Source organism: Stenotrophomonas bentonitica, assembly GCF_002887735.1.
GTDB classification, from domain to species: domain Bacteria; phylum Pseudomonadota; class Gammaproteobacteria; order Xanthomonadales; family Xanthomonadaceae; genus Stenotrophomonas; species Stenotrophomonas bentonitica_A.
In genome coordinates this window covers 57672-110024 of record NZ_PKQP01000010.1, presented here as the reverse complement: position 1 = coordinate 110024, position 52353 = coordinate 57672, and the positions used below count along the sequence as shown (strand labels likewise).

The 52353-nt window shown below is 66.3% G+C and carries 68 protein-coding genes (2 of these 68 running past the window's edge); 33 read left to right on the top strand and 35 right to left on the bottom strand.

Annotated features, from left to right (window positions below):
• From C0R07_RS16690 to C0R07_RS19785, 13 genes are all read right to left on the bottom strand, one after another.
• Positions 1–502, bottom strand: the beginning of a protein-coding gene (locus C0R07_RS16690) for a hypothetical protein (protein WP_102789501.1). The gene continues 575 nt to the left of window position 1, outside the view; the window shows 502 of its 1077 coding nt (coding positions 1–502); the start codon lies at positions 500–502; its stop codon lies off the left edge, out of view.
• Between the two features lie 32 nt (positions 503–534).
• Positions 535–2580 carry a hypothetical protein gene (locus tag C0R07_RS16685; protein WP_146027631.1) on the bottom strand — a complete coding sequence of 682 codons (2046 nt, stop codon included), beginning with the start codon at positions 2578–2580 and terminating at the stop codon, positions 535–537.
• Entirely contained in the window at positions 2577–3932 is a 1356-nt protein-coding gene (locus C0R07_RS16680; protein ID WP_102789499.1) for a phage terminase large subunit, read from the bottom strand. The genes C0R07_RS16685 and C0R07_RS16680 overlap by 4 nt, the downstream gene beginning before the upstream one ends.
• Entirely contained in the window at positions 3919–4326 is a 408-nt protein-coding gene (locus tag C0R07_RS16675; protein ID WP_102789498.1) for a terminase small subunit, read from the bottom strand. Before C0R07_RS16675 ends, C0R07_RS16680 begins: the two co-directional genes overlap by 14 nt.
• Positions 4327–4642: 316 nt before the next feature.
• Positions 4643–5056: a hypothetical protein gene (locus tag C0R07_RS16670; protein ID WP_102789497.1), complete on the bottom strand. Its 414-nt coding sequence runs from the start codon at positions 5054–5056 to the stop codon at positions 4643–4645.
• A gap of 32 nt (positions 5057–5088) precedes the next feature.
• The gene (locus C0R07_RS16665; RefSeq protein ID WP_254427887.1) at positions 5089–5565 is read right to left on the bottom strand and encodes a RusA family crossover junction endodeoxyribonuclease; all 477 of its coding nucleotides are present in this window, start codon (positions 5563–5565) and stop codon (positions 5089–5091) included.
• On the bottom strand, positions 5553–5930 hold the full coding sequence (locus tag C0R07_RS16660) for a Ref family recombination enhancement nuclease (protein ID WP_102789496.1): 378 nt from the start codon (positions 5928–5930) through the stop codon (positions 5553–5555). The genes C0R07_RS16665 and C0R07_RS16660 overlap by 13 nt, the downstream gene beginning before the upstream one ends.
• Entirely contained in the window at positions 5927–6085 is a 159-nt protein-coding gene (locus tag C0R07_RS19965) for a hypothetical protein (RefSeq protein ID WP_167390400.1), read from the bottom strand. Before C0R07_RS19965 ends, C0R07_RS16660 begins: the two co-directional genes overlap by 4 nt.
• Entirely contained in the window at positions 6082–6549 is a 468-nt protein-coding gene (locus C0R07_RS16655; RefSeq protein ID WP_102789495.1) for a recombination protein NinB, read from the bottom strand. The genes C0R07_RS19965 and C0R07_RS16655 overlap by 4 nt, the downstream gene beginning before the upstream one ends.
• A 2-nt stretch (positions 6550–6551) precedes the next feature.
• Positions 6552–8030: a replicative DNA helicase gene (dnaB, locus tag C0R07_RS16650; protein ID WP_102789494.1), complete on the bottom strand. Its 1479-nt coding sequence runs from the start codon at positions 8028–8030 to the stop codon at positions 6552–6554.
• Positions 8027–8833 carry a hypothetical protein gene (locus C0R07_RS20065; RefSeq protein WP_217350033.1) on the bottom strand — a complete coding sequence of 269 codons (807 nt, stop codon included), beginning with the start codon at positions 8831–8833 and terminating at the stop codon, positions 8027–8029. Before C0R07_RS20065 ends, dnaB begins: the two co-directional genes overlap by 4 nt.
• 78 nt (positions 8834–8911) lie before the next feature.
• Positions 8912–9280: a hypothetical protein gene (locus C0R07_RS16640; protein ID WP_174704366.1), complete on the bottom strand. Its 369-nt coding sequence runs from the start codon at positions 9278–9280 to the stop codon at positions 8912–8914.
• Between the two features lie 291 nt (positions 9281–9571).
• Complete coding sequence (locus C0R07_RS19785; RefSeq protein ID WP_146027630.1) at positions 9572–9796, bottom strand: hypothetical protein; 225 nt, start codon at positions 9794–9796, stop codon at positions 9572–9574.
• Positions 9797–9896: 100 nt separating this feature from the next.
• Between C0R07_RS19785 and C0R07_RS16635 the strand changes: the two genes are divergently transcribed.
• The 24 genes from C0R07_RS16635 to C0R07_RS16525 all read left to right on the top strand — a co-directional run bounded on the left by C0R07_RS16635 (position 9897) and on the right by C0R07_RS16525 (position 20773).
• A complete protein-coding gene (locus tag C0R07_RS16635) occupies positions 9897–10568 on the top strand; it encodes a LexA family transcriptional regulator (RefSeq protein ID WP_102789493.1) in 672 nt (223 codons plus the stop codon).
• A 77-nt stretch (positions 10569–10645) separates the two neighbouring features.
• Positions 10646–10945, top strand: coding sequence for a hypothetical protein (locus C0R07_RS16630; protein ID WP_102789492.1), 300 nt, complete (start codon positions 10646–10648; stop codon positions 10943–10945).
• Positions 10946–11087: 142 nt separating this feature from the next.
• The gene (locus tag C0R07_RS16625; RefSeq protein WP_102789491.1) at positions 11088–11309 is read left to right on the top strand and encodes a hypothetical protein; all 222 of its coding nucleotides are present in this window, start codon (positions 11088–11090) and stop codon (positions 11307–11309) included.
• Positions 11310–11312: 3 nt separating this feature from the next.
• Positions 11313–11678 carry a hypothetical protein gene (locus tag C0R07_RS16620; protein WP_102789490.1) on the top strand — a complete coding sequence of 122 codons (366 nt, stop codon included), beginning with the start codon at positions 11313–11315 and terminating at the stop codon, positions 11676–11678.
• Between the two features lies 1 nt (position 11679).
• Positions 11680–12030: a hypothetical protein gene (locus tag C0R07_RS16615; protein ID WP_102789489.1), complete on the top strand. Its 351-nt coding sequence runs from the start codon at positions 11680–11682 to the stop codon at positions 12028–12030.
• A complete protein-coding gene (locus tag C0R07_RS19960; protein WP_167390399.1) occupies positions 12027–12191 on the top strand; it encodes a hypothetical protein in 165 nt (54 codons plus the stop codon). The genes C0R07_RS16615 and C0R07_RS19960 overlap by 4 nt, the downstream gene beginning before the upstream one ends.
• Positions 12181–12609 carry a hypothetical protein gene (locus C0R07_RS19780; protein ID WP_146027629.1) on the top strand — a complete coding sequence of 143 codons (429 nt, stop codon included), beginning with the start codon at positions 12181–12183 and terminating at the stop codon, positions 12607–12609. Before C0R07_RS19960 ends, C0R07_RS19780 begins: the two co-directional genes overlap by 11 nt.
• A 109-nt stretch (positions 12610–12718) precedes the next feature.
• Entirely contained in the window at positions 12719–13486 is a 768-nt protein-coding gene (locus tag C0R07_RS16605) for a hypothetical protein (RefSeq protein WP_102789487.1), read from the top strand.
• Positions 13483–13671 carry a hypothetical protein gene (locus C0R07_RS16600; RefSeq protein ID WP_102789486.1) on the top strand — a complete coding sequence of 63 codons (189 nt, stop codon included), beginning with the start codon at positions 13483–13485 and terminating at the stop codon, positions 13669–13671. Before C0R07_RS16605 ends, C0R07_RS16600 begins: the two co-directional genes overlap by 4 nt.
• Entirely contained in the window at positions 13661–13888 is a 228-nt protein-coding gene (locus C0R07_RS16595) for a hypothetical protein (protein ID WP_102789485.1), read from the top strand. Before C0R07_RS16600 ends, C0R07_RS16595 begins: the two co-directional genes overlap by 11 nt.
• Positions 13889–14015: 127 nt before the next feature.
• Positions 14016–14537 (top strand): HNH endonuclease signature motif containing protein, encoded by a 522-nt coding sequence (locus tag C0R07_RS20315; RefSeq protein WP_102789484.1) that lies wholly within the window; start codon positions 14016–14018, stop codon positions 14535–14537.
• On the top strand, positions 14534–15478 hold the full coding sequence (locus tag C0R07_RS16585) for a recombinase RecT (protein ID WP_102789483.1): 945 nt from the start codon (positions 14534–14536) through the stop codon (positions 15476–15478). The genes C0R07_RS20315 and C0R07_RS16585 overlap by 4 nt, the downstream gene beginning before the upstream one ends.
• Entirely contained in the window at positions 15475–16251 is a 777-nt protein-coding gene (locus C0R07_RS16580; protein WP_102789482.1) for a lambda exonuclease family protein, read from the top strand. The genes C0R07_RS16585 and C0R07_RS16580 overlap by 4 nt, the downstream gene beginning before the upstream one ends.
• Entirely contained in the window at positions 16251–16472 is a 222-nt protein-coding gene (locus C0R07_RS16575; protein WP_102789481.1) for a hypothetical protein, read from the top strand. The genes C0R07_RS16580 and C0R07_RS16575 overlap by 1 nt, the downstream gene beginning before the upstream one ends.
• Entirely contained in the window at positions 16469–16699 is a 231-nt protein-coding gene (locus tag C0R07_RS16570) for a hypothetical protein (protein ID WP_102789480.1), read from the top strand. The genes C0R07_RS16575 and C0R07_RS16570 overlap by 4 nt, the downstream gene beginning before the upstream one ends.
• A complete protein-coding gene (locus C0R07_RS16565) occupies positions 16696–16917 on the top strand; it encodes a hypothetical protein (RefSeq protein ID WP_102789479.1) in 222 nt (73 codons plus the stop codon). The genes C0R07_RS16570 and C0R07_RS16565 overlap by 4 nt, the downstream gene beginning before the upstream one ends.
• Entirely contained in the window at positions 16914–17189 is a 276-nt protein-coding gene (locus C0R07_RS16560) for a hypothetical protein (protein WP_102789478.1), read from the top strand. Before C0R07_RS16565 ends, C0R07_RS16560 begins: the two co-directional genes overlap by 4 nt.
• Positions 17186–17443, top strand: coding sequence for a hypothetical protein (locus tag C0R07_RS16555; RefSeq protein ID WP_102789477.1), 258 nt, complete (start codon positions 17186–17188; stop codon positions 17441–17443). Before C0R07_RS16560 ends, C0R07_RS16555 begins: the two co-directional genes overlap by 4 nt.
• Positions 17440–18444, top strand: coding sequence for a hypothetical protein (locus tag C0R07_RS16550; RefSeq protein ID WP_102789476.1), 1005 nt, complete (start codon positions 17440–17442; stop codon positions 18442–18444). The genes C0R07_RS16555 and C0R07_RS16550 overlap by 4 nt, the downstream gene beginning before the upstream one ends.
• A gap of 204 nt (positions 18445–18648) precedes the next feature.
• Positions 18649–18801: a hypothetical protein gene (locus C0R07_RS19955; protein ID WP_167390398.1), complete on the top strand. Its 153-nt coding sequence runs from the start codon at positions 18649–18651 to the stop codon at positions 18799–18801.
• On the top strand, positions 18794–18988 hold the full coding sequence (locus C0R07_RS16545; RefSeq protein WP_102789475.1) for a hypothetical protein: 195 nt from the start codon (positions 18794–18796) through the stop codon (positions 18986–18988). The genes C0R07_RS19955 and C0R07_RS16545 overlap by 8 nt, the downstream gene beginning before the upstream one ends.
• Before the next feature lie 310 nt (positions 18989–19298).
• Positions 19299–19481 (top strand): hypothetical protein, encoded by a 183-nt coding sequence (locus C0R07_RS16535; RefSeq protein ID WP_102789473.1) that lies wholly within the window; start codon positions 19299–19301, stop codon positions 19479–19481.
• A 15-nt stretch (positions 19482–19496) separates the two neighbouring features.
• Complete coding sequence (locus C0R07_RS16530; RefSeq protein WP_102789472.1) at positions 19497–19742, top strand: DUF4224 domain-containing protein; 246 nt, start codon at positions 19497–19499, stop codon at positions 19740–19742.
• A gap of 2 nt (positions 19743–19744) precedes the next feature.
• Entirely contained in the window at positions 19745–20773 is a 1029-nt protein-coding gene (locus C0R07_RS16525) for a site-specific integrase (protein ID WP_102789471.1), read from the top strand.
• Between the two features lie 230 nt (positions 20774–21003).
• Here C0R07_RS16525 and C0R07_RS16520 read toward each other — a convergent pair whose 3' ends face one another.
• The 7 genes from C0R07_RS16520 to C0R07_RS16490 all read right to left on the bottom strand — a co-directional run bounded on the left by C0R07_RS16520 (position 21004) and on the right by C0R07_RS16490 (position 29642).
• On the bottom strand, positions 21004–22845 hold the full coding sequence (locus tag C0R07_RS16520) for a methyl-accepting chemotaxis protein (protein ID WP_102789470.1): 1842 nt from the start codon (positions 22843–22845) through the stop codon (positions 21004–21006).
• 294 nt (positions 22846–23139) lie between these two features.
• Positions 23140–25347 carry a PAS domain S-box protein gene (locus tag C0R07_RS16515; RefSeq protein ID WP_102789469.1) on the bottom strand — a complete coding sequence of 736 codons (2208 nt, stop codon included), beginning with the start codon at positions 25345–25347 and terminating at the stop codon, positions 23140–23142.
• A 251-nt stretch (positions 25348–25598) separates the two neighbouring features.
• Positions 25599–27974: a Tex family protein gene (locus C0R07_RS16510; protein WP_102789468.1), complete on the bottom strand. Its 2376-nt coding sequence runs from the start codon at positions 27972–27974 to the stop codon at positions 25599–25601.
• Positions 27975–28180: 206 nt separating this feature from the next.
• Complete coding sequence (locus C0R07_RS16505; RefSeq protein WP_019184137.1) at positions 28181–28396, bottom strand: hypothetical protein; 216 nt, start codon at positions 28394–28396, stop codon at positions 28181–28183.
• Positions 28397–28528: 132 nt separating this feature from the next.
• Complete coding sequence (locus tag C0R07_RS16500; RefSeq protein ID WP_051010514.1) at positions 28529–28963, bottom strand: hypothetical protein; 435 nt, start codon at positions 28961–28963, stop codon at positions 28529–28531.
• 32 nt (positions 28964–28995) lie between these two features.
• Positions 28996–29199 (bottom strand): PspC domain-containing protein, encoded by a 204-nt coding sequence (locus tag C0R07_RS16495; RefSeq protein ID WP_019184139.1) that lies wholly within the window; start codon positions 29197–29199, stop codon positions 28996–28998.
• A 47-nt stretch (positions 29200–29246) separates the two neighbouring features.
• Positions 29247–29642 carry a YfeK family protein gene (locus tag C0R07_RS16490; RefSeq protein ID WP_070474661.1) on the bottom strand — a complete coding sequence of 132 codons (396 nt, stop codon included), beginning with the start codon at positions 29640–29642 and terminating at the stop codon, positions 29247–29249.
• 61 nt (positions 29643–29703) lie between these two features.
• Here C0R07_RS16490 and C0R07_RS16485 point away from each other — a divergent pair, with 61 nt between their 5' ends.
• A complete protein-coding gene (locus C0R07_RS16485) occupies positions 29704–30198 on the top strand; it encodes a DUF4822 domain-containing protein (RefSeq protein ID WP_070474657.1) in 495 nt (164 codons plus the stop codon).
• A 3-nt stretch (positions 30199–30201) separates the two neighbouring features.
• Here the strand turns inward: C0R07_RS16485 and phaC are convergent, their stop codons facing one another.
• The 3 genes from phaC to C0R07_RS16470 are packed head-to-tail and all read right to left on the bottom strand — an operon-like array spanning position 30202 to position 33123.
• Positions 30202–31269: a class III poly(R)-hydroxyalkanoic acid synthase subunit PhaC gene (gene phaC / locus C0R07_RS16480; protein WP_019184142.1), complete on the bottom strand. Its 1068-nt coding sequence runs from the start codon at positions 31267–31269 to the stop codon at positions 30202–30204.
• On the bottom strand, positions 31266–32456 hold the full coding sequence (gene phaE, locus C0R07_RS16475; protein WP_070474654.1) for a class III poly(R)-hydroxyalkanoic acid synthase subunit PhaE: 1191 nt from the start codon (positions 32454–32456) through the stop codon (positions 31266–31268). Before phaE ends, phaC begins: the two co-directional genes overlap by 4 nt.
• A gap of 52 nt (positions 32457–32508) precedes the next feature.
• The gene (locus C0R07_RS16470; protein ID WP_070474651.1) at positions 32509–33123 is read right to left on the bottom strand and encodes a CDP-alcohol phosphatidyltransferase family protein; all 615 of its coding nucleotides are present in this window, start codon (positions 33121–33123) and stop codon (positions 32509–32511) included.
• A gap of 377 nt (positions 33124–33500) precedes the next feature.
• Between C0R07_RS16470 and C0R07_RS16465 the strand changes: the two genes are divergently transcribed.
• A complete protein-coding gene (locus C0R07_RS16465; RefSeq protein ID WP_254427886.1) occupies positions 33501–34151 on the top strand; it encodes a class I SAM-dependent methyltransferase in 651 nt (216 codons plus the stop codon).
• A 68-nt stretch (positions 34152–34219) separates the two neighbouring features.
• Here C0R07_RS16465 and C0R07_RS16460 read toward each other — a convergent pair whose 3' ends face one another.
• The 3 genes from C0R07_RS16460 to ppsR form a co-directional block, all read right to left on the bottom strand.
• The gene (locus tag C0R07_RS16460) at positions 34220–34708 is read right to left on the bottom strand and encodes an NUDIX hydrolase (RefSeq protein WP_070474646.1); all 489 of its coding nucleotides are present in this window, start codon (positions 34706–34708) and stop codon (positions 34220–34222) included.
• Between the two features lie 56 nt (positions 34709–34764).
• Positions 34765–35274 (bottom strand): DUF1249 domain-containing protein, encoded by a 510-nt coding sequence (locus C0R07_RS16455; protein ID WP_070474643.1) that lies wholly within the window; start codon positions 35272–35274, stop codon positions 34765–34767.
• 145 nt (positions 35275–35419) lie between these two features.
• On the bottom strand, positions 35420–36241 hold the full coding sequence (gene ppsR / locus C0R07_RS16450) for a posphoenolpyruvate synthetase regulatory kinase/phosphorylase PpsR (RefSeq protein ID WP_019184148.1): 822 nt from the start codon (positions 36239–36241) through the stop codon (positions 35420–35422).
• A gap of 143 nt (positions 36242–36384) precedes the next feature.
• Between ppsR and ppsA the strand changes: the two genes are divergently transcribed.
• Entirely contained in the window at positions 36385–38763 is a 2379-nt protein-coding gene (ppsA, locus tag C0R07_RS16445; RefSeq protein ID WP_046273401.1) for a phosphoenolpyruvate synthase, read from the top strand.
• Between the two features lie 172 nt (positions 38764–38935).
• Here ppsA and C0R07_RS16440 read toward each other — a convergent pair whose 3' ends face one another.
• The 5 genes from C0R07_RS16440 to mntR all read right to left on the bottom strand — a co-directional run bounded on the left by C0R07_RS16440 (position 38936) and on the right by mntR (position 42785).
• On the bottom strand, positions 38936–40048 hold the full coding sequence (locus C0R07_RS16440; RefSeq protein ID WP_070474641.1) for an alkene reductase: 1113 nt from the start codon (positions 40046–40048) through the stop codon (positions 38936–38938).
• A gap of 117 nt (positions 40049–40165) precedes the next feature.
• The gene (locus C0R07_RS16435) at positions 40166–41035 is read right to left on the bottom strand and encodes an EcsC family protein (RefSeq protein WP_102789528.1); all 870 of its coding nucleotides are present in this window, start codon (positions 41033–41035) and stop codon (positions 40166–40168) included.
• A gap of 105 nt (positions 41036–41140) precedes the next feature.
• Positions 41141–41710 (bottom strand): oligoribonuclease, encoded by a 570-nt coding sequence (gene orn / locus C0R07_RS16430; protein ID WP_102789465.1) that lies wholly within the window; start codon positions 41708–41710, stop codon positions 41141–41143.
• A gap of 99 nt (positions 41711–41809) precedes the next feature.
• Positions 41810–42334, bottom strand: coding sequence for a tRNA adenosine(34) deaminase TadA (tadA, locus tag C0R07_RS16425; RefSeq protein WP_070474638.1), 525 nt, complete (start codon positions 42332–42334; stop codon positions 41810–41812).
• On the bottom strand, positions 42327–42785 hold the full coding sequence (gene mntR, locus C0R07_RS16420; RefSeq protein ID WP_019184155.1) for a manganese-binding transcriptional regulator MntR: 459 nt from the start codon (positions 42783–42785) through the stop codon (positions 42327–42329). The genes tadA and mntR overlap by 8 nt, the downstream gene beginning before the upstream one ends.
• A gap of 240 nt (positions 42786–43025) precedes the next feature.
• Between mntR and C0R07_RS16415 the strand changes: the two genes are divergently transcribed.
• The 3 genes from C0R07_RS16415 (at position 43026) to C0R07_RS16405 (ending at position 44186) form a co-directional block, all read left to right on the top strand.
• Positions 43026–43640 carry a peroxiredoxin family protein gene (locus C0R07_RS16415; protein WP_167390397.1) on the top strand — a complete coding sequence of 205 codons (615 nt, stop codon included), beginning with the start codon at positions 43026–43028 and terminating at the stop codon, positions 43638–43640.
• 123 nt (positions 43641–43763) lie between these two features.
• Positions 43764–43943, top strand: a complete 180-nt coding sequence (locus C0R07_RS16410) for a hypothetical protein (protein ID WP_019184157.1) — start codon at positions 43764–43766, stop codon at positions 43941–43943.
• A 60-nt stretch (positions 43944–44003) separates the two neighbouring features.
• Complete coding sequence (locus C0R07_RS16405; RefSeq protein ID WP_019184158.1) at positions 44004–44186, top strand: hypothetical protein; 183 nt, start codon at positions 44004–44006, stop codon at positions 44184–44186.
• A gap of 46 nt (positions 44187–44232) precedes the next feature.
• Here the strand turns inward: C0R07_RS16405 and C0R07_RS16400 are convergent, their stop codons facing one another.
• From C0R07_RS16400 to C0R07_RS16385, 4 genes are read right to left on the bottom strand one after another with little or no spacing between them, the layout of a single operon-like run.
• Positions 44233–45351 carry a hybrid sensor histidine kinase/response regulator gene (locus C0R07_RS16400; RefSeq protein WP_070474632.1) on the bottom strand — a complete coding sequence of 373 codons (1119 nt, stop codon included), beginning with the start codon at positions 45349–45351 and terminating at the stop codon, positions 44233–44235.
• Positions 45348–45932 carry a chemotaxis protein CheB gene (locus tag C0R07_RS16395; protein WP_019184160.1) on the bottom strand — a complete coding sequence of 195 codons (585 nt, stop codon included), beginning with the start codon at positions 45930–45932 and terminating at the stop codon, positions 45348–45350. The genes C0R07_RS16400 and C0R07_RS16395 overlap by 4 nt, the downstream gene beginning before the upstream one ends.
• Complete coding sequence (locus C0R07_RS16390) at positions 45932–46780, bottom strand: CheR family methyltransferase (RefSeq protein ID WP_174704365.1); 849 nt, start codon at positions 46778–46780, stop codon at positions 45932–45934. Before C0R07_RS16390 ends, C0R07_RS16395 begins: the two co-directional genes overlap by 1 nt.
• Positions 46753–49866, bottom strand: a complete 3114-nt coding sequence (locus C0R07_RS16385; protein WP_019184162.1) for a response regulator — start codon at positions 49864–49866, stop codon at positions 46753–46755. The genes C0R07_RS16390 and C0R07_RS16385 overlap by 28 nt, the downstream gene beginning before the upstream one ends.
• A 153-nt stretch (positions 49867–50019) precedes the next feature.
• Between C0R07_RS16385 and C0R07_RS16380 the strand changes: the two genes are divergently transcribed.
• The 3 genes from C0R07_RS16380 to C0R07_RS16370 all read left to right on the top strand — a co-directional run.
• A complete protein-coding gene (locus C0R07_RS16380; protein WP_102789463.1) occupies positions 50020–51177 on the top strand; it encodes a two-component system sensor histidine kinase NtrB in 1158 nt (385 codons plus the stop codon).
• Entirely contained in the window at positions 51170–51538 is a 369-nt protein-coding gene (locus tag C0R07_RS16375) for a response regulator (RefSeq protein WP_019184164.1), read from the top strand. The genes C0R07_RS16380 and C0R07_RS16375 overlap by 8 nt, the downstream gene beginning before the upstream one ends.
• Positions 51539–51650: 112 nt before the next feature.
• On the top strand, positions 51651–52353 hold the 5' portion of the coding sequence (locus C0R07_RS16370; RefSeq protein WP_254427885.1) for a putative bifunctional diguanylate cyclase/phosphodiesterase. 1082 nt of this gene lie beyond the right edge of the window; the window shows 703 of its 1785 coding nt (coding positions 1–703); the start codon lies at positions 51651–51653; its stop codon lies beyond the right edge, outside the window.

Genomic DNA, 52353 nt, shown 5'->3' with positions numbered 1-52353 from the left:
AATTGATGTCCGACAGGTAGCGCAGCGCGCCGCCGAACTGCTCGGGGCTGGCCCCGGTGCTTTCCACCGTCTGCTCCCACTGGCTGACGCGATCGCGGAAGCCGCTGGCCTCTTCCAGGCGCTGGTTGAGCTCGCGGAAGCGCTCGGCCGCGCGGTCCTTCAGGCCCAGCTGCTGCACTTCCTCGTCGACGGTCGGCGGCTTGGCGGGCGGCGCATCTGCCGGCGGCGCGGCCGGTGCACCTGCAGGCGGAGCTGCTGGGTCGACCGGCGGCTGCCCATCGGCGGGGGGTGCTGCTGGATCAGCGCCATCGGGGGCATCGGGGGCCGGCGGCAGCGCATCCTCCTGGGCTTCCTGCGCGCGTGCTGCTTCGACGCCAGCGGTAAAGGCGTCCACCTGTGGTGCCTCGGGCTGCGACGGCGCCTCAGCGGCGGCGGGGGCACCCTGCGTGTCGGTCGGGGTGGTGTCCGGCGCGGCCGGGGTGTTCTGGTCTTCGATAGTCATGGTGGAACCTCAGTTGGCGGCGGGATGGCGGGTCAAAGCGGTGGCGCGACCGGGCCGGCAATCGGCGCCGGCGCGGGTGCCGGCTCTACCGGCGGGGGAAGGAGCTGCTGCTGCGGGTCGCCCATCGGCAGGCCAGCCACGGCCGGGGCAGCTCCAGGCAGCGGCATGGCACCCATGGCAGGCACCTGCGGGATGAAGGAATAGGCGTCGATCGAGGTGTCACCGGTGCGCTCGATGGTTTCGACCATGAGCTGTTCCAGGCTGTTGGCGATATCCAGCGGGGTCGCGCCGCGCATCTGGCCGATGGTCACTACGGCCTCCTGCAGCTGCGGCAGGATGGCGCCCCACTGCTGCCGGCGCAGGTTCGAAGCTGGGCGGCCGGAACTGCCCGCGCGAATGTCGACCGACACCAGAGCGGATACCAGGCTCGGCAGCGGCGCGTTGAACCACAGCGCCTCAGGGCCGGCGATCTCTGCCGCTTCATCCGGCGACAGCCCGGCGGGTGACATGGCTACCTCGGCGGTGAACTGCGCCACGTCGCCGAGCAGGTCGTCCAGGCTGTCGCGGCTGTAGCCCAGGCGGGACTCGGTGCCCTGCTGCTGGATATCGGCCTCGGTGGCCGTCTTCGCGGTCTGGATGCTGGAGGACAGCGCCTCCTGGATGCCCCAGATCAGTTCCAGCTCCGAGCGGATCGGCGCGGTGTCGTACAGTGCCCCGTCGATCTGGTTGTACTGAATCGGGAACAGCACTTCTCGCGAGCCCTGCCCCTTCAGGTCCAGGCCGACCATCTCGCTGGTGGTGGCGCCTTCGAGCTTCAGCGCGTCTTCCACTTCCAGCGCGCCGCGGTCGAACCCCATCTTCGGGATCGCGCGGCGGCGATGCTCGCGGTAGTTGGTGCGCGTGCGGTTGTACTCGTCCAGCAGCGAGCGCGAGCGGTCCACCAGGGACTGCGGGTGCCGTTCCCCATCCACCCACAGCGGCGCCCACTGGAAGAACGAATAGAAGCGCGTGCTGGCCTGGTCGGGCTGGAACGGCGCGCGCAGGTAGCGGCGCAGGCCGGGGGTGACGGTGTGGATCATGCCGGTGCGGCGATCCCAGATTTCCCAGACGCACAGGAACCGCGGACCGCTATCGCTGCCCTGCCCGGCTGCCGTCGCATTGCGGAACACGTCGGCATCGGACTCGCTCATGCCCTCCTGCACCGTGGCGAAGGGCGCCGGCTCCCGGCCGCGCTTGGCGTGGTAGAAGGTCTCGGCCTTGCCCAGCTCATCCCGCAGCTCGGGGTAGGCGGCCAGGCCGTCCTCGTATGGCAGGAAGGTGCGGTGCGCGATCCAAGGCGCGACGGTGTAGTCCTTCAGCGTGGCCACGTCCATGGACACCTGGATGTCCTCCCCGCGCACGAAGTCGGCGACGAGGCCGTTGAACACCACCTGCTCGACCTGGGATTCCAGCGCCTGCAGCTGCTGGTTGTATTGGGCGCGCAGAAGGTCGGGATTGGCGGCCGAACCTTCGGTCAGCTCGGCTTCGATCGAGGCGACCGCCTGCAGCTTCTTCCGCAGGTCGTCGATGCGCTGCTCGGTCATCGGGTCGCGCTCGGTCTCCCGGTGCCAGGCTACCTTGACCCAGCCGATGCCGATGCTCAGGCCCGAGCGGACCATCGCGTCCATGCTGTGTTTCAGGCGCCCTTTGCGCCACAGCGAGGCGATGACGATCTCCAGGGTGCGGCCCACTTCCTTGGCCTGCTTCACGCGGCTGGACCCCACTGACTCGGCAGGCACCACCGCCGGCTCCGGGTCGCGCGCGTACAGGAAGGACGTCAGCAGGTTCACGTAGGTGCCGGCGATGGGCACGGACACGTTGTAGGCCTCGTCGACCAGGTTCCGGCAGTAGCGGCGGTCCAGCGCGTAGCCCTTGCGGGCGTCACAGTCGAAGTCGCGCGATTCCTTCAGCAGCTTGTGCCAGTTGGCGACATCGGCCTCTTCCTGCAGCAGCGCCTGGGCCTCCGCTTCACGTTCGGCATCGGCGGCATCCTGGGCCGCCATGGCATCCATCAGGCCGTCGGCGGGCAGCATGGTCACAGGGCATTTCTCCTACGGTCGGCGTTTGACGGGAGGCCGGAAGACTCCAGCCAGGCCCGGCTATAAGGCTTCAGGCCAGAAGGCCGTTCAATGGCTCCACGGTCGCGCGCGCTTACTGCGGCGGGATACCTGCCATGAATGAAGTAGCCGAGCGCGTCCGGCGGGTGATCGAAGCCGGTTGTCTTGTCGGGCATGCCGTTGGCGTCGTAGGGCTGCTTCTCCAGCGCCTCGGTGAGCTTCGGGCAGCGGCGCACGTTGACCTTCAGCCGGCGCCTACCCTTGGCGTTGCAGAGCATGGCGTTGACGCTGACCACGCGCGCGCGGATGCGGGGGTTGGCTGCGGGCTTCACCACGCTCATGCCGCGCTCGACGCGCAGCAGGCCCAGGTCGGAGACGCTGGCGTTGTTCGTGTGGGTGCTCTCCCCGCTCGCATCGGGGTAGATCGTCATGCGGTGGCCGGGGAACTGATCCTTCAGCGCCTGGATCATGGCCGGGGTGTCACGAATGCCCGTCAGCTCGTCCAGCGCCATCGGCTGGTCGTCCCGGATCACGCACACGATCGCAGTCATGTTCAGCACGTTGAAGTCCATGCCGATGTGCAGGTGCTCACCCTCCTGGATCACCTCGTCGGTGGCATTGCGCGAGCGGGAGAACACGCTGTACACCGAGCCGGTTGTCAGGTTGACGAACATGCCGTCGATGTAGGCCTGTACCAGCTGCGGCGGGTAGCTCTCGTACAGCGACCGGATGTAGTCCTCAGGCAGGTTCACCTCGTTGTCGTAGGTGCTGGCATGCACCAGGCCGTAGAGGGCCTTCAGCTCCGGCCGCTCGCTCGGCATCTGGTGGAACTGCTCGTAGACGAAGTTGAACCCCTCGGGGGTGGTCGTCACGTCGATGCCGTTCTGCAGCCCGTCAGCCTTCACGCGCAGGCGGGCAATGATCTTGCGCCAGGCGTCTTGCGCCTTGCGCTTGTTCATGGTGTCGATCTCGTCGACCAGCGCCTGGCCGATCTTGAAGCCCACGATGCTGGACGGCTTCTCCATCGAACGGCAGATGATCGTGCCGCGGTACTGCCGTCCGGCGTACAGGCTGACTTCCTTGTTCGACTCGGCGATCGAGGCGCGCAGTCCCCAGTCGTGGGCCACCTCTTCGATGGTCGGGTAGAAGATGTCGCGGATTTGCGGATAGGTCGGGGCGAAGTAGCCAGCCGGAATCCTCGGGTGCTCCCACGCATGCCGGCACAGCGAGCCGCAGCCCACCCAGGTCTTCCCTGAGCCGAACCCGCCAACGAAGGCGCGGAACTTGTGCGGAAGTTGCAGGAACGCTGCCTGCGGCTCGTTAAGGGTTGGCATTCTTCCGCCCGCTGATGATCTCGATGCGCACGGCGGCAGGCACAGGCGTGTCGTCTGGCTCGGCGCCCTTCTCCAGGCCGGCCAGCTTCGCCTTGCCCATCGTGGCTTGGACCATGGCGGTGCCCTGCTTCTTGCGCTTGGCCACCTGCCGGGCTTCTTCCAGTTCCTTCAGCAGGGTGGCGATGGTGACCGAATGCCCTACCAGAGCTTCCGCCCTCAGCTCGGAAAGCCTTGCGGCGATCTTGGGGTTATCCAGCAGTTCCTTAGCGGATCGGTTCACCGTCTCAGGTTTGGCCGCCGTGGTGCTGTAGCAGAGCCGATAGGCCTCGCTGGCGTTGCCCGTTTCCAGATACCGCTGGCAGAAGGACTCTTGCTTCGGGGTCAGGGCGCGCATGCCTGCGCACCTCGTTGGAGCTGCCGATTCCCGAGGGCATGGACGTCACCAGGGGGGCAAAGCCCCTGGCCGCCGCAACGCGGCTCACCTCGTGTCGGCTGCACGCTGTTGTCGACACCTGCGTGCTGGTCGTCCCGGATTGCCCCCCGGGTGGGGTTGAGGTGATCGCGCCAGTACGGCAACGGGCTGCGGTCCACATCCGGTACCGACCCATCGGGGCGGACGATGCTTGCACGCAGCAGTTCGGTGGTGGTCAGCGTCTGGCGGTCGCTCATGCATGCTGTTATCCCAGCCTGAGCGATGCGATCAATGGCGATCAGGCTACGGCCCAGAATTCCAGCTGCGCAGGTTCGCGGATGGACGGGGCCTGCTCCCACCCGTAGTGCTCCCGGATGTCTTCGGCCACCTGGTCGATCGATGGGAAGCTGACGCGCTTGCCGTCTGCGGTGTCTGCCCCGTACAGGCCGAACAGCCAGTCGCTGTGCTCGCGCAGCATGCCCTCGCCGGCGGCCGACCCGATGCGCAGGGCGAAGATGGCCTGCCCGGGGTCACCGAACACGTAGCTGCCTTCCCCCTGCGCATTGCGGATATCGCGCACGCGGGACAGCACGGCCCTGGCCACCGCCAGCACCTGACCTTGGTCTACGACGGCCACGGCCACCGCGCCGCGCCGGAACTGCCGGTGCGGGGCTGCGTGCCTGGTCGGCTTCTGGGATTTGGCGTTGCCCATGGTCGTCTCCGCTGCGCTCGTGCCGTGGTGTTTCAGGCGGCCGCTTCGCCGAACAGCGAAGGGGCCGGGGCCAGGTGCTCAATCCCGACTTCCAGCCGCGCGCCCTTCTCGTCTGGCTCCATGCGCTCCAGCACGATGCGGCGCAGCTGCTTGTCATCCGCCCAGGCGATGCCGTTCAGGGCATCGGACAGCACCTTCTCGCAGTTGCCCAGGTCGATGCACATCACGCTGTCGTCCCAGGTATGCGGCTCCTTCCTGGCGCGTCTGGCCCAGTCCTGCGGCCGGTTCGGGTACAGTTGTACGTGCAGAAGCACCCTGCCCGGCGTTGCGCTGCTCAGCCCTGCTGCAGCTGCTATGACCCCCACCTCGCGACGGTACTGCTCGGCCTCAGGGGTCACGTATGTCATCGCCCGGTACTTCGCGGTCCCCTTCACCCGGATGATGCGGGTCGCCCAGTAGCGGTTGGCGCTGATCGGATACGGCAGGGTGAGGTGAGTCATGCTGCCCATGAGGTCTTCTCCAGGTGCTTTTCGATCAGGGTGTTCTGCAGGTCCAGCAGGTAGTCGTCGTTGCCGACCTCCTGCCTGAAGCGGCGCGGCTGTTTGGCGTAGGACGGGCCGAAGAGCTGCTCGCAGGTGTCGGCGCTCATGCCGTTGAAGGGCTCGCCGCGGTGCGACCACGGGTTCAGGCCGATGGTGAAGTCGTGCCCTCTCCGCTTCTGGCCGTGCTTGCCGCCGATGGTCAGGTGGTGGACCTCGCAGGGCACGAAGCCAAGGCCCAGCGCCTGCGCGATGACGCAGCCGATGTCCTTGATGGCGTCCATGCGCTGCTGCTGGGATGCAGTCGGGGTGCTGGTGCTGCGGCCGCGCTTCATGCCGCCACCTGCACAGCATCCCAACCAAGCATGCTGGCCAGGGTTTCAGCTTCGCCCTTGGTTGCCATCCAGTGCGAGGACCAGACCACTTGGCCCGCTGCATCCACCCCGTTGATGATCCAGCTCTTCGCGTATCCCCAGACGAAGTACTTCATGCTGCAGCCCTCGATTCATCCGCGATCCGCTGATCGCGCAGCGGCGCCACGTCCCGCAGCTTCACGTCGTTGTCCACCGCCCACCACTGGGCGAAGGTGATCAGCTCGGCCATGTCGGCCACGGTCATGCGCCGGGTCTGCATGGCAAGGTTCACGATGCTGGCCCCGTCCAGCGAGGGCACCACGTCGCCCTGCCTGCGGTCGCTCTCGCGCGCCCAGGCGTCCACCAGCAGACGCTTCCAGCCCTCGGCATCGATGTGGCGGTCGGCCCACTGCTTCTGCTGGGCGATCTCCCCGCAGATGGCGTGGAACATCGCGTTCTGCTCCAGGCTGCGGGTGGGCTTGTACTGCTTCACGGTGACGTGCACGTCCTGGCCGCACTCCAGGAAGCTGCAGGCGAACTGCCAGGCCGCGGCCATTCGGGTGCGCGCATCGCCGGCGCGGAGGATGAAGGTTCCGAGCATTGTCAGTCTCCTTGGGCCAGTTCTTTGCCGCTCTTGCGGCGACCGCGCGGGACATCGAACCCGTCGCCGTCGTCATCAGCGGAGGCGCGGATCGCGGTCCGCAACGTGTAGTTCGGCTTGTCGCCGTGGTAGTTCTCGAAGCGGCTGCACTCGAGGTGGTGCCGCAGGTAGGCGGTGCCCGTCTCGCCCTGCCGGTTCTTGGCGAGGATGAATTCCGACACGCCTGGCGCGCCGCACAGGTCCTTGGTGTAGTAGTCGTCGCGGTAGAGCATCGCGATCACGTCGGCGTCCTGCTCAATGCCGCCGGACTCGCGCAGGTCAGCCATCACAGGGCGCTTGTCGGTGCGCGTTTCCACGCCGCGGTTGAGCTGAGACAGTGCGATCACGGGGCAGCCGAGGTTCTTGGCCAGCTGCTTCAGCGTGCGGGAGATGTACGAGACCTCCTCCGTTCGGTTGCCAGCCTTGGCCGGCCCGGACAGCAGTTGCAGGTAATCGACCGCGATGATGCTGAGCCCACCACTGACCTTGGCGTGCATGCGCGATGCTCGAGCGACCAGCGAGTCCACCGGCAGCGACCCGCAGTCATCGATCGCCAGCGCCAGCCCGTGAAGGTGGTTGCGGGCGATGCTGAGCTTGTGCCAGTCCTCGTCGGTCAGCTCCCCTTTGACTCGCATGCGCGACAGCGGGACGCCGGAATGCATGCTCGCCAGCCGCATCAGCAGCTGCCGGCGGCTCATCTCCAGGCTGAAAACGGCGGCATTTTTGCCGTGGTCGGCAACGCTGTAGACCCACTCCAGCATGTTGGCTGTCTTGCCCATCGACGGGCGGGCGGCCAGGATCATCAGGTCGGTCGGCTCCAACCCGGGCAGCTTGCGCGCCACGTTGTGCCACGGCGGGACCAAGCCAAGATCGGCTGTGCCCTCGAAGCGGGCCTCCATTTCAGCCCACATGCCCGGCAGCTCGCTGCGCACCAGCAGCAGCCCGCCGGTACCGCCCGCCTGAACGCTCAGGTTGGCGAACTTGGCGGTGGCGCTGGCCACGAGGGCCTCGGCGTCTTCGTCGGCAACCTCATAGGCTTCGTTGGTGATCTCGCCGGCGCGTTGGATCACGCCGCGCAGCAATGCTTTGTTCCGCACCACCTGCGCGTATGCCCGGATGTTCGCTGCCGACGGCACGGTGCTGGCCAGCTCGATCAGGTAGCCGCCATCGGCGACCAGCTCCAGCTTGCCGTGGTTCTCGAACCAATTGGCCAGCAGCACCGCATCGAAGGGCTGCTCACGGTCGGCCAAGTCGCAGATGGCCTGGTAGATCATCTGGTGGTCGCGGCGGTAGAAGTCCTGCTCGGCCAGCAGGTCGCGGACCTCTCGCAGCGCTTCCGGGGCCAGCATCAGTCCGCCGAGGACCGATTGCTCCGAGTCGACCGAATGCGGCGGCACCGGCAGGTAGGCGTAGTCGTCGCGGTAGGCAGGCTGGGCGCTCATTCGACCTCCGCCTGCTCACGGACGCGCTCGGCGTCACGCTCCCGGGCCAGCTGCACGCCTGCCGTGGTCAGATCGCAGGAGCCGGTATCCGGGAACCACCAGAGCTTGAACCAGTTCCGGCGCACGGCGTCGCGGAAGTGGGCACGCCAGTCCTTCTGCATCCGGCCGTCGGCGCGATGCCGGGCCGAGAACTCGCGCCATGCCAGGTGCAGGTAGTCCTTCGGGATCCCCGTGTCGTTGGCGAACGTGAAGATCGGATCGTTCTTCGGGATCGCCGATTCGCCAGCGGCCTGGCACTGGTCGAGGAACGCCGAGAACGTGATCTTCTCCCGCTTCCGTCGACCCGACTTCTGCCCCTCGGCGTCAGCCGGGGGGGTTGGGGGGTTCTTTTCTTCTTCTCTTCTCTTCTCTTCTCTAGTCCGCTTTTTGTCCGCTCCGGATGCGGACGCCGGTGCGGACATATTGCGGACGCTCTTCTTCCTGTCTGCGTCCTGTGCACGGCGCTTCGCCGATGCCCCGTTATGGTCGTCAAACCTTGGTACGACAAGGTTTTCGCCGTCTTCGAGCATCCATTCCACGGCGATCATGGCGGCCGAAAAGCCCGGCCAGCCGATCAGGTCGTCCAGCACGACGGGCGAGTAACCGACCAGCGTGCCGTCGTCGGAATGCGCATCGAACAGGCACCAAACCGCGTGCAGTCCCCCGATGACGCGAAGCCTGTCCGCTTTCAATGCGGACGCGATGCGGACAACTTTCGGACTCGTTGCGAGGTTGGAGCGCATCTTGATCCAGTCACCGGCCATGGTGACCTCCCAAGAGCGACAGGCAGGCTGCGGTGAACCACAGCATGCGGACTACCACCATGGCCTTCTCAGTCGCGTTCATGGCCACTTGATCCCGAGGCTCTGGGCCAGCGGTGCCATGGCACGGGCCAGGTTGGTGAACTGGGCGATGGCCTCGGCGTGCTGGGCTTCCGGGCAGGTCAGGTACTTCTCGATCAGGTAGTGCACCGGGGACACGTCACCGGTCTCCTTGATGTAGCGCTCCAGCTCGTCGATCGTCATGCCGCGCGGCTTGCCGGACGTGTCCCCGCCGGCCAGCTTCTCCGACAGCTTGGACGGTGCCAGATCCATCTTGCCGGCCACGGCGACCACGCCGCCGTTGTGCTGGACCTGCACCAGCAGCAGCTCGCGCAGGCTCCTTGATGTGTGGGTGAGTCCACCCTGGTAAGTGATGCTGAGGTGTCGCATGGGTGCCCCTTTGCGGTTCTGGGGAAGCTGGGGGACGACGTGTTCCCCGGGATTCCCCTGGATGGTTCTGAAAATGGCCGCACCCCAACGGAGTGCAGCCAGTGTCGAAACGTGATCAGTCAGCCGAAACCAACGTCCTCACGCTCGTGCGGAGTGGAGGTAGGTGCTTCGTCCTGAAGCGGGTGGGACGGAAAGTGCAGGTGAAGCCAGTGGTCCAGCGGAGGCGCAGCGCGGTGATCGGCAGCGGCACCGTGGTGCCCTTCCCCACCGGTGGCCGGTGAGGTGGTCATGTCAGGCAGATGCAGCGGAGGATTTGCGGCGGCGGGAGGGCTTCGGGGCGAAAACGTCAGCTCGAGTGACAAGCGTGTACGGGGGAATTCCCCGGTACTTCCAGTTCTGAACTCGCTGCGTGCCTTTGGGCATGTCGAAGCCCAGCTTTCGCGCGACTTCGGCGGGTCCACCGAGCGAGTCGATCAGCTCGGCATCCTTGTGCATCGGGGTGGTTGGCTGGTTCATGACGCGATTAAACGTCATGTTTAATGTAGAGTCAACACCGCGTGTAACAACGCCGCGTTTAGTCGCTAGACAATGCGGCATGTCATCAATGCACCCATCTATGAAGCGGCTGTACGCCGCGGCCGCCCAGCTCGACCCTCCTGTGCGAGGCCAGTCTGCGCTGGCTCGGGCGCTAGGCCAGTCCCCCCAGACCGTGAAGAATTGGGAGAGCCGGGCAACCGGCGTATCCGCAGCAGGAGCGCACAAGGCGCAACAGGAGCTGGGTGTCAGTTCCACCTGGGTGCTTTCGGCGGAAGAGCCGATGTTCGTAGCCGGTGCACCTGCCAGCGTCGCGACCATTGCGACTGCCGGTGACTATGTTCGCGTTCAGCAACTGGATGCGGAGGCGGGCATGGGAGGCGCAGTGGAGAATGCTGATTACCCGGAGGTGATCAGGGCCATCGATTTCGAGCCGGGGTACATCCGCAGCATCATCGGGTTCGTGCCCGCTCCTGGACGCCTGAGGCTGATTACCGGCACTGGCGACTCCATGCAGCCGGTCATCCAGCCAGGCGACACCGTGGTGGTGGATACCGCCGTCACGTTCTTCGATGGCGATGGGCTGTACCTGATCAACATGGGCAATGGGCAGCAGATCAAGCGGCTCCTCGATCGCGGGCTAGTCTATGTAGCAAGCGAAAACAAGAGCTATGGCGATCCTTTCCCGGTGCCAGAGGGGACCGTGATCGGGGGCAAGGTGTACCTGCGAAACAGGATCGAGCGCTTCAACTGAACCAATAGAGTGGTAACGCCTGCCCGCAAGGGGCTCCGGGCAGGAGATGGAAAGGCCCTACCTCAAGGAAGTGAAGCATGAAGATCAAGATGGCAATAGGTATAGCTCTGGTTTCAATGACGCTGTCAGGCGGGGCAGCCGCTCAGCAGTACGTGAACGGGTACACCCGCGCTGACGGCACGTACGTTAACGGGCACTATCGATCCCAGTCGAATTCGACCAAGCTGGACAACTACTCAACCCAAGGTAATCAGAACCCGTACAACGGGAGGAATGGGACGGTCGATCCCTACAAGCCCACGAGCAGTAACCCGTACGGTAGCCCGTACAACCAGCCTCGGACGCGACAGCGCCAGCCGACCGGCTACGGATACTGAACAAGGAACCCCGCTTCGGCGGGGTTTTTTTGTGGACGAAGCTTTTTACACATAAATATTAAACACCGTGTTGACTTTGGATTAAACGCTATGTTTAACTAGCCCCGTCGGCCCACACCGGGCCATCCAACGGGGCTCCACCATGGACATCGCAACCGCCACCCAGCTGATCGCCGACTACCGCGCTGCCGACCTGATCGGTGATTCGGTTGCTCAGGCCGCCAAAGCCGCCATCCGCCAGCCGACTGTTTTCGGCGACGAGCTGAACGATTCGAACCGTGGCCGCCTGCTCTCGCTGGTCTACGGCATCCGCACCTCGTCGCCGGTCTACACCGGCCCGACCTTCACCGTGCTGGAGGCCTGAGCGATGACCAGTAAGCACAGCCCCGGCCCGTGGAGCTTCCAAGATCACGGCAGCCTGATTTTGGACGCCCGCAGCGGCTCTTCTCAGACCCTTGTGGCAAAAGTAGAGGTGAACACCTATCGCGATGAGGGCCGGTACAACGCCCACCTGATCGCCGCCGCGCCGGAGCTGCTGGAGGCTTGCCAGACGTTTGCAGAATGGCTGCGCCGCGAGGAAGCGGGCAGCGACGGTCAGCCGTGGGCGGGTAAGCGCGGCACGCCCGAGGGTGAGGCAGCTTGGCGCGCGTGGTGGGAAGAAAACCTTCGCATCTGCAATCTGGCTCAGGAACAAGTCCGCGCCGCTATCACCAAAGCTGCCGGGGAGGCCTGACATGTCCCTCCATACCGCCAATGACCTGCACCGCAACGCCCAGCGCAGCTGGGACGACCGGGAAGATCCGCGCTTCGACTCCGAACTGGCCGCCGAGCAGGCTGCTGACCTGGTACCGGCCCTGCGCGCCGACCCGGCAGCGTGCCGCGAAGCCGAGCAGTGGGTGGCCGGTTCGTTCGACGGTGAGCACTACACCGACGTGACCTTGGCGCTGCACCAGCTGCACCACACGGACCCGTCGGACCTGATCGACTCGCCGCTGCTGGCCCAGCTGTACGCGCTGGCTGCGGTTGAGGCTGCGGCGATGGACGAGCAGCTGCTGGAGATGGCGACTCAGCAGGTGGCGGCATGAACGCGCCTGCCGACACCAAGGGTAATCGCCAGAAGTACCAATACCGCATCGCTTTCGGAGATGGCGACTGGACGATCTGGGTAACGGTCGAGCGCCACCACTGGGAAGACATCAAAGAGTCCGAAACCACACAGAAGAGGGTTGTCAGCCATGACGCTTGATACGACGGGTGATCTGCCGGGTGGTATTGAAGCCGAAATTGCGCGGCTTCGGACTCAGGCGAATGCCTGGGAACAGGTGTGGGCCGCACTCATGGAGCACGCGCCGTATGGATGGCGAGACTTTTCGAAGGTGGGGGTCGAATCGGCTGTAAACGCTATCCGGTCCATGGCCGTCAGCCATGGCCTGCAGGGATACAGCGGCTACGTGGACGCCTTCTACGAGCTGGCAGGAATGCTGGAAATGGGCGCTCAGCCCATCTCGCCCAAGCATGCGTGGGAAACGCAGATGCGCCCGAAACTTCAGGCGATTTTCGAGCTGATCGAAGCCTGTGAGTGGCGTGAAATTGATGAGCACGGCTATGCGCCTGCGGTCGCAGTTTCGCGAGCCCTCGCCCGCGTCAAAGGCGGTGCCGCATGACCGCCGCCGACCGCGCCGCGCACCGCTACGCCATCGGCCACATGGCCGCCTACTTCCTCGCGTTCTTCCTGGGAGTCCTCTTCACCGCTATCTGCCAAGGAGTGCTCACGTGAGCCTGTACAACATGCTGTTCGGAAGGAATCCGAAGTCTTCGCTGCTGCTAGCTGTGATCGGCCTGCGTGAGAACGACGTTGAGCGGCTGCGTGATGTGTCGGTCGCCGATGACGGCAAGATCGAGGTCTACACGCGGACCGGCGGGGGCAACCGCGAGGACTACCCGAACCTGAAAATGCGCCGCGCGCCGGGCTGGGCTGGCAGCGTGGATGACGAATTTGACTGCACCTACTGCACGGACACCTTCGAGGTTCCGGCGGAGTGGGCTGCTGATGTTGCTGGTCTCGGCGATGTCCTGACCCATGGACTGCGTGCTGCCTTCGTCCAGCATTTGGCGAAGACCCTTCGGCGCGAGCCGACCGAGGATGACCTGCGGGCAAGCGCCTTCGAGTCGGAGAAGGGGAAGCTCGCCGCGACCGCGCACATCAAAGCGAATGGACACACCTTTGTTCCGCTGTCGGACCCGGCGATGGAGGTGGCGTTGAAGCTGGCGGAAGCCAACGGGGGCCAGCTGCTCAGTTGCTGGGGAATCATGCCCTTGGCACTCGATGTGAGGCAAAACCTCGTCCCGTTCCCGAACGCCGTTGACCCGAAGGTCAAGACGTCGCTGACCAGGGCCGAGATCGGCTACAGCTTCAAATGGGAGATCGACACCGAGTACTGGGCGCACTGCGTCGAGCGCTTCTCGGCGGACTACCCGCTGACGATGGCGAAGATCGGTGAGTCCGTCGATAGCCACCTGGCACGGCAGGCCCGGCAATGACCGACACCGACTTCATCAAGGCGATGCAGCAGGGCCTGCCGCCCATTCCGCCGCCGACCACGCCCGGTCTGTCCGTCACCGAGTACCGCATGGACGGCGTGCTGCTGGGCAACGCGGATATCGAGATCAACAACCACGAGGCCCTGTGGGGCATCTGCGCAGAGGAAATGAACGATGAGCAGTAATACCTCGCTGGCGATCCTCGACCAGATCGCCCACGACGCCAAGCAGCGCGACGACGTGATCACCGTATCCCGCTGCGCGCTGCTGAGCCACTTGCTCGCGGCTCTGGTTGAGGCCGCCGAGGAAACGGTGGATGACCACGACGTAGGCGCCATCTGGGGCCACCAGATCGAGCAGCTGCGTGCCGCCATCGGGCGAGTAAAGGCAGGGCAGGCCTGATGCGCCTCCTGACCGCCACCGGCTGCCGCAGCTGGTCCGACTTCGCCGCCTGCGTTGCCTGCTACGCGATCGTCGCCGCCCTCGGGTGCGCGATGTGCTGGCCGAACTAAATCAAGCCAGGAACCTCATGAGTCCAAATAGAGAATATTTGTTAGACCACTTTGCTTATGAAGGTGGCCATCTTGTCTGGAAGAAATCGCCAGCAAGGCGAGTGAAAGTTGGGGATAGGGCTGGATGCCAAAAGAGCGACGGTTACACCTTGGTGAAGATAGGCGGCATTCAATACAGGGCCCATCGACTAATTTTCCTTCTATGCGAAGGCTGGCTGCCAGATCGTATAGACCATAGAAACGGGAACCGTTCTGACAACCGCGTCGAGAACCTTAGGGCGTGCACAAGTGAAGAAAATGCGCGAAACCGCAGGGTAAATAAGACGAGTAGGACCCAGCTGAAAGGTGTTCGTTGGAACTCGAAAAAACGCCGCTACATGTCACGGATATGTAAAGACGGGGTTGTCCACGACCTAGGTCTTTTCGTTACCGCTGATGCCGCCGCTCGCGCATACGACCAAGCAGCCGTGGAATTGCACGGCGACTTTGCATCAACAAATTTTTGCATGCCCATTCCAATCCCAGCAGAGCAGCCATGAACGAAATCGTCACCATCGACCAGTCCATCTACGGCACGCGCGACTCGTTCGTCTCGGTGCTGACGGACCGTTCCATCAACTTCGACCGTGAAGCGGAATTCGCGCTCCAGTCGCTGTACGGCAACAAGTCCGCGATGGAAGTCGCGATGAAGAACCGCAGCTCGGTGATCGCCGCCGTGGTCAACATCGCGGCCATCGGCATCAGCCTCAACCCAGCCAAGAAGCAGGCGTACCTGGTACCGCGCGACGGCAAGATTTGCCTCGACATCAGCTACATGGGCCTGATGGACCTGGCCATCGACTCCGGGTCGATCCGCTGGGGGCAGGCCGAGCTGGTCTATGAGACCGACACCTTCGCCCTCAACGGGGTGGATCAGCAGCCCACCCACCAGCGGAACCCGTTCGCGAAGGATCGGGGCGAGGTAGTGGGCGTCTACGTGGTGGTCAAGACCGCCGACGGCGACTTCCTGACCGACACCATGAGCCGCGAAGAGATCGACGGCATCATGAACCGCTCGCAGTCGGTGAAGTCCGGCAAGTCCTCGCCGTGGAAGACCGACTGGGGCGAGATGGCGAAGAAGACCGTGGTCAAGCGCGCCTACAAATACTGGCCGAAGACCGAGCGTCTGCACACCGCGATCCACCACCTCAACACTGACGGCGGCGAAGGCTTGGCCGTGCTGAGCGGCCAGCAGACGCAGCAACAGGCAGCCATCACGCAGGCGCTGTCCGCGGAGCAGGAGGCCGAGCGCACGGCGCTGTATGCCAGCCTGCAGGACATCGCCACGGGTGGCCTGGAAGCACTCGGCCAGGCGTGGGCGAAGCTGACCCCCCAGCAGCGCAAGCTGATCGGCGGCGGCGGGCTGGAAGCGCTGAAGGCCGAGGCCGAGAACGCCGGTACCGACGTGATCGAAGGCGAAGCCAGCGAGGTGACGCCGTGATCGTCCTGCCCTATGAGCAAGGCAGCATCGAGTGGCACCGCGCCCGCGCCGGTGTGATCACCGCCAGCATGTTCGGCATGGCCCGCAGCCGCGTCGGCGAGCTGGATGACCGGCAGCGGCAGTACGTCGATGCCGTGCTCGCCGGCATGGCTCAGAAGGACGCCGCGCAGGCGGCCGGGTATAAGGCCCTGCCGAAGTCCGCGATTATCGAGAGGGCGCTGGCTGGCGAGCCGGTCGGCGACTTCAGCGAGGCGTCGAAGAACTACGCCTTCCGCCTGGCCATCGAGCGCATTGGCGGGGAGCCCCTGGACGAGGGGTTCGAGACGTTCGCCATGCGCCGCGGTCACGAGCTGGAGCCGCTGGCCCGTGCCGAGCATGAGGTGCAGTCCGGCCTGCTGGTGAAGCGTGCCGGGTTCGTGCTGAGCGACTGCGGCAACTACGGCTGTTCGGCCGACGGCCTGATCAACGATGACGGCGGCAGCGAGTACAAGGCCTTCATCAACCCGGAGAAGCTGCGCACCTTCCACGTCGACAACGACGCGAGCGAGGTGTTCGAGCAGGCGCAGGGCTGCATGTGGATCACCGGGCGGCAGTGGTGGCACATCGGGCTGTACTGCCCGGCGCTGGAACCGGCCGGTAAGCAGCTGTGGTGGCGTCGGTTCGAGCGCGACGAGGCTTTCATCGCGACCATGCGCGACGACCTGGAGCAGTTCCGCCTGATGGTGGACGGATACGAAGCCAAGCTGCGCCAGCCGATGCAGGTGGCCGCCTGATGGACGTTCGCCTCTACCCCTGCCACGCCAAGTCCACCCGCCGCGCCGGCCTGGCACGTGCGGCCCTGTTCGCCCACGTCGTCGAGGGCAAGAGCTATACCACGCGGCAGATCGCCGACCGGCTGGATATCTCGACCGGCGCGGCGCTGGAGCGGGCCAAGCGCGGTCCCTTCCCCCTCACCTGGCACTCGCTGCAGCAGTCCCGGCTGGTGAAGTCATGAGCCGCAAGACCTGCACCGGCTGCTCCCGCTGCCTGCCGCTGGAGTCCTTCCCCAACGCGGGGAAGCGCGGCAAGGAACCGACCTGCTTCATGTGCACCAACGACGCCCGCCGCCTGCGCACGCCGCTGCCGGCGATCAAGCGCGACCCGGCCCTGATCCGGATCAACAACACTTTCAACCTGTGGCATGGGCCGGTGAGCCGCACGCCGCTGAGGATCGCAGCATGACCAGCATCCACGTAAAGCCGCTGTTCGACACGCCGACCCGGCAGCAGAAGGAAACCGAGTCGCGCGCGATCGCCGCCGACCTGGAGCGCTTCCGCAAGGCTGGCGGCCGAATCGAGATCCTCGGCACCACGCCGATCGACAAGACCGGCATCAGCCGCTGGCAGGTCGTCGAGGGTGGCGCTGATCGGCGCAAGGCCGCGAAGGGAGAGAAGGCATGAGCAGCGAATTGGAAAGCCTCGCCGAGAAGCGCGGCTACGGGAAAGGCTACGCCGCCGGCAAGCGGAGGGCGGCAAAACAGGCCCGCGCGGAGCATCAGGCCCAGCGCAATGCGGCCCGGTTCGACCGCTTCATGTGCGCGGCCATGACTGGTTTGCTTGCGGGTGCGAAAATCTGGAAGTCGGGGGGGAAAGCCGACTCGACCCCTGCAGATTACGCGGACACAGCAGCCGACATCGCGAAAGCGATGATGAGGAAGGGGTATCGGCCATGAGCCGCCAGCTCACCCGCCGCGCGCCGCAGCGTAACGGCGGCTTCTCCTGGGGCCGCTTCCCGATGGGCGACACCGGGATCGTCTGCTACCGCCTCTTCCGCCGTGACCTGACCGGCGCGGTGCACATCCAATCCCTGCACTTCTACCCGCACGACCAGCGCCCCGCCGTAGCCCTCGCCCTGCGCGAGGCGTGCCACCGGCTGCGCGATCGCGTCGACGAACTGGACCTTGCCGCACTGGGAGTGACCGCATGAACACCGAACGCACCGAGAAGTTCGTCAACGCCATCGCCTGCGACCTGGAGGAAGGCGGGTTCCGGCAGGTCAGCGGCACCACGCTGCGCCGGACGCTGGCCACCGCCGTGAGTGCGGCGCTGCCGCTGCTGGCCGATACCGGAATTCCGGCATCGCAGCCCGCAGAGCTGGCCGAGCAGCAGGGGGTATCCGGAGAGTGGGGCGGATCTGAGTATTACCGTCGCTTGTTACTGAAGGCGGTGGAGATGCTGACGCAAATCAGCCTCCGCCTTGGCCTGGAGCCGAACTCTGATGGCGTCGAGCCGATGTTGGCGGCGATTGACGCCCTCGCCGCAACTGGCAAGCAGCAGGTTGGCGAGGTGCAGGGGGATGCGCGGGCGCAGTTTGAGGTGTGGTGGGCCGAGAAGAATGCTGACCTTGTCGGCGTCCAACTGGCGCGCGATGAAGAAACCGAAATCCAGCGGAACAAGGCTGCTCGCCTCGCCTGCTGGTTGGCCGCATGGCAAGCCGCCCTCGCCGCCCGCCAGCCGGTGGCACAGGAGCCGGTAGGTTTCCAGATCATGCGCCGCTCGGCAGACGACACCTGTTTCAACGGCCGGTGGGACAACCCGCCCTTAGACCGCGAGTACTACTTGAGCCGACCCGGCACGTATCGGATTCGGGACATTTACACCGCCCCGCCCGCGCAGGGCATCGACCCTGGACAGTTGCGCGGCTGGCTGTGCGCCACGACCGATGGCGTGGCCACCGACTGGACGATGGAGGAAGACTCGCGCGCTCGTTTCGAGCGCATGGGCCGCACCATCGAGCCGGTCTTCGCCGCTGGCCCTGACGTGCAGGGAACCCGGCAGGACCACCTGCTGGATAGGCGGAACCGGCTGATGAACAGCTACGGCAACGGTGATCGCGAGGATGCCGCTGTTGATGCGCAGATCGCCCAGGTGGACGCTGAGCTGGCTCTGATCGCCCAGCGCGATGCAGCGCCGGGGGTGGGGTCGTGAGCGGGGTGACCTGGGCCGTGTGCAGAAACCAGCGATCCGTCACGGTGTTCTGCCTGGACTGCCGGGAGGTGCTCCACCAGCACGCGCCGATGGTTGGGGCCTTGGAACTGAAGATGGCAGCGGAAGCCAGCCATGACTGCGCGGACATGCTGGCACCGCCGCCGCCGGCGACTGACCTGTTCGGCTTCCCGATGGAGCAGGCCCATGGCTGACCTTGCCGTCCTCTGGCTGACGAAATACCTGGTGTTCGCGCTGATCGTCGTCTTCGGCCTGGGCGTCCTGTGGCTGCTGGCCGCTGCATGGCGCGCCGTGCGCTGGTGCTGGCGCCGGGCTGTGAGGCAGGTGTCCCATGGCTGAGCCGATCCAGGACCACCGCGTCACCGGCCGCGAGCTGGCCAGCCTGTCCGGCGTCGACATTGAGCGCGCTCGGCCGGCGACGGTGCGCACGTGGCAGGCGCGCGGGCTCGCCCTGCAGGCGCTGGCCCGCGGCGACATGGCCGAGGCCGAGAAGATCGTGGCGCATGCCACTGGCGGTGCTCGATGACAGCCTGCAACACGCTGAGCGTGTCCGCCCTCGATGAAGACGAGTACGACCGCCGGAGGCTGCCTGGCGCGTATTCCCAAACGATCCATCACATCCGGGCGTTGAGGAAGGAGCTGGATGCCATGCGATCGCGTGGACGCGCCGGGGATAGATTCAGGGCCGCCAAGCTCTCATGGTTCATCAGGAACAACGAGCGCTATGCCCAACAGCTACGTGCCCGCGCTGCACAGCTCGGGGTGAATGGATGCGAATCCAGCGATGCAATCGCTCCACGCCCCACCCAGATGCTTGCACAGATGGAGCTGTTCGCATGACCGCCCAGCTCTTCCCCCGCGAACCGCGCCGCATGAAGCAGCCGGCCAAGGACCTGCTGCGCGAGCAGCTGTCCACCGCGGCCGACCGGATCATCGAGCTGTCGGCCGAGAACCAGCGCCTGCGCGACTCCGCGCACCAGGCGATCGAGCAGCTGCTGGCTGCCGCGCCTACGAACTGACAGGAGAAAATCAACATGGCCAGGCAGAGCAACGAGGCCACCACCACGGCGGTGTGCCTGTCACGCGAAGAACTGCGGGACCTGTGCGGCACGCCCTACAGGGAGAAGCAGCTGGAGTTCTTGATCCTCAACGGGATCTCGCACTACAAGGGGCTGGATGGCCGGCCCCGCGTGCTGTGGTCGACGCTGGAGGGTGCCTCTGATGCGTCCGTAGCGAAGGCGGTAGCGATCGCAGAATGGAAGCCGAACAAGGTGGCATGAGCATGGGCAGGAAACCGAAGAACGCCGGGGCGATCCCCCGGTTGCGCCAGCGGAAACAGAAGTCGGGGGTGGTGTTCTATTACTACGATCGCGGGGGCAAGCCGCGCGTCGAGATTCCGCTGGGCAGCGACTACGCGCTGGCGATCAAGCAGTGGGCAGAGCACGAGGGCGGTCGCAAGGCTCAGGCCGTGGCGGTAGTGACCTTCCGGATGGTGACCGACTCCTACCGCCGCGAGGTGATGATCACCAAGGCTGCGCGCACCCAGGAGGACAACCGGCGCGAGCTGGACAAGCTGCTGGGCTTCTTCGATGACCCGCCCTGCCCGCTGGAGGCCATCACCCCGTTGCGGGTGCGGCAGTACCTGACGTGGCGCACGCGCGGCGGCACCGGCATGGTGCGCGCCAACCGGGAGAAGGCGCTGCTGTCGCACATCTGGAACTTCGCGCGCGACAAGGGCTACACCGCGCTGCCGAATCCCTGCGCCGGCATCAAGGGCTTCAAGGAGACCGGCCGCGACGCCTACATCGAGGACGACCAGTACCAGGCCATCCGCGCCGCGGCCGACCCGGTGGTGCAGGACGCCATGGAGCTGGCCTACCTGATCGGCCAGCGGCCGGCGGACGTGCTCAGCCTGACCGAGATGGACGTTCGCGACGGGGTGGTCAACATCAAGCAGGGGAAGACGAAGGCCAAGTTGCGCATCGCCGTAGAGGGTGAGCTTGCGGTGCTGCTGGAGCGCCTGCACGCGCGGAAGGCCGGCCAGGCCGTGCACAGCACCTACCTGATCATCAGCGAGCGCGGCGAGCCGGTCAGCGTCACTGCCATGTCCAGGCGCTGGGCGAAGGCGTGCGCGGTGGCCGGCATCGAAGGGCTGCAGTTCCGTGACCTGCGCGCGAAGGCGGCAACCGACAAGGCCGATTCGGCCGGCGATATCCGTGAGGCGCAGCGGCAGCTGGGCCACACGACGGTGGCGATGACCGAGCACTACACGCGGCAGCGGCGCGGGCAGAAGACCACGCCGACCCGGTAGGAAATCGCTCCGCAACGGATTTGGCAGCCTTGTGCCGCAACGATTACAAGGTGCCAGGAACTGACCGATTGCGGAGTGGAAATAGGGCTGAAACCCTTGTGGCACAACGATTTTAGTTCGGACTCAAAATCCGCCGCCCTTAAAAGCGTGTGGGTTCGAGTCCCACCTTCGGCACCATGGAAAACCAGAACGCCCCGGATCGACGGATCCGGGGCGTTTTTCGTTGTGCGTCAGACCAGACGCAGTGCGGGCTGGCCAGCAGTGGGATTGAGGTGCGCCGCGCGAGGCGCACCTGCCCCCGCCACCCGGAACGCCGCCACCGTCTGCAGCAGCCGGGTGGACTGCTCTTCCATGCTGCGGGCAGCCGCCGACGCCTCCTCCACCAGCGCGGCGTTCTGCTGCGTGCTCTCGTCGATGTGCTCGACCACCTGGTTGATCTGCTCGATGCCCTCGCTCTGCTGCTGGGCGGCGGTACTGATATCGGCCATCAGATCGCTCACGCGCTTCACGCTGACCACGATCTCGTCCATGGTGCGCCCCGCGCTCTCGACCTGGCGCGTGCCCGCCCCGACCTTCTCGACCGAGTCGCCGATCAGTTGCTTGATCTCCTTGGCGGCCTCGGCCGAACGCTGCGACAGCGAGCGGATTTCCGAGGCGACCACCGCAAAGCCGCGCCCATGCTCGCCGGCACGGGCCGCTTCCACTGCGGCATTGAGGGCCAGGATATTCGTCTGGAACGCGATGCTGTCGATCACGCCGATGATATCGACGATGCGCCGCGAGGAGTCGTTGATCAGCGACATGGTGGAGACCACCTCATGCACCACATGGCCACCCTGCGCCGCCACCTCGACCGCACCACCGGCCAACTCATTGGCCTGGCGGGCGTTGTCCGCGGTGCGCCGCACGGTCGCGGTCAGCCCCTTCATCGAGACGGCGGTCTCCTCCAGCGAAGCGGCCTGCTGCTCGGTGCGCACGGACAGGTCGCTGTTGCCTTCGGCGATCTCGCTGGCACCCACGGCAATGGTGTCCGCCGCCAGCTTGATCTGGGTGATGATGCCGGCCATCGCTTCGACCAGCGCATTGATGCCCTCGCACAACTCGGCGATCGGGCCGGTCTTGTCCTGGGTGGCGATATGGCCGGTCAGATCGCCGGCCTGCGCTGCGGCCACCACTTCGCGTGTCTGCGCGACGGCCTGCTGCAGCGCCAGGGTGTCACGCACCTGCGCGGTGATATCGGTGGCGTACTTGACCACTTTGAACGGGCGTCCGTTCATGTCATAGATCGGGTTGTACGAGGCCTGGATCCAGACCTCGCGCCCGCCTTTGCCCAGGCGCTTGTACTGGCCGGCATCGTACTCGCCACGGCCCAGTTTCGCCCAGAACGCGCGGTACTCCGCGCTCTGGCGATGCTCGGGTTCGGCGAACATCGAATGATGCTGCCCGCGCACCTCCTCCAATGCGTAGCCCATGGCAGCGAGGAAGTTCTCGTTGGCGGCCAGGATGCGACCTTCAAGGTCGAACTCGATCACCGCCTGTGATTTGTTGATGGCCGCCAGTTGCCCGGCGAAGTCGGCCGCCTGGAATTTCTGCGCGGTGATGTCGGTCGCGAACTTGACCACCTTGTACGGCCGCCCGTTGCTGTCGAACACCGGGTTGTAGGACGCCTGGATCCAGATCTCGCGGCCACCCTTGCCGATCCGCCGGTACTGGCCCGCATCGAACTCGCCGCGACGCAGGTTGGCCCAGAAGTCGCGGTACTCCCGGCTCTGCGCGTACTCGGCATCGACGAACATCGCGTGATGCTTGCCCTGGATCTCCTCCAGGGTGTAGCCCAGCGTCTGCAGGAAGTTGTCGTTGGCATGGACGATGGTGCCATCGAGATGGAACTCGATCACCGCCTGGACCCGATGCAGGGCCTTGACCTGGTCCTCCAGCTCGGCCTGCCGTTGCAGGGCGGCCGATGCCGCGGCGCCATGGGCGGCGCGTCGGGAAACGAACAATGCCGTGAGCGAACGCCACAACGTGCCGGCGTCGGCGTCGTTGCCACGACCTGGCACATGCGTGTGCAAGCCTGAAGTAATCATCTCTAGACCTCGGTGTCCTGTTAGCGAATAGGTCAGCGCCGGGCGGTGGCCCGGTGGCGGTATTCCGTTGGCTGGGACTCACGAAGACCGCCAGTGGGGATGACGTTGCTTCGATGGACTTCAAACACCGGGCAAGCCGGTGAACATGAACCATGAAAAAGGTGTACGGCCAGATATCCACGTGAGCAGACAGGCAGCAACTGCGAGTCATATAACGGCGCGTGTTCTGAAAGCTTTAGGGCCAGCATCCCCGCCCTGTGATGCAGACTGGTCCGGCGCCTACTCGCCGCTTTCGCTGGCATCGAGGGCGTCCAGCGGGTCGACCGCGCCCAGCCCCAGGGCTTCGACCTGCACGTTGTCGCGCCCCATCGCCTTGGCCCGGTAGCACTGGGCGTCGGCGGCGGCCACGGCATCATCCACGCTCATGCCCCCGAACAGCGGGGCGATCCCGATGCTGGCCCCCACGCTCAACCGGCGCTGATCCCAGGGGATGGACAACCCGCGCATCGCCTCGAGCAGGTCGCTGGCGATGCGCCGGGCACGCTTGAGCGAACAGCCGGCCAGGATCACCGCGAACTCGTCGCCGCCCAGCCGCGCCACGATGTCCGAATCGCGCACGCCGTGCCGCAGCACGCTGGCCACCGCCCACAGCACGGCATCGCCGGCCAGATGGCCGTGGGTATCGTTGACCGGCTTGAAGTGGTCCAGGTCGATGTACATCAACGAGGCCGACTGCCCGGTCCGCGCGACCCGGGTGATGGCCTGTTGCAGGTGCGCCTCGAAACCGCGCCGGTTGCTCAGTTCGGTCAGCGGGTCGATCTCGGCCAGATGCCGGGCTTCGCGCTGGCGGGCGCGCTGCTGGGTGACATCACGGATCACCCAGACCGCGCCGCTGACCTGCCCCTGCTCATCGCGCAGCCAGGCACGGGTAAGGTCGACCGGCAGCAGGTGGGCACCGACCGACAGCAACAGGTCCGAATGCAGATCGACCGCGTTGCTGTCCGGGTCGAGCAGCACGGCCACATCCAGCGGTGAGCGCGGCGCGTACTCGGTGGTGAGTTCCATCACCTCCTGCAGCTGGCTGCCGGCCAGGGCCTCGGCGCCCTCCCCGGCCAGCGCGCGCGTGGCCGCGGCATTGGCGTACTGGATGCCCCCGTGCAGATTCAGGGTGAGTACCATGTCGGCCACCGCATCCAGGGTGACGCGGGTGCGCTGCTCGGATTCGCGCAGCTGCTGGCCGCTGAGCCGCTGCGCGGTCACGTCCTGGATCTGCGAAACGAAATGCAGCGGCTCGCCATTCTCGGTGCGGACCAGCGAGACCGACAGCCGCCCCCAGACCAGGTTGCCGGCCTTGCCCAGATAGCGCTTCTCCATGTGGTAGTGCTCGCGACGGCCGGCCAGCAGGTCACCGAGCAGGGCCAGGTCGGTGTGCAGGTCATCCGGATGCGTCAGTGTCTGGAAGTCGATCTGCAGCAGTTCGGCACGGGTGTAACCGAGGATGCCGCACAGCGAATCGTTGACGTCCAGCCAACGCCCTTCCAGCGAGACCAGGGCCATGCCCAGCGCCGCCGAAGAGAACGCCCCGGCAAACTTCTCGGCCGCGACGAAGGCCTGCTCGCGCACCTGCAGCAGCGGGGTGAGATCGACCGCCATGCCGACATAGCCGATCCGGCTGCCCCCCGCGCCGTCCAGTGGGCTGATCGACAACCGCACCTGGCGCCGCTCGCCGTCCTTGCGCAGGAAGGTCCATTGGTGCGACCACGTGCCTTGGGCAGCGTGCGCGGTCAGTGCCTCGAAAATGGTCGGCATCCGCCCCTCCGCATCCATCTGGGGCTGCAGGTAGGCACGCATCTCGTCCGGATCATGGAACAGACCGGGGTTGACCCGCCCGATCACCTCCTCGGGCCGGTAGCCCAGCAGCTTCTGGGCGCCGGTATTGAACAGGTTCACCACCCCATTGATGTCGGTGGCGATCACCGCAACCTCATCGGAGGCATCCACCACCGCCTGCAGGCGCTGGCGCATGTTGGCCGCGTCCTGCCGGGCCTGCTGCAGATCGGTGACGTCGGCATGGGCACCGGCCATCCACAGCGGGCGGCCCTGCGCATCGCGCTCGTAGACGCGGCCACGGTCCTGCACCCAGATCCAGTGGCCCTGCTTGTGGCGCATCCGGCACAGGCTGTCGTAGTGCGGCGAGCGTCCCTCCAGATGCGCGCTGAGCAGCGCGTTGGATTGGGCCAGATCGTCGGGATGCACCAGCCGGAAGAAGGTGTCGGGCGTGATCGGGGCGAGTTCCTCGCGGGTGTAGCCCACGATCTCTGCCCAGCGCTCGTTGACCCGCATCTGCCCGCCCGGGATGTTCCAGTCCCAGGTGCCGGCCGCGGTGCCTTCGACGATCATTTCCAGCCGATGGCGCTGCTCGGCCATCTCACGCAGCGCTTCGGCCGCTTCGGCAGCGTCGGAGGCGCCGGTCGGTGGCTGGCTCATGGGCGCCCTCCGCGCCGGCAGGCCGCGCACAGCCCTGCCGCCGCGCGGTGATCGGCGCTGCGGCCCGCCCGGTTGCCCGGTCCTGCCTGGTCGTCTGTCATCTGGGCTCCCCGCCGTCCACCCACCCTACGGGCATTCAACGGGAAGTGTGCGTAAACATGCGTCAAACCAGAAGTGCCCACGGCCACCCAGACCCCCGAAAACGCCAAAGGCCGCCCGAAGGCGGCCCCTGGCAGGCAACGGCAGCAGGCTCAGCCGCCGCGCTTGGCCCGGGCGAAGGCATCGGCCAGCGCATTGTTGGCCGGCGGTGCCGCGCTGCCCGGACGGGGGCCGGACGGGCCGCCGCGGTTGCCGTTGCGCGGGCCATTGCCCGCCCCACCGTCACGGCGGCCGCCACCGGCCGGGCGCGCGTCGCGCTCGCCCGGGGCCTTGGCCGGGGCAGGGGTGTCATCCAGGCGGCGGGTCAGCGCGATGCGCTTGCGCGCCACGTCGACCTCCAGCACCTTCACCTTGACGATGTCACCGGCCTTGACCACGTCACGCGGGTCCTTGACGTAGGTGTCCGACAGCGCGGAGATGTGGATCAGCCCATCCTGGTGCACGCCGATGTCCACGAAGGCACCGAACGCAGCCACGTTGCTGACCACGCCTTCCAGGACCATGCCGACCTTGAGGTCCTTCAGTTCCTCGACACCGTCGGCGAAGCGGGCCGCCTTGAACTCCGGACGTGGATCGCGGCCGGGCTTCTCCAGCTCTTTCAGGATGTCGCGCACGGTCGGCACACCGAAGGTCTCGTCGGTGAACTGCTCGGCCTTGAGCCCGCGCAGGAAGCTGCCGTCGCCGATCAGGGCCTTGATCGGGCGTGCGGTGGCCGCCACGATGCGCTCCACCACCGGGTAGGCTTCCGGGTGCACCGAAGACGCATCCAGTGGCTGGTCGCCATCGGCGATGCGCAGGAAGCCGGCGCACTGCTCGAAGGTCTTCTCGCCCAGGCGCGGCACTTTCAGCAGGTCCTTGCGGCGCTTGAACGGACCGTTGTCGTCGCGATGCCGCACGATGTTCTCGGCCACGGTGGATGACAGCCCGGACACGCGCGACAGCAGCGCGGCCGAGGCGGTATTGACGTGCACGCCGACCGCGTTGACGCAGTCCTCCACGCGCGCATCCAGCGCGCGCGCCAGGCGGTACTGGTCCACGTCGTGCTGGTACTGGCCGACGCCGATCGCCTTGGGTTCGATCTTCACCAGCTCGGCCAGCGGATCCTGCAGGCGGCGGGCGATCGACACCGCACCGCGGATGGACACGTCCAGGTTCGGGAATTCCCTGGCCGCGAACTCCGAGGCCGAGTACACCGAGGCACCGGCCTCGCTGACCACGATCTTCTGCAGTTTGGTATCGCCCAGCGCCTTGATCACCTCACCGGCCAGCTTGTCGGTCTCACGGCTGGCCGTGCCGTTGCCGATCGCGATCAGTTCCACGTTGTGCTGCACGCACAGCTGCTTGATCGTGTGCAGCGACTGGTCCCTCTGGCGGCGCGGCTCGTGCGGGTAGATGGTGTCGGTGGCGACCAGCTTGCCGGTGGCATCGACCACGGCGATCTTGCAGCCGGTGCGGATGCCCGGGTCGAGGCCGAGCACGGCCTTCGGGCCGGCCGGAGCGGACAGCAGCAGGTCCTTGAGGTTGTCACCGAACACCGAGATCGCCTCGGCCTCGGCTTTTTCGCGGGCCTGGTTGAACAGGTCCAGCAGCAGGTGCATGTGCAGCTTGGCGCGCCAGGTCAGGCGGCAGGCGTCCAGCAGCCAACGGTCGCCCGGGCGGCCGGCATCGCGGATGCCCGCGTTGTGCGCGACGCGGCCTTCGGCGTACAGATTGCCGGCCTCGGCATCGCTGCCCGGGTCCAGCTCCAGGAACAGGATTTCCTCGCGGCGTGCGCGGAACAGCGCCAGCAGGCGGTGCGACGGGATCTTCGCCAGCGATTCGGAATGTTCGAAGTAGTCGCGGTACTTGGCGCCCTGCTCTTCCTTGCCCTCGGCGACACGCGCGCGGATCACGCCGTTCTCGCCCAGCCAGGTGCGCAGCTCGCCAACCAGCGCGGCATCCTCGCCCCAGCGCTCCATCAGGATCGCGCGGGCGCCTTCCAGCGCGGCCTTGACGTCGGCCACGCCCTTGTCGGTATCGACGAAGGTCGCGCCGAAGACCTGCGGATCCAGACCCGGATCCGCCAGCAGGCCGTCGGCCAGGGGCTCCAGGCCGGCCTCACGCGCGATCTGGGCACGGGTGCGGCGCTTGGGCTTGTACGGCAGGTAGAGATCTTCCAGGCGCGACTTGGTGTCCGCGCCGAGGATCTCGTTGCGCAGCTCATCGGTGAGCTTGCCCTGTTCGTTGATGCTGGACAGCACCGCGGCGCGGCGGTCTTCCAGTTCACGCAGGTAGGTCAGGCGCGTTTCGAGATTGCGCAGCTGCGTGTCGTCCAGGCCGCCAGTGACTTCCTTTCGGTAGCGGGCGATGAACGGAACGCTGGCGCCTTCGTCCAACAGGGCGATGGCGGCCAGGGCCTGGGCGGTCTGGGCACCGATCTCATCGGCGATGGTCTGGGCGATCTGCTGCGCGAGCTTGATGTCAGGCATTGCTTCCGGCCGGAGCCGCTTTGCGGAAAGAACCCATTCTGGCGATGCCGGGCGGCCGGGGAAAGCCGTTGACAGTCCGGTGCGAACCTGTCGCCCCGTGGCGGTGACCACACGAGGGGTCCCGCGTTCACGCCGGCATCCTTGCGTGGGGCCGGGATGCCGGCGCGGGCGCCCTTGATCAACGGACGCCTTGGCGGTGCTGCGGGTTACCGGTAATGCACGGCAGCGCGTTGATGGACGATCTCATCGCGCATCGACTCCAGCGCCATCACCCGCACCTTGCCTACGCCCTGCAGTTCCATGAACCGCTCGGTGTAGATCTCAGGGCCCTGCTCGGTATCGGCCTGGGATTTGCTGAAGCCATGCGGCACCAGGCCCTTGTCGCCATCCTTGCTACCACCGACATAAAGAACGATTGCCATGTGATGTGTTCCTCCAGAAAAACGGTTGCTCATACAACGCTGCAAGCTTACCCCGGTAAACCTGACTGGTTCGTCATGCAGGCTAATAACGTTTTTTTGCATGCAGATGACGTCGCGTTGCCGACGTTTTTCTTACACGGATTTAACGCGAAAATAACGCCACCGTGGCCACCACCCGCGGCCCTGCAGCGCGTACACATCGGCCGCGCGCTCGAACGGGTTGCGTGCACTGACCCCGCCGCACAGCAGGTACACCGGCAGATACAGCGGCCCGAGCACCAGGTACTGGTAGACGTGTGCGCGCTCGTGGTCGTGCAGGCCGATCACCGGCTCGGTGGCGTGACCGGCCTGGTGCGCGTAGGTCCGGCACGGCACGTCGAGCACCGGGCCGGTATGCAGGATCACGTTGCCCAGCGTGATCGCCCCGCCCGGCCCCCAGGGAAATTCACGGAACACGACCGCGCAGTCGCGCCCGTTCCAGGACGGACGCGCGCCAGCCAGCATCGCCGTGGTGCCCGCGGCGAGACCGATCAGGGTATTGGGCGAGGTCCACACCGCGCCCAGCATCTGCAGTACCCGCAGCAGCACCGGCGACAGGCTCAATCGGCCTCGTTGGGGATCAGCAGCCACAGGATCAGATAGACCAGGATGCCCGGAAACGCGGCCGAACCGATCGAGATCAGCACGAACAGCACCCGGACCAGGGTGACGTTCCAGCCGAAACGATGTGCAATGCCGCCCATGACGCCGGCAATCATGCGGTCGTTGAGCGAGCGGGACAGCGGGCGCGGCGGTGTGTTCATGCACGGGGTCTCGAGCCGGTAGATGCCGACTCTAGCGCGAACCATGTCTACGGGGTGCGTTGGCGCAGGGCCGCCAACCGCGCCGTGAACCAGACCGCCGCGGTCTGCTCCGGCTGGCCCGGGCAGGCGATCCGGTACGGCTTGCCGCTCATGCTGCTCTGGCTGGCGGCGCGCTCGATGAACTGCTCGGCGGTGTCCACCTTGTCCTTCCTGAGCAGGTAGTCGTACTTGCGCTGCAGATGGGCGCGCGCCTCGGCGGCGTCGTGCCAGCTGCCGTTGCGCTGGAAGCGGCAGCTGGAGCCATCCAGTGCGCCGATCAGACCGGCGATCTCGCGGCGGGCGGCCTCGCCCGGCGCCGCCTGGGCCGCGCCGCCCAGCAGCAGGGCGACCAGCCCGATCAGGATGCCGGGGACCACGGACGTGCGTTTTCGCGATTGTTGCATGGTGCCTCCTGAGTGCAGGCCACTAATGTAGCGTCCTCGCCTTCGTGCACGGGAACCTTTCATGCCATACCCGGTCCTGCCCAGCCTGCTGCTCCTGTTTGCACAGGCGTCCACCGTGCCGGCCTGCCCGGGCGCCTCCGAGCAGGCGAGGCAGTTGGCCGAGCGCACCTGGATCACCACTGCCGTGTATGAAGGCGATGATCGCAGCCGCAACCAGGTCGCACGCTATCCCGGCGTGGTCGGCATCTCGCTCTGGGACGCGTGCAGTAATCGCTTCGAGTACTTCGATCCGGCCACCGGCCGCTCGCGCGCCGAACACGGCGGTGCAGGATGGTTTTTCTTCACCGGCGACCGTCGCCATCAGCACACCGTGCCCGATGCCGGCACGCCGTTACGCCGTCGTGTGGAGGTTCTGACCGCGTCGGAATTCACCTATTCCCGACAGTTGCCGCACGGCATGCGTGAGGGCGCGCCCTGGGTCACGGTACATGTCGTGCACACCCCTTACGCAGGCCCGTGGCAGGTCCGGGCCACTGCATCAGCCGCCTCACCGTGAGGTTCAGCTGCGCTGCTGCAACCAGTCTGTAATCGTGCCGGGCACCTCGCGCTGGGCGCGGCCGGACACGTAGATGCCGATATGGCCACCACGGAAACTGCTTTCGGTGTAGTCGGCGCTGCCGATCCGGCCGCGCAGCGCGCGTGATGCGTCCGGTGGCACCAGATGGTCCTGTTCGGCGTAGATGTTCAGTACCGGCAACGTCACCTGCTGGAGGTCGACATGTTCCTCGCCGATGCGTACGCCATCGTGCATGAGCCCGTTGCCCTGGTAGAACTGCTTGATGAAATCACGGAACGCTTCGCCCGCCAGATCCGGCGAATCGAAGATCCACTTTTCCATGCGCAGGAAATCCTCCAACGCATCCTTGTCATCGAGGATGTCGAGCAGGCCGACGTACTTCTGCACGTTGAGCCGGAACGGCTTGAGCATCAGGTAACTGGCGTTCATCAGATCGGCCGGGATGTTGCCCAGCGTGTCCACCAGCAGATCCACGTCCACCTGCCGTGCCCAGTGCGAGAGCATGTTGTCCGGGGTGTGGAAATCGACCGGGGTGACCATCGTGATCAGGTTGGCCAGCTTGGCCTGGCGCAGCGCGGCGTAGCACAGCGCGAACACGCCGCCCTGGCAGATGCCGAGCATGTTGATCGGCTCACCGCCATTGTGGGCCTGCAGGTGGTCCACCGCGCCATCGACGAACCGCAGCAGGTAATCCTCCAGCGTCTGGTAGCGCTCGGAGCGGTCCGGATAGCCCCAATCCAGTACATACACATCATGGCCGAGCGCCAGCAGTTTCTGCACCAGCGAGCGGTCTGTCTGCAGGTCGACCATGTACGGCCGGTTGACCAGCGCATAGACGATCAGCAGCGGCGTCCGCCGTACCGGCGCCTGGCCGCCGACAAACCGGTACAGGGCGACCTTGCCATCGCGCCACACCTCCTCGCGGGTGGTGACGCCGTACTCGACATCCTCCACCGAGGGCAGCAGCGTCAGGCCATCCATCAGCTTGCGCTGCATGGCCAGGGTTTCCTGCAGCAGGTCTTCGGCGTTGAAGCCCAGGGGACCTTTCATGCGCTGCGTTTCCGGGGTTTGGCGGCGGCCTTCACCGGTTGGGTGGCTGTAGCGGCTTTCGTGGTTTTCGCGGCTTTAGCCGCTTCCGCCGTCTTGGGTGCCTTGCTCTGTTCTGGTGCCGCCTTCTTCGGGGCTGCCTGCTTCGCGGCTGCCTGCGTCGGAGCGGACTTCTTCGGAGCGGACTTCTCCGGAGCTGCCTTATTCGGAGCTGCCTTATTCGGAGCTGCTTTCTCCGGAGCTGCCTTCGTCGGAGCTGCCTTCTTCGAGGCGGCCGGCCGGGTGGCGGGCCTGCCATCGCCTGCGCCGCCGGCCATGCGCCGCACCAGCCGCTCCAACTCGGCGATGCGGCGGTGTGCCGCATCCATTTCCGTGCGCGTCGGCAGCCCGAAGCTCTCGGTCAGCCGTTCGATCTCCTGCTGGGTGGCCGCGCGCAGCCGCATCTGGGCATTGCCCAGCGAGGCGTACACCGCCTGGAACGGCTCGGACAGCGCGACCTTCGCATACGCCTCCTCGGCCGCATCGATCCACAGATCGAACATCGCCCGCGCGCTGGTCAGCTGGTTGCCCGGCTGTTCGTGCTCGGCCAGGCGCTGCTCGAACAGGGTGAATGCATCCTCCAGCGCCTGCTTGATCTGATCCACGTAATCGCGCGAGTGCGCCTGGTAGTCCTGCTGGGCCCGCAACAGCGCCTGCCAGCGGGCCTGGTGCTCACGGCCGGGACCAAATGCCGGGCTTTGCAGCCACGGACCGAGCTGGCGCTGCAGGGTTTCCAACAGCTGCAGCAGATCCGGCTCCTCGGCCTGGGTATGTCCGCGGGCGCCCTGCAGCATCCACTGCAGCAGCCCGTCGCCCTGCCCCAGCACCGCCGTGCGCCACGCCTGCGCGACGTCGGCGCTGGTGGTATCGCGGTCAGCAAACTGCGCGGCCACCTGCTGCATGGTGCCGTACCAGCCACCGGCCTGTTCACGGAAGCGGTGCACGGCCTCGTCGGCCGGGCTGCTGGCTGCGTTGGGCATCATCTGTGCCCACCAGTCGATCGCCTGCTGCCAGTTGCCTTGCGCCTCGGGGCCGGCGGTGTGGCCAGGCGGTGCCGCAGCGTGCCGCAGGGCATCGCCCCAGGCACTGAAATACTGCCGCGCCAGGGCTTCCACATCGCCTGCGCCGCTGCCGCTGCCCGCCGTGGTCATGACCGTCCTCCCGTCTCGGGAAACGATGATAGCAATGCCGCGCTGCCGTGCCTCACGGCTTGGGGATGCGCAGGGTCTTGCTGATCATCAGCGAGCCGGACAGCGCGAACAGCAGCACCAGCGGGTGCAGCTGCCACGGGCCCAACTGCCACTGGCCCAGCCACAGGTCCGCGCCGGTGGCCCCGACGCTCGCCGCCACGGCCAGCACCACCACCAGCGCCAGGCTGGTCGGGATCGGGGTGCCTTCGAAGTACGGCACCTTGTCGCCCTCGCCAGCCAGTGCTTCGGCGGTCACGTTGTAGCGGGCCAGGCGGCTGACGCCGCAGCAGACGAAGTAGCTCAGCACCAGCCAGTCCCAGCCGCCCTGCATGCCGCAGGCGTAGGCCAGTGCGGCCGGGGCGACACCGAAGGAAATGATGTCCGACAGCGAATCCAGCTCACGGCCCAGCGTGGAGCTGGACTTGCGCCAGCGCGCGATGCGCCCGTCCAGCGCATCAAAAATGAAGGCCAAGGGGATCAGGGCCATGCCGAACAGCAGATAGCTGCGTTCGCCATCCTGCAGATAGCGCATGGCGGCAAAGACCGCCCCGGTGCCACAGAACGCGTTGGCCAGGGTGAACCAGTCGGCCAGGTGGAACTCGCGCAACATCGAGAAGTGACGTTTCATGAAGGATCAGGTGGCGGCAATCGCAAGAGAGTACCGCGAGCGGCCCGCGCCGGGACAGCGTTCCCTACGCCACCGTACTCCAGCCTTGCCGCGCCGTTCACGCCAGCACGACCTGCGGTGAATTTTTGGCCACCCATCTTGACAGCGAGTACCGGCGGGGGCCGACGCGGCTTATCCACAAACTTGCCCACGAGTCATCCACACCCCCTGTGGACAACTCAATCTCAGTAGACGCGACGATGGTGATTTCTTGATCACCGATCCTCATTGCTGCGGGGCGATCCCTTTTCACACGCGCGCCCATCGGTGCCACCAGTGGGCTAAGCTGGTGGATGGACTCCGCCGCCGCCAGGTCCTGCCGCCCACCGACAGGAGTCTTGCGCGTGCTTTCCCCCGACCATCTGGCCGCCCAGTTGCGCCACCCGCACGGTGAGCACGCGCTCGTCGTGGCCGAATCGATGAACCGCAGCAACGGCGACCTCAACCGGGCCGCCATCGCCCTGCTGTCAGTCACCCCCGGCGAACAGGTCCTGGAGATCGGCCCGGGCAATGCAGCCTTCGCACCCGATCTGTTGCGTACACCGCACAGCCGCTATGTGGGCGTCGATGTTTCAGCGGCGATGGTCGAGGCGGGCACCGCGGTGCTGGCCATGCATGGACTTCAGGATCGTGCCGAGGTCCACCTAGGCGATGCCCACGCCCTGCCCCTGGATACGGCCTGCATCGATGCGGCGCTGGCAGTGAACACGCTGTACTTCTGGGACGAACTGAAATTTCCGTTCGCCGAGCTGGCGCGCGTGCTGCGCCCCGGCGGCCGGCTCTGCCTGGCGTTCGGCGATGCCGCTTTCATGCGCACGCTGCCGTTCACTGCGCATGGGTTCCACCTGCACGAGCTGGCCGAGGTCGAGCAGGCCCTGCGCAGCGCTGGATTGACCGTACAGGGCTGGCGCGCCCATCACGAAACCGGGCGCAGCAACGACGGGCGCGAGGTCAGCAAGCATTTCCACCTGCTGCTCGCCCGCAGGTAGTGCCGACTGCTGGCGGGCATTACGGGCGCATGCACCACCGTTCATGGGTTGCCGCCCAGCGGCCGGCACTACAGCCGGGTGTAGCTCCAGGATTCCATGGCGCCATCGCGGTACGGCATCACGCCATGGAAGGCGCGCGGCTCATCGTCGAAGACCAGCGGCAGGAAGCTGCGGTCGCCTTCCCACAGCGGCAGGCCGTCGATCTTGTCCACGTCCACCCACTCCAGTGTGCCCTCCGGGTTGGAGGTCAGCGGCGTGCCGGTGAAGTCATCGATGACGAACACGAAGCCGAACCAGTCCTCACCGTTCCTGCCGAAACCCGGCCAGCTGATCGTGCCGCGCAGGCGCATGGTCCCGCACTCGATGCCGGCCTCCTCGCGGATTTCGCGGCGCATGCAGGCCGCGGCGTCTTCATCGCGCTCCATCTTGCCGCCCAGCCCGTTGTACTTGCCCAGGTGCAGGTCACCGGGGCGGGCGTTGCGGTGGATCATCAGCACTTGCTTGCCGTCGGCGGACAGCACGTAGCCCAAGGTGGCCACGATGGGGGTATAGGGCATTTCGCACACGCTCGGGAACACAGACCCCGATTATGCGTGATCCGCCAGGCGGCGGCTCAGGGCACCAGGCTGGTGCGGCGCGCGTCGGCCGGTGCAGCCACCTCGCCATCGCGGCGCAGCGTGGCCACGCCGTGGCCGCGTTCGGCCAGGTATTCCAGCCATTTGCCGAGGAAGGTGTTCATCCGCATGCGGTGGCTGATCAGCTCGGCCGGCGGCGGGTACATCCCCACCACGTCCTGCCAGCGGCGGCCGACGTAGCAATGCGTGGTCTCGGCCTGGCGGGCGTCACGATACAGGCGCACATAGGCCGAAGGATCCGGCTGCCCGGTGACCGGGTCGGCGAAGTCGTAGGTCAGGCGCAGCTCCACCGTATAGCGGTGGCACTCGATGACGTCCAGGCGCACATCCAGCCCATCGCCGATCGAGGAGACGTAGCTGCCGGGGACGAGCTCGGCCGGTGCGAACAGGCGCACCAGGTGCTGGTAGTTCTCGGCGTACAGGCCCATCAGCCAGCTCAGGCGGCTGAGCCGGGGAATGCGTTCGATACGGGGCGATGCCTGGGCCATGGGTCGATCCTACACGTTGATCTCCCAACGTGGGGGCGGTACCACGCCGGCCAAAGGGGCGGCCCGCAACCGGTTCACGGACGCAGGGCAGCCCCGGCCCGGGACGAAGGAAGCGCCCCCTTGCTGTTCAAGGGGGCGCGCCGAATCAATACATCTCGCGCTGCAGCCCCAGGGTGCCCAGTACCTTGCTCGAGATCTCCTCGATCGAGGTATGGGTGGTGCTCAGGGTCGGGATCCGCTCCATCCGGAACATGGTCTCGGCGGCGGCGACCTCGCGGCGGCAGGTCTCCAGGTTGGCGTAGCGCGAGTTCGGGCGACGCTCCTGGCGGATCTGCTGCAGGCGGTCCGGGTCGATGGTCAGCCCAAACAGCTTTTTCCGGTACGGGCGCAGGCGTGGTGGCAGGCGATCCTGCTCCAGGTCCTCGTCGGTCAGCGGGTAATTGGCGGCGCGAACCCCGTAATGCAGGGCCAGGTAGATGCAGGTCGGGGTCTTGCCGGCCCGGGAGACGGCCACCAGGATCACGTCGGCATCGTCGTAGTTGATGGCGATGCCGTCGTCATGGGTCAGCGCGAAATTCATCGCGTTGATGCGGCGGTGGTAGGTCTCGAAGTCCACCATGCCGTGCGCCTGGCCGACCCGGGAATGCCGGTTGACGGCCAGTTCCCGCTCCAGCGGCTCGATGAAGGGCGCGAACACATCCAGCATCAATCCGCCGCTTTCGGCCAGGATGATGCTCAGCCCGCTGTCCACGCAGGAACTGACCACGATGGGCCGGACCTGGTACCGCTCGCCCGCTGCACGGATCCTTTCACAGGCTTCGCGCGCTTTTTCCGGATCATCGATGAACGACATCCGGTCGGTGATGAAGCTGAACCCGGAGAACTGGGTCAGGAGGCTATGCCCAATGGTTTCAGCGGTGATACCGGTTCCATCGGACACGTAGAACACCGGTCGGATCGTCGACATACGGCTTTTACCCCCTCCGAAGCTTAAAAAGGCTGTCGATACAAGCTTGTGCCGACAGCGGTCTGCCCGGCATCATATCGGCTTCTTCCTACGGACGTGGCCATCCAGCCCGCCTCGGGCGATGGCCAAACGGAGCATCGCGCTTGAACGAGAACATCCTGTGGTTGCACGAACTGCGCCTGGCCGACCTGGCCCGCGTAGGCGGCAAGAATTCGTCGCTTGGCGAAATGATCGGCAACCTGGCCGGTCTGGGGGTGTCTGTCCCCGGCGGTTATGCAACCACCTCTGAAGCCTTCAAGGACTTCATCGCCCATAACGATCTGTCCAAGCGCATCTTCGACAAGCTGGCCACGCTGGACGTGGAAGATGTCGGTGCCCTGACCCTGGCCGGCAAGGAAATCCGCGGTTGGGTGATCGATGCCCCGCTCCACCCGGAACTGGACCAGGACATCCGCAGCGCCTACGCCAAGCTGTGCAGTGAAAACGGCGGCGGCGATGTCGCCGTCGCGGTGCGCTCCTCGGCCACCGCCGAAGATCTGCCCGATGCCTCCTTCGCCGGCCAGCAGGAGACCTTCCTCAACGTGACCGGCGCCGACGATGTCGTGCACAAGGTCAAGGAAGTGTTCGCCTCGCTGTACAACGACCGCGCGATCGCCTACCGCGTCCACCACGGCTTCAAGCACGAGGATGTGTTCCTGTCCGCCGGGGTGCAGCTGATGGTGCGCTCGGGCGTGGGTTCCTCCGGCGTGCTGTTCACCCTGGACACCGAGTCCGGCTTCCGCGACGTGGTGTTCGTCACCTCTTCGTTCGGCCTCGGCGAAATGGTCGTGCAGGGCGCGGTCAACCCCGACGAGTTCTACGTCTACAAGCCCACGCTGAGCGCCGGCAAGCCGGCGATCCTGCGCCGCTCGCTCGGCAGCAAGGCGATCCGCATGGTGTATTCGGATGTCCCCGGTGAGCGCGTGCGCATCGAAGACACCCCGGCCGAACTGCGCAGCACGTTCTCCATCAGCGACGAGGACGTGCAGGAACTGTCCAAGCAGGCGCTGGTCATCGAAAAGCATTACGGCCGCCCGATGGATATCGAGTGGGCCAAGGACGGTGTCAGCGGCAAGCTGTTCATCGTGCAGGCGCGCCCGGAGACGGTGAAGTCGCGTGGCCATGCTACCCAGATCGAACGCTTCGCGCTGAACCAGAAGGACGGCAAGGTGCTGGCCGAAGGCCGCGCCGTGGGTGCCAAGATCGGTGCCGGTACCGCCCGCGTGGTGCGCACCCTGGACGACATGGCCCGCGTCCAGCCGGGCGACGTGCTGATCGCCGACATGACCGATCCCGATTGGGAGCCGGTGATGAAGCGCGCCTCGGCCATCGTGACCAACCGTGGTGGCCGCACCTGCCACGCGGCGATCATCGCCCGTGAGCTGGGCGTGCCGGCCGTGGTCGGCTCGGGCAACGCCACCCAGGTGATCCAGGACGGCCAGGAAGTGACCGTCAGCTGCGCCGAGGGCGACACCGGCTTCATCTATGAGGGCAAGCTCGAGTTCGAGCGCACCACCACGGACCTGGGCAACATGCCGCCGGCGCCGCTGAAGATCATGATGAACGTGGCCAACCCGGAACGCGCCTTCGACTTCGGCCAGCTGCCGAACGCCGGCATCGGCCTGGCGCGTCTGGAAATGATCATCGCCAGCCACATCGGCATCCACCCCAACGCCCTGCTGGAGTACGACCGCCAGGACGCGGCGACCAAGAAGAAGATCGACGAGAAGATCGCCGGTTACGCGGATCCGGTCAGCTTCTACGTCGGCCGCCTCGCCGAAGGCATCGCCACCCTGACCGCTTCGGTGGCCCCGAACCCGGTGATCGTGCGCCTGTCGGACTTCAAGTCCAACGAGTACGCCAACCTGATCGGCGGCAGCAACTACGAGCCGCACGAAGAGAACCCGATGATCGGCTTCCGCGGCGCCAGCCGTTATGTCGACCCGAGCTTCTCGGCCGCCTTCGCACTGGAGTGCAAGGCCGTGCTGCGCGTGCGCAACGAGATGGGCCTGGACAACCTGTGGGTCATGATCCCGTTCGTGCGCACCCTGGAAGAAGGCCGCAAGGTCGTCGAGGTGCTGGAACAGAACGGCCTCAAGCAGGGCGAGAACGGCCTGAAGATCATCATGATGTGCGAAGTGCCGTCCAACGCACTGCTCGCCGATGAGTTCCTGGAGATCTTCGACGGCTTCTCGATCGGTTCCAACGACCTGACCCAGCTCACCCTGGGCCTGGATCGCGACTCCTCGATCGTGGCGCACCTGTTCGACGAGCGGAACCCGGCGGTGAAGAAGCTGCTGTCGATGGCGATCAAGTCGGCACGTGCCAAGGGCAAGTACGTCGGCATCTGCGGCCAGGGCCCGTCCGATCATCCGGACCTGGCCGAATGGCTGATGCAGGAAGGCATCGAGTCGGTGTCGCTGAACCCGGACACCGTGGTCGACACCTGGCTGCGCCTGGCCAAGCTCAAGGCCAAGGGCTGATCCTCCCGGCCTTGAGATGACGAACAAAACCCCGCGCAAGCGGGGTTTTGTTTTGTGCAACATCGGTAGAGCCGACCGTTGGTCGGCTGCCGCGCATCGCGCGGCAGATCACGTATGCGCGGCGTCGGATGGGAGGGCAGCCGACCAACGGTCGGCTCTACGCGTTGCGCGTTCAGGCCTCGGCGGTTTCCGCCACCGGGTAATCGGTGAACCCTTCCGCGCCGCCGCCGAAGAACGTGGCCTTGTCCGGGGGATTCAGCGGCAGGCCCTGCTGCAGACGCTCCGGCAGGTCCGGATTGGCGATGAACGGCCGGCCGAAGGCGATCAGGTCGGCCCACCCCTTGGCCAGCGCCTCCTCGGCGCGTGCCACGGTGTACTTGCCGGCGTAGATCAGCGTGCCGCGATAGATCATGCGCAGTGCCTCCTTGAAGGCTACCGGCATGACCGGGGCGTCTTCCCAGTCGGCTTCGGCGATGTGCAGGTAGCCCACGCCGATCTCGTCCAGCAGATGCGCCGCGGCCAGGTAGGTCGCCTGCGGGGTGTCGTCCACCGCGCCCTGCAGCGTGGTCAGCGGCGCCAGGCGCACACCGACGCGCTCGGCCCCGATCTCCGCGGCCACCGCCGCGGTCACCTCGCGCAGGAAGCGCAGGCGGTTCTGCAGCGAGCCGCCATAGCCGTCGGTACGCTGGTTGGCCTGGGAGTCGATGAACTGGTTGATCAGATAGCCGTTGGCACCGTGCAGTTCGATGCCATCGAAGCCGGCGGCGATCGCATTGCGCGCGGCCGTCGCGTAATCGCGCACGATGCCGGCGATCTCTTCGCTGGTCAGGGCCCGCGGCATCGAGTGCTGGACCATCTCGCCGACGCCGCTCTGCGGGCCCCGGCCCTCCGGATCGACGAACACCTTGACCCCTTCGGCCAACAGCGCCGACGAGGACACCGGCGCGGCGCCGCCCGGTTGCAGGGCCACGTGGGAGACGCGGCCAACGTGCCAGAGCTGGGCGACGATGCGGCCGCCGGCGGCATGTACCGCCTCCGTCACGCCGCGCCAGCCGGCAACCTGGGCCTCATCGTGGATGCCCGGGGTCCAGGCATAGCCCTGCCCCTGCTGGCTGATCTGGGTACCCTCGCTGACGATCAGGCCGGCCGAGGCACGCTGGGCGTAGTAAGTGGCCATCAGCGGCGTGGCGACATTGCCCTCACCGGCCCGCGAACGGGTCATCGGCGGCATCACGATACGGTTGGGCAGCGTCAGCGCGCCGCGGGTATAGGGAGAGAACAGCATGGCAATCCTTGATCGGGGGAGCCGCCGAAGCGGTGATGCCGACAAGGATGGGGACAGGGCTGCCGGCCCAACAGGCCCGCGGCGGCAAAACAGTTGTGCCGCCGATGCAACGATCGCTCAGTTGCGCTCGGCGGCCAGCAGGGAATAGGCGGCCCGCACGGTCTCGTAGCCGTAGCTGCGCTCCAGCCGGCGCACGATGAAATGCCCGCGCGCCACGTCCTGGTAGTAGTCGGTGAACATGGTATTGAGCGTGGCGCCGGCCACCGCCCCGACGATCGGGACCGCCTGCGCGGCAAACTTCTCGGTGACCACCACGCCGAAGCGCGCCGCCACTTTCTCCACGATCTTGGCCAGCCATTTGCCGGCTTCTTTCGGGGTCAGGCCGATCATCACCGGGCTGCCGCCGACCGCACGCCCGGCCAGCTCGGCCGACAAGTGGCACATCACCTCGGCAGTGAAGCCACGCGTGATGTAGTAGCCCGTCTCGCTGGCATCATCCTTGCCGGAGTTGCCGCCCAGCGCGAACACCTCCAGGCAGGCATGCCGCGTGCTCATCTCGCGCAGGTCGAAGCCCTCGCTGCGGGCGACATCGGCCACCGAGCGCATCATGATCGTGGTGGACACGGGCAGTTCGATGAACAGCGTGGTGAAGCCGAACGCACCGCCTACCGCGCCCGACGTTGCCGCCGCCAGCTTGTGCCAACGTGTGGAGGCCGCCTTGCCGGGCGTGTTGTCCATGCTCCACAACGCGGCCTGGGCGGATTTGAACAGGGCCGCCTCGACCGCGCCGTGGATGCGGCGCGATACCGAATCAGGCAACCGCTTGACCGCGAACTCCAGTGGCGAGCCGATCAGGTTGGCCATCTTGGCCGTCAGCGTGGGCGATTCCAGCAGCTCCACCGCACGTTGCAGGTCACGCCAATCCTGCGAGGTCGGCAGGATCGAGGACGGCAGCGGCGGCGGTTGCGGCGAGGTGATGGCATTCATGGCCGCGATCATAGCGCCGCCGATGTTCATCGCTCGTCGCCTCGCCTGCCGTCAGCTGAACGATCCGGCACAGACCGGCGTGCCGTGCCGATCCTGCCCGCTGGATCAGGCCGACAGGCCCGAAAGCGCTCCCATGAACTGGCGGTAATGGCGCAGTTCTTCGATGGAATCGTGGACGTCGCTCAGCGCGGTATGGCTGGCGGTCTTGCCGACGCCCGCCGCGATGCTCGGGGCCCAGCGCTTGGCCAGTTCCTTGATCGTGGACACGTCCAGATTGCGGTAGTGGAAGTACTTCTCCAGGCGCGGCATTTCACGGTGCAGGAAGCGACGGTCCTGGCAGATCGAGTTGCCGCACATCGGCGAGGCACCGGCCTTGATCCACTGCTGCAGGAACGCGATGGTCTGCGCTTCGGCCTGGCCCAGGGTCACCGTGCTGTCGACCACGCGCTGCCACAGGCCCGAGCGGCGGTGCTGGTTGCGGTTCCATTCGTCCATCGCCTCCAGCCGCTCCACCGGATGATGGATGGCGAACTCCGGACCTTCGGCCAGCACCTTCAACTGCGCATCGGTCACCACCGTGGCGATCTCGATGATCGCATCGTTATCGGTGTCCAGACCGGTCATTTCCAGATCGATCCAGATCAGTCGCTCGCCTTCTGCGCCGTTGTCGGCCATGTGTTCGCCTTGTGCTGGGCCGCCGCTTGCGCCGCGACCGGGATGGAGGAGGCGCCCATGATACCGCCAACGCGTCACGGCCCTGTCGCTGCAGCGGCGTTATTCCAGCAGCAACGGCGGCTTGCCGCGCTTGGCGCGGAAGTAGTTGGTCAACCGGGTGCTGGCATCCTTGGCCAGCACGCCCCCGTGGATTTCCACGCGATGGTTGTGGCGCGGGTCGCCGATCAGGTCGAACACGCTGCCGCAGGCGCCAGTCTTGGGATCGGTGGCCGCGTACACCAGCCGCGCCACGCGTGCGTGCACGATCGCCATCGCACACATCGCGCATGGCTCCAGCGTGACGTAGAGCGTACTGCCGATCAGCCGGTGGTTGGTGATCGCCCTGCCCGCTTGCCGCATCGCGACGATCTCCGCATGTGCGCTGGGGTCGTGGTCGGCGATGTTGAGGTTCCAGCCTTCTCCGAGCACGCTGCCATCGGCACCGACCAGCACCGCGCCGACCGGGATCTCGTTGAACTCACGCTCGGCCCGCTCGGCCAGCCCCAGCGCGTGGCGCATCCAGTATTCGTCGTGGTCGTGCACCGGCACGCCCAGCGGCGGCGGCGGCGCGAGGCGCTCAACCATGGCCGTTGGCCTTGCGTACGAACGCGTCGAACGCGGCCAGGGTGGCCTCGCTCACGTGATGTTCGATCCCTTCGGCATCGCGGCGCGCCGAATCGGCATCCACGCCCAGCGCCAGCAGGAACTGCTCCACGGTCTGGTGGCGGGCGCGCATCTCCACCGCCAGCTGCTCGCCTGCCGGGGTCAGGAACACGCCGCGGTACGGGCGCTGGATCGCCCAGCCCTCCTTGACCAGGCGTTTGAGCGCCTTGGCCACCGTCGGCTGCGCAACCCCCAGCCGCGTCGCGATATCCACCTGCCGGGCCTCACGGCCATCGGCGATCAGGTCCGCGATCAGCTCCACGTAATCCTCGACCAACTCGGACCGGCGCGCTTCACGCACCTGCACGAAGCCCTCGACATGCACCTGGGCGTCGATCAGGGGCGAGACGGCTTTACGGGTCGAGGACGGCATGGTGGCTCCAGCAATGGCCGCTGGCGAAGGGCTTCGGCGCCCGGACAGTTTACCTCACGGGGGTTTGCGACTGATCCGGGCGGCCCGGCGGGCGCCGCGCGCGCCGATCTTTCGATAGGCAACGACCAGAATGAAACCCATGTCTCATTCACAGGATCTTGTATTTGACAGATGATTTTTGTTACCGGATACATACACCACCTACTCAGCCATGGACCCGGCCGAAGGCCAAGGAGCAGCATGGACGCATCCGCATTCCGGAAGTACGGCAGTCTCGCTCTCATCGTTGCCCTGGCCGTGCTGATGACCGCGCTGGCGGTGCAGAACCGGCAGCTCCGCCAAGAGCAGGCGCTGCTGGTGAGCAAGGTCGAACAGATCTCCAAGGCCGCCCACGGCCTTCCCGAGGGCGCCCAGCCCGAGGCCCTCACCACCACGGCACTCGACGGCCAGGCCGTTACCCTCGCCGGCCCGGCCAGCGGTCGCCAGGTCCTGTACTTCTTCTCCCCTGCCTGCCGGTTCTGCCTGGCCTCGGTGCCGCAGATCCAGGCGCTGGACGCGGCCGGTCGCAACAACGGCAACCGCGCCTTCGAGATGGTCGGCATCAGCCTGCCGCCCCACGAAACCGCTGCCGACTACGCGCGCCAGCATGGTTTCGCGTTTCCGGTGGTGAACGATACCGATGACCGGCTCCGGCAGCGCTACACCGCGACCATGGTGCCGATGGTGGTCGTCATCCAGGACGGCAAGGTGATCTACCGCCATGTCGGCCAGCTCGAGGAGCGCTCAGTGGATGCGATCACCGGCGCATTCGTGATCAACGCCGCCCGTAACCAGGCGCCCGCGCCGGCAGGCTGAAGCCATCCCACGTCGCTGCCAAGGCGACGTAACCAGGTCCCTCCGCGCCCGCTCGCCGGGGGCGGATCGACAGTTCCGTCCGTGTTCCCGTTGCATCCGCGTCACCACAACAGGAGAAGCACCATGAAGTCCAGGAAGTTCCTTTCGGTCTTTGGCGGTATCGCTGTTGTCTGCGCCCTGGCGTTCGCATCGAGCCAGGCAGTGGCGACCTCCAGCCAGCCCAAGCAGCTGGATGGCTGTCCCTACAAGCCCGGCTGCACCTATGGCGGGCACAGCGAGATCCGGTGCTGCCAGCCGGTGTAACGCGTGACTGCGTGGCAACACGCGCCCCGTCCGCCTCATCCACAGAAGGAAAGACAGACCATGAAGTCGAAAACGCGGTTGTTGTCAGCCCTGAGCGGCGTCACCCTGATCTGCGCGTTGGCCTTCGCATCCAGCCAGGCGCTGGCTACCTCCAGCCAGCCCAAGCCGCTGGCCGGCTGTGAAGACCAGCCGGGCTGCACCTACGGTGGGCACGGGCTGTATCTGTGCTGCGAGCCGCTGTAAGCACGTCCACCATCCCGGCTCTGCGCCGGGATGGTTCTTTCCGGCCTCAGCGCGGCCGGCGCTGCAGCGCGGTCTCGAAGATCACCGCGCCCTCGATGTTGTGGGCCACCAGTGTGCCGCCATGCGCACGGGCGAACTCGCTGGCGATGAACAGCCCCAGCCCCAGCCCGCGACTGTCGTGGAAACTGGCCTTGAACGGCTCGAACAACCGCGGCAGCAATGCCTCCGGAATCTGACCGGCATTGCGCACCTGCAGCCGCAGTGGCGCGCTGCGCTCGCCTTCCACCCGCACCACCACCGGCGCATCACCGCCATGCAGCACGGCGTTGCCGATCAGGTTGGACAGCAACTGCGCGAGACGATCGGGATCGCCCTGCAGCTGGGCATCGCCCTGTACCTGCAGTTCGATGGTCGCCCGCGGATGCGCGCGGCTGATCTCGGCCACCACCGCCGAGGCCAGTTCAGCCAGGTCGCACTCGGTGGTATGCAGGCGCAGGCCGCCGGTACGGATCCTGGAGAAATCCAGCAGCTGCTCGACCATCCGCACCATGCGCTGTGCGCTGTTTTCCAGATGGACCAGGGTCCGCTGGACCTGGCTGTCATCGGGCAGATCCAGCGACAGCTTGTCGGCGCACAGCAGGATCGCCGCCAACGGCGTACGCAGGTCGTGCGTCAATACCGCCATCATCGTTTCATTGAGCTTGAGCGCGTGCTCCAGCGCCTCGTTGCGCGCCTTGAGCAGCTGCTTCTGCTGGTAAAGCTCGATGAACACATTGACCTTGCTCATGATCACCTGCGGCTCGATCGGCTTGTGCAGGAAATCCACGGCGCCGGATTCGTAGCCCTTGAAGGCCCGCACCGGATCATTCGGCGAAGCGGTGAGGAAGATGATCGGCACGTCGCGGCTGCGTTGCGAGCCGCGCATCAGCTCGGCCAGCGAGAAGCCGTCGATCTCGGGCATGTGCACATCCAGCAGGGCCAGCGCGACTTCATGCTCCAGCAGCAGCTCGAGTGCTTCAGCACCGGACAGCGCACACAGGATCTCCAGACCCGGGCGACGCAACAGCGCTTCCATCGCGACCAGGTTCTGCGGGATGTCATCGACAATCAGCAGCTTCACGCAATCGGTGGTGGCAGTCGACCCGGCGGGCTCGATCAGGTTCATCGGGTAAGGCCTTTCATACGCGTGCAGATGGAGGTGAGCGGGAGCACCGCGTCGGCGCCGGCGTGTGCCAGGGCCGATGCGGGCATCATCGAGGAATAGGCCTCCTCAGGGCATTGGATCCAGGCTTCGCCACCGGCCTGGCGGACCGCGGCGACACCGTCGCTGCCGTCACTGCTGGCGCCGGTCAGCAGGATCGCCAACACGCCGCCGCCGAACACATCGGCGGCGCTTTCAAACAGGGGATCGATCGCCGGGCGCGAGAACAGCACCGGTGGATCGACCGACAGTGCCAGCGTGTCACGGTCCTCCACCAGCAGGTGGTAATCCGGCGGCGCGAACGTCACCGTACCGGCCTGCAGCGGTTGTTTGTCCTCGGCCTCGCGCACCGGCAGCGGGCAACCGGCATCGAGCAGGTCGGCAATGCGGCTGGGGCGGTCGCGCGGCAGGTGCAGCACCACCAGCACCGGCAGCGCCAGCGTGGCCGGCAGCGCCGACAGCAGTGCCTGCAGCGCACTGACGCCACCGGCCGAAGCGCCGATGACCACCAGGTCGAACCGGCTGCGCTGGGAGGCCGTGCTCATCAGGCCAGCTTCCGGTACAGGCGCTGGTCGCGCGCGCAGGCTTCAAACAGATCCGCGTGCGCGCCGAACTGCAGCGACTCCTTGCTGCCCAGGCCCAGGAAGCCGCGATGGACCAGGGCCTCATGGAACAGGCCGATGGCGCGGTCCTGCAGTGGCCGCTGGAAATAGATCAGCACGTTGCGGCAGGACACCAGGTGGACTTCGGAGAACACCGTATCGGTGGCCAGGCTGTGGTCGGCGAACACGATGTTGCGCTTGAGGCGGCGATCGAACACCACGCTGCCGTAGCCGCTGCTGTAGTAATCCGAGAGCGAGCCGGTGCCGCCGGCCGCCAGGTAATTGCGGCTGAACTGCGCCAGCCGGTCCAGCGCGAAGGCCCCGGATTCGGCCGCCTGCAACGCTTCGGGATTGATGTCGGTAGCGTAGATGATCGCCCGGTCCAGCAGGCCTTCCTCGTGCAGCAGGATCGCCAGCGACCACACTTCTTCGCCGGTGCTGCACCCGGCGATCCACAGTTTGATCGAGGGATAGGTGCGCAGCACCGGCACGGCATGCTCGCGCAGCACCCGGAAGTACGGCGGGTCACGGAACATCTCCGAGACCTGCACGGTGAAGTACTGCATCGCCTGGGCGAAGGTGTCCGGCTCGTGCAGCAGGCGGTGCTGCAGCGCGCCCATGGTCGGGCAGTCGAACCGGGCCATTGCATGGCGCATGCGCCGCCGCAGCGATGCCAGCGCATAGTCACGGAAGTCGTAGTGGTAGCGCTGGTAGACCGCCTCCAGCAACAGCTTCAACTCCAGGTCGAACAGCTCCGTTTCATTCATCGGCGCGAGCACCACACGCGGCACAGCGACACCAGCTTGTCCACGTCGATCGGCTTGGCGATGTAATCGTTGGCACCGGCCTGCAGGCAATGCTCGCGGTCATCGGGCATCGCCTTGGCGGTCAACGCGATGATCGGCAGGTCGCGCCAGCGGTTGTCGGCGCGGATCTCGCGCATGGCGGTCAGCCCGTCCATCTCCGGCATCATGATGTCCATCAGCACCAGGTCGATTTCCGGGCGCAGCTTCTCCAGCGCCTCGCGGCCGTTGCGGGCGATATCCAGGGTGACGCCGAGCGGCTCCAGCACGCTGGACAGCGCGAAGATGTTGCGCACGTCGTCCTCGGCCAGCAGCACGGTACGGCCATCGAGCACCGCATCGCGGCGACGCGCTTCGCGCAGCAGGCGCTGCTGGTCGGTCGGCAGCGAGGCCTCCACGCTGTGCAGGAACAGGGTCACCTCATCGAGCAGGCGCTCGGGCGAGCGCGCGCCCTTGATGATGATGCTCTTGGAATAGCGGCGCAGGCGCTGTTCTTCATCGCGGGTCAGTGCGCGGCCGGTGTAGACGATCACCGGCGGGAACGCGACCGCATCATTGCCGGCCATGCGCTCGAGCAGGTCGTACCCGGTGCCGTCCGGCAGCGCCAGGTCGGTGACCATGCAATCGAAGGTGGACCCGGCCAGTTCGGCCATCGCCTCGGTGATGGTGCCCACCGCGGTGATTTCCAGCTGGTCGCGGCCAAGCAGCAGCTGCAGGTTCGAACGCAGCTCGCTGTCGTCCTCCACGATCAGCAGGCGGCGCATGTCGCGCTGGCTGGTGGCTTCCAGCTGCTGGATCGCCCCGACCAGGCGCTCGCGCGTGGCCGGCTTGATCACATACCCGATCGCGCCCAGCTCCATCGCCACCTGCGAGCGCTCCAGCCCGGAGACCACGTGGACCGGGATATGGCGCGTGGCCGGGTCGCGCTTGAGGCGCTCCAGCACGCTCAGGCCGGAGACGTCGGGCAGGCCGATATCCAGCAGGATGCCGTTCGGGCGCAGCTCGGCAGCCAGGCTCAACGCCTCTTCGGCGGTGCCGGCCACTACGCAGTCGAAGTCCAGTTCGTGAGCCATCGAGACCAGGGCGCTGGCAAATGCAGTGTCATCCTCGACCACCAGGATCATCCGGCCGGCGCGGCTGCGGCGGCCGCGGTCATCGACCACCTTGTCCTGTGCCGGCGCCGGCGCGGGGGTGGGTTCGCCATGCGCCCGCCCCAGCGGTGCGGAAGCCGGCCGGGACGGCGCTGCTACGGCAGCCGGGCGCACGTCATGCACCACGTGCTGGGCGTTGCCGGTGCCGCCACCGGCCAACAGCGGCAGTTCAAGCGTGAAGCAGCTGCCGCGGCCCGGCTCGCTGGAGACGGTGATGCTGCCGCCCATGCGTGCGGCCAGGTCGCGCGAGATCGACAGCCCCAGCCCGGTGCCACCGTAACGGCGGCGGGTGCTGCCGTCGGCCTGGCGGAACGCCTCGAAGATGACCGCGGTCTGCTCTTCGGGAATGCCGATGCCGGTATCGGAGACGGCGAACTGGATCCGCCCTGCCCCCGCACTGCGCACCTTCAGCGAGACGCTGCCGTGCTCGGTGAACTTGACCGCATTGGCCAGCAGGTTCTTCAGGATCTGCTGCAGGCGCTGGCTGTCGGCCAGCAGCTGGGTCGGCGCCTCCGGGGCAGCGCTGATCTCCAGGGCCAGGCCCTTCTGCAAGGCCATCGGCTCGAAGGTTTCCTTCAGGCGCTGCAGCACGCTGGACACGGCCAGGTTCTCTTCAACCAGCTCCACATGGCCGGCCTCGATCCGCGACAGGTCGAGGATGTCGTTGATCAACGCCAGCAGATCGTTGTTGGACGAGTGGATCGCCTGGGCGTACTTGACCTGCTCGGCGGTCAGCGTGCCGTCCTTGTTGTCGGCCAGCAGCTTGGCCAGGATCAGTGCGCTGTTGAGCGGCGTGCGCAGCTCGTGGGACATGTTGGCCAGGAACTCGGATTTGTAGCGTGAACTGGCTTCCAGCTCGTTGCTGTTCTGGACCAGTTGCGCCTGGGCCAGCAGCAGCGCCTGCTGGCGCGACTCCAGCTCGTGGGTGCGCTCTTCGAGCTGCACGTTGGTCTGCTCCAGCTCCGCCTGCTGCTGCTCCAGGTTGGCCTGGGAATGCAGCAGGCTGCGGCTCTGCTCTTCCAGCTCTTCGTTGGCCACCCGCAGCTCTTCCTGCTGGGTCTGCAGCTCCTCGCTCTGGCGCTGGGTCTCTTCCAGCAGCTCCACCAGCTGCGCATTGAGCAGCGACGCCCGCAGGGCGATGCCGATCGGCTCGGCGCACTGCAGCAGCAGCGCCATTTCCAGGCTGCGCGCAGGCGACACACCGGCACGGCCCAGCTCGATCACGCCGATCACCACGCCATCGGCCGTGATCGGCCCCAGCAGGCGCTGGTGAACGGTGGTGCGGCCCAGTGGGGTATCGATATCCAGCGGGCTGTCGCTGTCCTCCAGGCGACGCGCGCGGCCTTCGCGGATGATCTCGCCCCATTGCCCGGCATGTGCCGGCAGGGTCTCGGGCAGCTGCGACGGCAGCGCGGAGCCGCCGACCAGCACCAACCGCTCGCCCTGCAGGCGGTACATCGCGCCGACATCGGCATTGAGCTGCGCGCACAGGGCGCGCATGGCCTGGTCAGCCAGCTCGCGCGGGGTGGGATCGCCCTGCAGGCTGGTGCCGACCACGTTCTCTCCGGCCTGCAGCCACAGCGCATCGGCCGCTTCACGGCGCGCACCGATGGCCTTCATCACGGTCAGCGCCATCATCAGGAACGCGACGCCACCGATGCTGCGATTGACGAAGGAAAACGCCGAATTGCTGCTCGCCGGCGCCACGTTGTAGCCCACCGCAAGCAGGATGCACGAGCCGATCGCCACCAGCAGCGGCACTTCCATGCGACGCTGGAACAGCGTGATCCCGACTGCCATGAAGTAGGTCAGCCAGACCGCATAGCCCAGCGGCACCACCATCTCCGTGCCCAGCGTGGCGGCCATCAAGGCGGCCGACGCAAGCCAGATCCAACGGTCACGGGAGGTGGGCGCAGAATTCATGCCGTGTTCCAGCTCAAAAGGGGCCTGATGGTACCCGAAGCGGTAAACGGGTGTTAAGCGCCAGAAGTCAGCGTGATTGCGGCACGTTCTTGACATTTTCTTCACATCATGGCCCCTACGGTTCGGTCCCTTATCGGGGAGTCGATAACCGTCGTGGTCCAGGCCGTATCCAGCGTTGCACCGCTTGCCGACGAAAGCCGGCAGCTGAAGCTGTTGATCGACAACGTGAGCGATCACGCGATCTATCTGCTCGATACGCAGGGCAACATCTGCAGCTGGAACCGTGGCTGCGAGCGGGTCAAGGGCTATACCGCCGAAGCCGTGATCGGCAAGCATGTCGGCCTGTTCTATACCCCCGAGGATCAACAGCTGGGCGTGCCCCAGCAGGCGCTGGCGTATGCGCGTGACCATGGCCGCTTCGTCGGCGAGGGCTGGCGGGTGCGCTGCACTGGCGAGCGGTTCCGTGCCGGCGAAGTGATCGAGCCGGTCCGCGAAGACGGCTGCCTGCTCGGGTTCGTCAAGGTTACCCAGGATGTCACCGAGCGCTACCAGGCCCAGCGCCTGCTGCAGGATGCGCAGCGCGCGCATGTCCAGCAACGGCAGCTGGACAACGTGGGCCGGCTGACCCGCGGCCTGGCCCATGAATTCAACAACCTGCTGACCACCATCGGCAACGCACTGGACCTGATCGCCCTGCGCCCCGGCGCCGACAACCGCACCCAGGAGCTGGTGGACCTGGCCCAGGCCGCCGCCGACCGGGGATCGCTGCTGACCCGCCAGCTGCTGGCGTTCTCGGCCGATCAGACCCTGGTGCGCGAGCCGGTGGTCGTGCAGGATTTCCTGCGCGATGCCCTGCCCGTCCTGCGCCGCGCCTGCCCGGCTGGCATCGAGGTGCAGCTGGAATTGACGGCGGACCTGCCACCGATCGTCACCGATGGCGTACAGTTGCATAGCGCCGTGTTGAATCTGGTGCTCAATAGTGCCGAAGCGATGCCCCAGGGCGGCACGGTCACGATCACGGCCGAGGTCGAACAGCGACTGGCACCGGATCTGTCCCAGCCCATGCGCCGCCACTATGTCGCCATCGCGGTGACCGATGAGGGCGACGGTATGCCCCCGGACATCGCCGAGCGCGCCAGCGAGCCGTTTTTCACCACTAAGGAAGTCGGCAAGGGCAGCGGTCTGGGCCTGAGCCAGGTGTTTGGCTTCGTCTCGCAGTGCGACGGCTTCGTCGACGTACAAACCGCCCCCGGAAGGGGCACCACCGTCCGCCTGTTGTTACCTGTCATTGAGGAAGTCGAGCATGTCTGAGCCCCTACGCGTATTGATGGTCGAAGACCAGCAGGACCTGCGTGAACTGATCGGCCAGGCCTTGCAGGACTTCGGTATCGAAATCCACACGGCCGACGACGGTCCGACCGCCCTGCGCCTGATGCAGGACCCGGGTGGGTTCGATGTGGTGTTCAGCGATATCAGCATGCCCAACGGCATGAGCGGCGTAGAGCTCAGCGAGCACGTGGCCGACGTGCTGCCCAATGCGCGCATGATCCTGGCGTCTGGCTATGCGCGCTCGCAGCTGCCGCCACTGCCGGACCATGTCGAATTCCTGCCCAAGCCCTATCGCCTGCGCCAGCTGGTCACCTTGCTGCAGTCGCCGGACGCACCGCTCTGAGCCAGGGTTCCGCCCAGCCTGCGTGAACGCTTCATCCGCCTCGCCCCTGCTTCACACTGGTTCTGCATTGCCATCGTGATAGTAGCGATGAAGTCGGAACAGGGCGCGGTACATGCTGGACAGACGCAACGATGTTGACCGGATCGCGTTGATCGAAGCACTCAACGTGATGGACCCTGCGCTGGGCACGGCGCTGGACCCGATCACCGAACTGGCGGCCTTCACCTTCGGCGTGCCGATCGCGTTGGTGTCGATCTTCGATGCCGACCACCAGCACCTCATCTCGCGCGTGGGGCTGGCGCTGACCCGCAACGAACGGCATGCCTCGATCTGCGCGCACGCGCTGGGTTCCAGCCAGGTGCTGCAGATAGAGGATCTTCGCCAGGACCCGCGCTTTGCCGGCAATGCGCTGGTCGCCGGCCCCGAGCAGCTGCGCTTCCATGCCGGTACGCCGCTGATCACCAAGGGCGGCGTCGCGCTGGGTACCCTGTGCATCATGGGGCGTGAGCCGCGGCGGCTCTCTGCCGAAGAGCAGGTGCAGTTGCAGACGCTCGCACGCGTGGTGGTTGCGCAGATGGAACTGAAGATGTCGCTCGGCCGCCGTGATCAGGTCAGCGGCCTGCCCAACCGGCAGCAGTTCCAGGCCGACCTCACCTCCCTGTCCCGCCGCGGTGAAGGCCGGAGGTTCACGGCGGTGCTGCTGGATGTGTTCGACCTGCAGAGCGCCAACGACGCCGGCCAGGCCCTGGGCATGAAACCCGTGGAAACCCTGCTGCGCCAGGCGGCGCTGCGCGTGCAGGACGTGCTGCGTGATG

Bases quoted from the DNA above. Each gene is read 5' to 3' on its own strand.
- C0R07_RS16395 (WP_019184160.1), bottom strand. From the start codon at position 45,932: ATGAGCACGGCCTCCCAGCGCAGCCGGTTCGACCTGGTGGTCATCGGC.
- C0R07_RS16515 (WP_102789469.1), bottom strand. From the start codon at position 25,347: ATGAGCCAGCCACCGACCGGCGCCTCCGACGCTGCCGAAGCGGCCGAA.
- C0R07_RS19965 (WP_167390400.1), bottom strand. From the start codon at position 6,085: ATGAAGTACTTCGTCTGGGGATACGCGAAGAGCTGGATCATCAACGGG.
- C0R07_RS16680 (WP_102789499.1), bottom strand. From the start codon at position 3,932: ATGCCAACCCTTAACGAGCCGCAGGCAGCGTTCCTGCAACTTCCGCAC.
- tadA (WP_070474638.1), bottom strand. From the start codon at position 42,334: ATGGTTGAGCGCCTCGCGCCGCCGCCGCCGCTGGGCGTGCCGGTGCAC.
- C0R07_RS16490 (WP_070474661.1), bottom strand. From the start codon at position 29,642: ATGCAACAATCGCGAAAACGCACGTCCGTGGTCCCCGGCATCCTGATC.
- C0R07_RS16455 (WP_070474643.1), bottom strand. From the start codon at position 35,274: ATGGCCCAGGCATCGCCCCGTATCGAACGCATTCCCCGGCTCAGCCGC.
- C0R07_RS16400 (WP_070474632.1), bottom strand. From the start codon at position 45,351: ATGAACCTGATCGAGCCCGCCGGGTCGACTGCCACCACCGATTGCGTG.
- C0R07_RS19955 (WP_167390398.1), top strand. From the start codon at position 18,649: ATGGCTGACCTTGCCGTCCTCTGGCTGACGAAATACCTGGTGTTCGCG.
- C0R07_RS16510 (WP_102789468.1), bottom strand. From the start codon at position 27,974: ATGCCTGACATCAAGCTCGCGCAGCAGATCGCCCAGACCATCGCCGAT.
- C0R07_RS16660 (WP_102789496.1), bottom strand. From the start codon at position 5,930: ATGAAGCGCGGCCGCAGCACCAGCACCCCGACTGCATCCCAGCAGCAG.
- C0R07_RS19785 (WP_146027630.1), bottom strand. From the start codon at position 9,796: ATGAACCAGCCAACCACCCCGATGCACAAGGATGCCGAGCTGATCGAC.
- C0R07_RS16375 (WP_019184164.1), top strand. From the start codon at position 51,170: ATGTCTGAGCCCCTACGCGTATTGATGGTCGAAGACCAGCAGGACCTG.
- phaC (WP_019184142.1), bottom strand. From the start codon at position 31,269: ATGAAAGGTCCCCTGGGCTTCAACGCCGAAGACCTGCTGCAGGAAACC.
- C0R07_RS16595 (WP_102789485.1), top strand. From the start codon at position 13,661: ATGAGCAGTAATACCTCGCTGGCGATCCTCGACCAGATCGCCCACGAC.
- C0R07_RS16485 (WP_070474657.1), top strand. From the start codon at position 29,704: ATGCCATACCCGGTCCTGCCCAGCCTGCTGCTCCTGTTTGCACAGGCG.
- C0R07_RS16535 (WP_102789473.1), top strand. From the start codon at position 19,299: ATGACCGCCCAGCTCTTCCCCCGCGAACCGCGCCGCATGAAGCAGCCG.
- C0R07_RS16440 (WP_070474641.1), bottom strand. From the start codon at position 40,048: ATGCTGTTCTCTCCCTATACCCGCGGCGCGCTGACGCTGCCCAACCGT.
- C0R07_RS16570 (WP_102789480.1), top strand. From the start codon at position 16,469: ATGAGCCGCAAGACCTGCACCGGCTGCTCCCGCTGCCTGCCGCTGGAG.
- C0R07_RS16495 (WP_019184139.1), bottom strand. From the start codon at position 29,199: ATGAACACACCGCCGCGCCCGCTGTCCCGCTCGCTCAACGACCGCATG.
- orn (WP_102789465.1), bottom strand. From the start codon at position 41,710: ATGGCCGACAACGGCGCAGAAGGCGAGCGACTGATCTGGATCGATCTG.
- C0R07_RS16630 (WP_102789492.1), top strand. From the start codon at position 10,646: ATGAAGATCAAGATGGCAATAGGTATAGCTCTGGTTTCAATGACGCTG.
- C0R07_RS16565 (WP_102789479.1), top strand. From the start codon at position 16,696: ATGACCAGCATCCACGTAAAGCCGCTGTTCGACACGCCGACCCGGCAG.
- C0R07_RS16615 (WP_102789489.1), top strand. From the start codon at position 11,680: ATGTCCCTCCATACCGCCAATGACCTGCACCGCAACGCCCAGCGCAGC.
- C0R07_RS16470 (WP_070474651.1), bottom strand. From the start codon at position 33,123: ATGAAACGTCACTTCTCGATGTTGCGCGAGTTCCACCTGGCCGACTGG.
- mntR (WP_019184155.1), bottom strand. From the start codon at position 42,785: ATGCCGTCCTCGACCCGTAAAGCCGTCTCGCCCCTGATCGACGCCCAG.
- C0R07_RS16620 (WP_102789490.1), top strand. From the start codon at position 11,313: ATGACCAGTAAGCACAGCCCCGGCCCGTGGAGCTTCCAAGATCACGGC.
- C0R07_RS16585 (WP_102789483.1), top strand. From the start codon at position 14,534: ATGAACGAAATCGTCACCATCGACCAGTCCATCTACGGCACGCGCGAC.
- C0R07_RS16410 (WP_019184157.1), top strand. From the start codon at position 43,764: ATGAAGTCCAGGAAGTTCCTTTCGGTCTTTGGCGGTATCGCTGTTGTC.
- C0R07_RS16665 (WP_254427887.1), bottom strand. From the start codon at position 5,565: ATGGGCAGCATGACTCACCTCACCCTGCCGTATCCGATCAGCGCCAAC.
- C0R07_RS16435 (WP_102789528.1), bottom strand. From the start codon at position 41,035: ATGAATGCCATCACCTCGCCGCAACCGCCGCCGCTGCCGTCCTCGATC.
- C0R07_RS16405 (WP_019184158.1), top strand. From the start codon at position 44,004: ATGAAGTCGAAAACGCGGTTGTTGTCAGCCCTGAGCGGCGTCACCCTG.
- C0R07_RS16575 (WP_102789481.1), top strand. From the start codon at position 16,251: ATGGACGTTCGCCTCTACCCCTGCCACGCCAAGTCCACCCGCCGCGCC.
- C0R07_RS16600 (WP_102789486.1), top strand. From the start codon at position 13,483: ATGACCGACACCGACTTCATCAAGGCGATGCAGCAGGGCCTGCCGCCC.
- C0R07_RS16550 (WP_102789476.1), top strand. From the start codon at position 17,440: ATGAACACCGAACGCACCGAGAAGTTCGTCAACGCCATCGCCTGCGAC.
- phaE (WP_070474654.1), bottom strand. From the start codon at position 32,456: ATGACCACGGCGGGCAGCGGCAGCGGCGCAGGCGATGTGGAAGCCCTG.
- C0R07_RS19780 (WP_146027629.1), top strand. From the start codon at position 12,181: ATGACGCTTGATACGACGGGTGATCTGCCGGGTGGTATTGAAGCCGAA.
- dnaB (WP_102789494.1), bottom strand. From the start codon at position 8,030: ATGAGCGCCCAGCCTGCCTACCGCGACGACTACGCCTACCTGCCGGTG.
- ppsR (WP_019184148.1), bottom strand. From the start codon at position 36,241: ATGTCGACGATCCGACCGGTGTTCTACGTGTCCGATGGAACCGGTATC.
- C0R07_RS16560 (WP_102789478.1), top strand. From the start codon at position 16,914: ATGAGCAGCGAATTGGAAAGCCTCGCCGAGAAGCGCGGCTACGGGAAA.
- C0R07_RS16640 (WP_174704366.1), bottom strand. From the start codon at position 9,280: ATGCGACACCTCAGCATCACTTACCAGGGTGGACTCACCCACACATCA.
- C0R07_RS16670 (WP_102789497.1), bottom strand. From the start codon at position 5,056: ATGGGCAACGCCAAATCCCAGAAGCCGACCAGGCACGCAGCCCCGCAC.
- C0R07_RS16545 (WP_102789475.1), top strand. From the start codon at position 18,794: ATGGCTGAGCCGATCCAGGACCACCGCGTCACCGGCCGCGAGCTGGCC.
- C0R07_RS16655 (WP_102789495.1), bottom strand. From the start codon at position 6,549: ATGCTCGGAACCTTCATCCTCCGCGCCGGCGATGCGCGCACCCGAATG.
- C0R07_RS16460 (WP_070474646.1), bottom strand. From the start codon at position 34,708: ATGCCCTATACCCCCATCGTGGCCACCTTGGGCTACGTGCTGTCCGCC.
- C0R07_RS20315 (WP_102789484.1), top strand. From the start codon at position 14,016: ATGAGTCCAAATAGAGAATATTTGTTAGACCACTTTGCTTATGAAGGT.
- C0R07_RS16525 (WP_102789471.1), top strand. From the start codon at position 19,745: ATGGGCAGGAAACCGAAGAACGCCGGGGCGATCCCCCGGTTGCGCCAG.
- C0R07_RS19960 (WP_167390399.1), top strand. From the start codon at position 12,027: ATGAACGCGCCTGCCGACACCAAGGGTAATCGCCAGAAGTACCAATAC.
- C0R07_RS16385 (WP_019184162.1), bottom strand. From the start codon at position 49,866: ATGAATTCTGCGCCCACCTCCCGTGACCGTTGGATCTGGCTTGCGTCG.
- C0R07_RS16500 (WP_051010514.1), bottom strand. From the start codon at position 28,963: ATGCTGGGCGCGGTGTGGACCTCGCCCAATACCCTGATCGGTCTCGCC.
- C0R07_RS16675 (WP_102789498.1), bottom strand. From the start codon at position 4,326: ATGCGCGCCCTGACCCCGAAGCAAGAGTCCTTCTGCCAGCGGTATCTG.
- C0R07_RS16505 (WP_019184137.1), bottom strand. From the start codon at position 28,396: ATGGCAATCGTTCTTTATGTCGGTGGTAGCAAGGATGGCGACAAGGGC.
- C0R07_RS20065 (WP_217350033.1), bottom strand. From the start codon at position 8,833: ATGGCCGGTGACTGGATCAAGATGCGCTCCAACCTCGCAACGAGTCCG.
- C0R07_RS16415 (WP_167390397.1), top strand. From the start codon at position 43,026: ATGGACGCATCCGCATTCCGGAAGTACGGCAGTCTCGCTCTCATCGTT.
- C0R07_RS16625 (WP_102789491.1), top strand. From the start codon at position 11,088: ATGGACATCGCAACCGCCACCCAGCTGATCGCCGACTACCGCGCTGCC.
- C0R07_RS16555 (WP_102789477.1), top strand. From the start codon at position 17,186: ATGAGCCGCCAGCTCACCCGCCGCGCGCCGCAGCGTAACGGCGGCTTC.
- C0R07_RS16635 (WP_102789493.1), top strand. From the start codon at position 9,897: ATGAAGCGGCTGTACGCCGCGGCCGCCCAGCTCGACCCTCCTGTGCGA.
- C0R07_RS16530 (WP_102789472.1), top strand. From the start codon at position 19,497: ATGGCCAGGCAGAGCAACGAGGCCACCACCACGGCGGTGTGCCTGTCA.